This window comes from Pseudomonas sp. PDM31, from assembly GCF_019218965.1.
GTDB lineage: Bacteria > Pseudomonadota > Gammaproteobacteria > Pseudomonadales > Pseudomonadaceae > Aquipseudomonas.
Genome location: NZ_JAHUWS010000011.1, coordinates 1 through 56,228, shown reverse-complemented (window position 1 = coordinate 56,228; position 56,228 = coordinate 1). Strand labels below are relative to the sequence as shown.

Genomic DNA, 56,228 nt, shown 5'->3' with positions numbered 1-56,228 from the left:
ACATCACCGACCATCTGGCGGTGCTGCGTCCGCATTGCTGGCTGATGATTGGCCACTGCGGTGGCTTGCGGCAGTCGCAAACCATTGGCGACTACGTGCTGGCGCACGCCTACATGCGCCGCGACGGGATCCTCGACCGGGTCGTGCCGCCGAACATTCCCATTCCGGCCCTGGCCGAAGTGCAGCTCGCCCTTCAGCAGGCGGCGGCCAATATCACCGGGGAGAAAGGCGATGAACTGAAAAAACGCCTGCGCACCGGTACCGTGCTGACCTACGACGATCGTAACTGGGAACTGCGCTGGGCCCAGGAGCGTCCGTTGATCAACCTGTCCCGCGCCGTAGCCGTGGACATGGAAAGCGGCACCATCGCGGCGCAAGGTTATCGATTGCGGGTGCCTTACGGCACGTTGCTGTGTGTATCGGACAAGCCGCTGCACAGCGAAATCAAGTTGCCGGGGTCGGCCAACGCCTTCTATGAACGCGCGGTCAGCCAGCACCTGAAGATCGGCATCGAAGCGGTGGACCTGTTACGCACCGAGCTCAACTCGTTGCACTCGCGCAAGCTGCGCAGCTTCGACGAACCGCCGTTCCGCTGACGGTTGTCATGGTCATTTGGCGGTCTGGGCACTAGCATTGTCAGCCCAGACCGTTAGATGTTCTTACTTCCCATGCCTCGTCCGCCACGTCCTGCCTCTCGCCGTCCCGGCGCAAATCCTGCGAAACCCGCCCCGCGTCGCGTCGCCAAGGCGCCCCCGACCGAGCCGAAGCTGATCCTGTTCAACAAGCCGTTCGATGTGCTGACGCAATTCAGCGACGGCGAAGGGCGCGCGACCCTAAAGGACTTCATCGAGATTCCGGGCATTTACCCGGCAGGACGTCTGGACCGAGATAGCGAAGGCTTGCTGCTGCTGACCAATGACGGCCAGCTTCAGGCGCGGATTGCCGACCCGAAACACAAACTGGCCAAGACCTATTGGGTGCAGGTGGAGGGCGAGCCGAGCGCCGAGCAGTTGCAGCGCTTGCGCAACGGTGTCGAGTTGAATGACGGCATGACCTTGCCCGCCGAGGCGCGGCAACTGCAAGAGCCGCAACTGTGGCCGCGCAATCCACCAGTGCGCTTTCGCAAAAGTGTGCCGACCAGTTGGCTGGAATTGGTGATTCGCGAAGGGCGCAACCGGCAGGTCCGGCGCATGACGGCAGCGGTGGGGTTGCCGACGTTGCGGCTGGTGCGGGTCAGGATCGGCGACTGGACGATCGAAGGGCTCGATCAGGGCCAGTGGAAAGAGGTGCCGGCGCGCTTATAGGGTGCCGCTCTCGATCAGGCCGATCACCACGCTCTTGATGATGAAGGCGGCTACGCCAAGACCCAGCACAAAGAACAGAATGAACGAGCCGAACCGCCCGGCCTTGGACTTCTTCGCCAGATCCCAGACGATGAAACCCATGAAAATGATCAGGATGCTGACCAGTCCGGTCATCATCCACTCTTCGAAAACTGCAGGATCCATCGGACATCTCCAGCGCGGGGGCGGCTAAAAGGGCGCGGGGAGTATACGGCACGCTGGGTTGGTGCAGCATGGGCCTGCGGCGGTGTGTCGCAGTCATTCGTCGCCTGTGCCGGCCCCATCGCTGGCAAGCCAGCTCCCGCAAGGTTTAACGCCGATCACAACATTGCGAACGACACAAAACCTGTAGCTGGCTTGCCAGCGATGAGGGACTCAGCTACGCAGATGAGTCAAAGGCAGTTCGGTACTGTTCAAAACCTGATTCAGCACAAAACTTGAACGCACGCTGGTAACGCCTTCAATCCGGGTCAAATGCCCGAGCAGCAGTTTCTGGTAGTGGTCCATATCCGGTACCACGACCTTGAGCTGATAGTCAGCGTCCATCCCGGTCACCAGGCTGCACTCCAGCACTTGCGGCAGGGTGCGAATCGCCGCTTCGAAGTTCTCGAAGCGCTCCGGAGTATGGCGGTCCATGCCGATCAGCACATAGGCAGTGAGGCTCAGGCCAAGCATTTTGCGGTCGAGCAGGGCGACCTGGCGGGAAATGTAGCCGTCATCTTCCAGTTGCTTGACCCGGCGCGAACATGGTGAAGGAGACAGGCCGATGCGCTCGGCCAGTTCCTGGTTGGAGATGCGCGCGTCGCGCTGCAATTCCGCCAAAATACTCAGGTCGTAACGGTCGAGTTTGCTCATCAATCAGTCCTTTGTCGTAACTATTGCGACAGATTATGTATCCGGGGTTAAAAATTGCGCAAGTGATGTTTATTTGAGCAATCTTCGCAATCCTCTGTCGCCACCAAAAGCCTATTCTTATCACCAGAATCACTGCTCGGACAAACAGTCCAGTGCGGCCCGCCCAATCAGGCCCGCCGCGGCCGCCACCCCCACAGGGGATGTGCCGGCCCCCGAGCTACACACTGTCCAGAAGACGGCGTGAGGTGAGCCGACGTCAAAAGCGTCGAGCCAGGACGAAGTTCTCAAGGGGAGGCCGACGGGTCTCCCCTTTTTCTTGTGTGCGGCCCTCAATAAATAAACTGCGCGGCGGATAACCTGTCGCAGAACCGGCCCTGGCTTTGCCAGTCTTATCTACAGGCCCTAACCCGCAGTGAGGAAGAGCATGAAGTCGCGCATCTGGCGTTTGGCCGGTGTTGGTTTGCTGTGTGTCAGTGTCACTGCGCAATCGCTGGCCGATCAACCGCAGAAACGGGGTCCCGATGGCGGCCAGCACGGATCTGACGGTCATCAGGGCAACAACCAGGGCGGTGGTGGCAACTATCAAGGGCAACCGCAAAACGGTCAGCCTCACTATCAGCCACCTGCGCAGGGCAACGACGTCATTCGTGGCGACAATAGCCGTCAGTTCGAGCACAACGGCCAGAATCAGCATAACGGCAAGAACCCGAACAATGGCCAGTGGCAGAACCGCCCCCAGCCGGACTTGAACAGCCCGGTTCGATCACCGCCGCCCTCACCGCAACTTCCCGCCAACGACCTGCCGATTTCGGGCCGGCCAGACACCGTGCGCCAGACCCAGCAACCGCAGCGTGGGTACTATCAGGATGTGCCGCGACGCAATGACTACAACCAGCGGTGGAATGGCTATATCGGCGCACCTTCCAGCGACAATCATTGGCAGGGGCGACCGGACGGGCACGGCAACGGTTGGGGCCCGGGGCCGAAGTATCGCCCCGGCCAAGTCATCGATCGCTTCCCGGACCGAGATTACCGCGTACCTTACCGTGGCATGGATTACTTCTACTCCGGCGGTTACTGGTATCGCCCATTGGGTCCGCAATATGTGGTGGTGGAGCCGCCGCGTGGTATTCGGGTCAGCTATTTGCCCGACTATGCCCAGCAGGTCTGGGTGGGTGGGGCGCTGCTGTTTCTCGCGGCCGGCTCGTATTACGCCTATCAGGCCAATACCCAGGATTACGTCGTGGTGGAGCCGCCGGTTGGCAGCGCGCAATCGCAGCCACAATCGGCCGGCAATGGTTATGACGTAGTGGCGTACCCGGCCAACGGCCAGTCACCTGAGCAGGTCAGCCGGGATGGCTACGAGTGCTATCAGTACGCAGTGCAACAGAGTGGTTTCGACCCGCGAACCGCCACCTATCAACCGGCCCCGTCGGTGGTACAAAGCTACCGTCAGGCCCAGGGCAACTGCCTGGGAAGTCGCGGATATCAGGTGACTGAATGAGCCCTGGCAGCGTTCACCACTTCCTGCGGATCGGCGTGCACCAGCACTTCGGCCCGGGGGTAGGCGTCGTGAATTGCCGCGGCTGCCTGATCGCTGATGCCGTGGGCGACTGACAGCGTCAGTTCCCCCGGCAGCTCCAGATGCAACTGCACGAACCATTGGTTGCCGGAGATCCGTGTGCGCAGATCATGTGCACCCAACACCCCGGGCACGCTGCAGGCCAGCTCCAGCATGTGCTGGCTGATATCCGGCGGCAGCTCTTCATCCATCAACACGGTAAAGCTCTCACGGGCGATCTGCACCGCGCTCCAGAAAATGTACGCGGCAATACCCAGGCCGAACCAGGGGTCGATCTGGTGCCAGCCGAACCCGGCGAGCACCAGCGCCACCAGAATGCTGCCGTTGAGTAGCAAGTCCGAACGGTAATGCAGGGAGTCGGCGCGCACGGCATTGGAGCCGGTGGCCTTGACCACCCGATGTTGCAGCATCAGCAAGGCCAGGGTCAGCACCAGCGAGAACACAATCACCCCGATGCTGATCCACGGCGCGCCGACCGGCTCAGGATGCTTCAGCCGCTCGAATGCCTGTAGGGCAATCAGCACCGCACTGCCGCCAATGAACAATGCCTGGGCCATGCCCGCCAGCGACTCTGCCTTGCCGTGCCCATAGCGATGATCGTCGTCGGCCGGGCGCAAGGCGTAATGCACCGCCAGCAAGTTGAGCAACGAGGTGACACCGTCGAGGGCCGAGTCAGTAAGCCCGGCGAGCATGCTCACCGAGCCGCTCAACCACCAGGCGATGGCTTTGGCGACGATCAGCGTGCACGCCACGGCTACCGAGGCACGGGTCGCCAGCCGCAGCAGGCGGGCGTGTTCGGAGCTGGAAATCATAAGTGCGGCTTTTCCTCTGATGCGGCGATTACGCCGCAGGTTGCAGGCCGAACATCGCCAGTTGCTGAGTACTGCCCTTGTGCTGGATCAGGCGTGGATCATCCAGCGGCAAGCTGCGGCCCAACTCACGCTGCAGAATAGACTGCAACTTGAGGTTATCGACCTTGCCGTCGGCGCCAATGGCTTCCTGGAGTTTTTCCGGGGCCACCTGGGCGGTCTTGCCTGGCTCGAAGTAGATGGCGCCGGTGGCGAAGTCGACGGCAAAGGCAATCAGCCCGGGGATGATGTAGAACAGCAGGCCCACAGCGTCGAGCACGACCACGGCCGGGTCGATCTTGCCGTCGATCTGGCCACGGCGATCGGGGTAGAAGATCGAACCGCAGGCGGTGACCTGGGTCAGCAGGGTGGCAACCAATACACCGCCAATCAGGCGAAAGGGAACACGCATGGCAAATCTCCTGAGTAGAACGTTTAGAGCGTCACTGGTTTGAGCCCAGAGTACGCCAAACAGTTCGCCGTTATACTCGTGCCGGCAGGGCGTGCCCACAGTAAATTGCGGCCGCGTCTCACCCCTACAGAGATAGTTGAGGATGAACGTTGTTTTTTTCAGTTCAACAACGCGTAACGGCTGGCAGTTGTAATCGGGGTTTGGCCCTCCGGGCTGAAGCTGTGGACGCGCCATGCTGCGTTGCGCAGCTTGGTAAGGAAACGACCCTTGCCTGCGTCCCGCGCCTTGCCTGGCACGCCCACAGCTTCAACGCGACTCGCAATTTACTGTGGGCACGCCTTGGGGAGCCAGCATGATTTCTTTGCCAATTGATGAAGTTTTACCCGCCCTGCGTGAAGCCCTGGCGTCACGCCACGAAGCCGTGCTCGAAGCACCACCCGGCGCCGGTAAAACCACCCGCGTGCCATTGGCCTTGCTCAACGAGCCATGGCTGGCCGGGCAGACCATCCTGATGCTCGAACCGCGCCGCTTGGCGGCGCGGGCGGCGGCGGAGCGCCTGGCCAGTGAGCTGGGCGAAAAGGTCGGCGAAACCGTGGGCTATCGGATTCGCCTCGACAGCAAGGTCGGGCCCAGGACCCGCATCGAAGTGGTCACCGAAGGCATTCTCACCCGGCGTTTGCAGGATGATCCGGCGCTGGAAGGCGTGGGTCTGTTGATCTTCGACGAGTTTCACGATTTGCTGATTTGCTCTACTTCTGCACTTACTTGTCATGCTTTTCAATCAACGCCCACAAGGCTTTGATGCTCCTACTCCTACTCCTACTCCTACTCCTACTCCTACTCCTGCTTTTGCCCTTGCTTCCGCTCTCGCTCCTCCTGTTTTTCGATGGTGCGCTTAGGTAGCTCACTGCTCCTGACTGGTAACCTCAAGTCAAAATCATAACTCCACGCCCAGCGTATACTGCTTCCCTGATTTGGGAGCCTCGATGATTTCTCTACCTATTGACCTCGTATTGCCAGACCTACGAGAGGCCCTGGCCAACCGCAACGAAGTGATCCTTGAAGCGCCACCTGGTGCGGGCAAGACCACTCGGGTACCTCTGACGCTGCTGAATGAGCCTTGGCTTGGTGACCAGAAGATCCTGATGCTCGAGCCTCGCCGATTGGCTGCTCGGGCGGCTGCTGAACGGTTAGCGAGTGAACTGGGTGAGAAGGTTGGTGAGACTGTCGGTTACCGTATCCGCTTGGAAAGCAAAGTGGGGCCACGCACTCGTATCGAGGTGGTCACCGAAGGCATTCTTGCTCGCAGGCTGCAAGAGGATCCGTCACTTGAAGGCGTGGGCCTGGTCATCTTCGACGAATTCCATCTTCGCAATCTTGATGCAGATCTGGCCTTGGCGCTGACACTTAATGGCCGCGAGATGCTACGAGACGAGGTTTCTCTCAAAGTGTTGCTGATGTCCGCAACGCTGGAGGGAGAGCGACTCTCTCGATTGCTCGACGATGCCCCCATCGTCACCAGTGAAGGCCGTATGTACCCGGTCACGACAATCTGGGGCGCACCGTATCAATCAGGCGATTATCTTGATCAGCGTGTGGTTTCGACATGCATGGATGCTCTGGAAGACCAAGGTGGAAGTCTCTTGGTGTTTTTACCTGGGCAGGCCGAAATACGACGAGTACATCAGTCTCTGAAAGATCGCTTGGGAGATCGAGAAGACGTTCTGTTGTGCCCTTTGCATGGAGAGCTCGAGCTAACTGCACAACGAGCTGCGATTGATCCACCTCCTGCAGGAAAGCGAAAGGTTGTCTTGGCTACCAACATCGCTGAGACCAGCGTGACTATCGAAGGTGTTCGAGTAGTAATCGACTCGGGACTCGAGCGTGTGCCTAGGTTCGACCCGCGTAGCGGGATGACCAGATTGGACACGCAGCGAATATCTAAAGCGAGCGCGACTCAGCGAGCGGGCCGTGCGGGACGCCTGGAGCCTGGTGTTTGTTATCGCCTGTGGTCAGAGACCCAGCATGATCAACTGCCAGGTTACGGTACTCCTGAGGTACAGCAGGCCGACCTTGCTGGATTAGCTCTGCAGCTGTCCAGATGGGGGGTGCAGCCCACTGATCTCAAATGGTTGGATGTTCCGCCTGCAGCTGCCTACTCCCAAGCTTGTGACCTTCTAGTTCGCTTGGGGGCTATGGGCGAAGATTTGAAGCTCACGAAGCATGGACAAGAAATGGCGGAATTGCCTGCGCATCCCCGCATAGCCCATCTGCTTCTGCGAGGTCATGCTTTCGGCCTTGGACATCTTGCATGTGATATCGCCGCTTTACTGGGGGAACGTGATATCCAGCGTGGCGCCGGTGCGGATATCCACAGTCGCCTTGCAATCGTCTCTGGAGAGCAGCGTGCCGAGCGTTCCGAGCAAGGCGGTGCGCAACGTGCTAGGCAGCTTGCCAAGCAATACCGTTCTTATCTGCGCGGCCCCATTGTCGACCCGGTGACTGATCCTGAGCACCCACGGTGGGTGGGAGCTTTATTGGCCTTGGCATACCCCGACCGTGTCGCCCAACAACGTCGCCCTGGTGGTGCTGAGTACCGTCTCGCAAATGGCCGTGCAGCCATGTTTACCGAAAGCGATGTGCTGATGAAGCATTCATGGTTGGTGATCGCTGATCTAGGTAGTCGCCAAGGCCAACGTGAAGAGCGTATTTACTTGGCGGCAGACTTCGATGAGGGGCTGTTCAAATCCCTTCTAAAGGAGCAAGTCCGTCAGGTGGATGAGCTGGACTGGGATGAGCGAGAAGGCGTGCTTAGAGCGGAGCGGCAGTTGAAGGTTGGGGAGTTGGTACTTTCCTCGGCACCTCTGGCAAACCTTGATGAAGAAGCTCGCATCCAGGCGTTGATCAATTACATCCGGCGCAAGGGAATTGAGCTCTTACCTTGGACTCCAGAGTTGCGCCAGTGGCAAGCGCGTGTAGCGCTTTTGCGGGATCTGGATTTAGAGAAGGGGAACACAAGTGATTGGCCAGATCTTCGTGACCAAGTGCTCCTGGCGTCTCTAGGGGAGTGGCTTGCCCCCTACATCACGAAGGTAACCAGGCTCAGCCACTTTGGGCAAATCGATCTACCATCAATTCTGCGCAGCCTTTTGCCGTGGCCGTTGCCGCAGCAACTCGATGCACAGGCACCTCAGACGATTGGTGTGCCTTCTGGATCGAACATTCGAATCGACTACAGCGAGCGTCCTCCCATATTGGCTGTGAGACTCCAGGAGTTGTTTGGCCTTGCAGATACACCGCGTATCGCCAATGGACGTCAGGTGCTCAAGCTCCATTTGTTATCGCCAGCGCGACGTCCTGTGCAAGTCACCCAGGACTTAGCAAACTTCTGGAAGTCGACATACGACGAAGTGAAGAAAGACCTTAAGGGAAGATATCCCAAACATTTTTGGCCTGACGACCCCTTGATCGCGGAAGCCACTGCTAAAGCTAAGCCGCGAGGTACTTAGACTCATTGACTGGCGGCAGATCCACAATCTGAGTGCCAAATTTTATGAACGGTTGACGCAGCCATCCCTAGTTTCAAAGATGTCTGCTTCTGCGTCATTCCTTCAGCTTTGCAGGCAAGCACGGCCTGAATTCTCTCTACCGGTATCGGTCGCTTGCCGGCTTTGCCTGTTACTAAATCACCGCCTTCAAAATGGCTCGGTAAACCAGCGAGAACCCCTAACGCTTCAAGCTTTTTCATCTCTGCCAGCAGACGGGCATTGAACGAAGTGAGAGATTCTTGGCGCTCGTAAATGGATGCCATCGCCAATAAAGCAATGGGGTCGACATCCAGTCGCGCGCTGATGCGCTCGAGCATGTCGAGTGTGATGTTGGTCTTCGCGTGCTCGACATTGTGCAAATGCCGCGCTTCCACTGCGCCACCTAGCTGCTCTTGGGACAGACCTCGAGCAATTCTGATCGAGCGTAGGATCGCTGCCAGCGTTGATCGCGAAGGCATGGGTGCTTCCCGTAAAGGGAAGGATAAGGCCACATTGATCAATTCCTATCCATGCAATATAGTGCGTTATTGTGAATTGCAGGTGAGTGACTACGACCGCACTGCACTCCAGCCGATGGTTGGGCTCCGTCGTCAGCAGCGGTTTAGTCCAGATTTGTCAATTTATAGGAATTATCGCTGAGGTACGTCGCTTGCGAACTTGCGCGCCGCATCTCGAACTACCGCGCCCCACAACGAGGAAACCGCGTCGTGTTTATCTCAGATGAATCTTGTTTGGTTGATTTCCTGGAAATCCATGGGCCAGGCCGAACAGCTTGGCGAATGGTCGAGCGAGACTCGGGGGAACCTTGGTATTACATTCGCTTACGCGTTCGTGAAGGAGGTAGGGCGTGGTCTAAAAGGTGTATGCCAGCAGACACATCTATGCTGGCCCACCTACTTTCGCAGCAGAGTCCATACCACTCGTTTGAGGAGGTACAGGTTGTGACCGCACCCTATATGAATGGGAGCTCATCCGACCGCATGGAGAAGCTAGTCAGCTTGGTCATCGGATACGACCAAACCGGCGAGTGCGTCTTACTTCACAAGGTCGCGAGCGGAGCTGTTTATAGCAGTGCTCCGGCTAGTCTCGACGCCGGCTCACTTACTGGCATTCGGACGATCTACGAAGATACAAAAACTGCGCCTTCAGCAGTTCCGGAATTTGCTGGCCACTGACCTAAACGGCGGCTCCAATGAAGCTTCAAATCTATTCAGATTTACACATGGGATTTGCTCGGTTCGATCCCGCCCCAAGCGAAGCGGACGTTGTCATTCTCGCAGGTGACATTGATATCAAATCTCGCGGCGTGGTTTGGGCGAACAACACATTCCAGTGCCCGGTGATCTACGTTTGCGGAAATCATGAGTACTACGGCGGCCACATGGATCACACGCTGCGAAAGATGAAAGAGGCGGCAGCTCCTCACGTGCACGTGCTCGAGAACGAAACGCTGATTCTTAATCAGACCCGGTTTTTGGTCACGACAGCGTGGACAGATTACTCGTCGACAGGTGATGTCGTTGCCGCGAAACGTATTGCTTGGGACTGGATGAACGATTTCACCGTAATCAGAACCGATGAAAATTTCCGGCGTTTGCGTCCTGATGACTTGATCGCTAAATCAAAGGCGGCGTACGCCTGGCTTACTCGAGAACTGGACAAGCCCTTCGCTGGTAAAACCGTTGTCGTCACGCACCATGCCCCTACGTCGGAATACGTGAGTGGGGATTTTCCAAAACACCTCATTGCTGCGTACGCAAACAATTGGCCCGAGCTTCTAGAGATGGCCGATCTGTGGATTTATGGACATACCCACATCGCAGCGGATTTCGTTAAAGGAGGGTGTCGAGTTGTGTCAAATCCTCGCGGATATCCGACTGAAGACACCGGGTTTGATCAGGATTTTTTGCTCGAGATTTGATGAGCTGCGATTCAGCGTTAAACCTCAGCGATCTGAGTTTTCCCTTCGTTCTAGCGCTGGGATCAATTCCATTTTTGCGATCTAAACCCCAATCGATCGAGAAATTCACATGGTTACGTTAGAAGAGATTTCCCAGCTCCTTTACGGGGCAGGGAAGGAAGCACTTGGCTGGCAGGGCACCCAAGATGAGCTGATTGCATTGGCAGCAAAAACATTCCCAGGCAAAGCATTCTGCGTGGTGAAGCAGTGGATCCTGATCGACCTTACGGTTAACCCTGATGAGAAAGAAAAGCTAAGCGGGCTTGGTCTACTTCCCGCGACGCTTTTTGCTCATGAGATAGTCCTGGACAGCAAAGGACGCTTCCAGCCTCGAATGTGGGTTCGTAGCAATTTCGGTGTCTCTTTCACTGAAGGCTGTATGTTTGAAACCAAAAATACTGTCTATCTCCTGCTTGGGCCAGGACTGAGAAAAGAGGCTAGCATTGGTGCCGCTTTTTCAATGAAAGCAGGGTGAGCGATGCTTGCCGACGGTTTATTCATGGTCGTTTTGGAGCTTGAGTTGGATGCCTGAAGTAATTGAGCTGGAATTTCATAGTAAAGATGTCAGCGAATTTCAGCTGCGCCGTTTGGTGCGAGCAAGCCTTCGCAAATACACGGTGCCTGTCACGGCATTCATCAGCGACGCTTTTATTGCAGATGACACATGCGTCGGGGTGTCATTCGATCACTCTGAGAAGGATGATGCCTACCACAGAGCTGATGGTTCAATTCTTCACACGGGTAAAATTCAGTCGGCGAGGAAAGAAGGGCGGTTTTGGTTGCTCGAGACTCAGGATGGTAATTACGTCATCGCTAGCTTCAGGCGAGACCTCGGAAGAGCTAGCTTTTCAAAGCTTCTCCAGTCCGCCGATAGATTCTGATCGGTAGTATGAAAGCCATCATTTGATAACCTGGTAGGGCCGTGTCATATGCCAGATGAACGATGGTCAGTCGTTAGGGCAATAGCCCATTTTGACGAGTTGCTCGACCAAGTGATCACGACCCGCAAACCAGTTTTCGTTGATGGAGCTCGCAGGACTGCGGTGCTCATTTCCATGGAGGAATGGGAGTCGATTCGAGACAGGCTCATCGCTCGCGCCCCGTCAGACCTTTGAAATCGCCTGCTATCCCTTTTAAAGTTTTAATCAGCGGCGCTCCGAGTTACCTCTGCGGAGCGCTCCAAACTGACTCTATCGTACGAAGTTCTTTTTACGTCGGACGGATTCACATCTCGCCTTGGCTCAGTAACCGTACTCGTTCAGTAGCTTTTGCAAAAACTCACGCCGCCGTTGGACGATACTCAAAACGAGATAGTCGCGATCAGTGTCTCTCGTCGACAAATGCCCAGCATCCACAAGACCGTGGATATAGCCTTCGGCTTTGCCCCTGGCTTCAAGCAACGCCTCTTTGGATGTGCTTTTGAAGATGTCATCAGCGATGAGCTGCCAGCGCTTCATTTGACGCCGACCAACTGGGTCGTCCGAAAATTTTGGTGCATTGATCAATGTGTTGAAATCGTTAGGTACGGTGGCAGTGCTCAAGGTGGATACTCAGAACAGTGATGTCTGAGTCGAGGTTATCATGCGCACACTTAACCGCTTGCTGCTGGCTGGCTCATAGGTAGTCCTGCTTTATGTTGTTGGATGGTCCTTGTAGGCGCTGGCGCGAAGGGACGACTTCAATGATGGTGCACGCTGTCGGTGGCACCTTCGAACATTGCGGAGCGTACAGGCAGTGCTATTCCGCGAGTACATTCTTAGCCCGGAGCTGGTATGGGATATCTCAGCCTAGAGGACATCTACCCGGATGACGTACACAAATATGGCCATATGCGGGTAGGAATGACCGATCTCTACGTTAAAGGCAATCACGCCGCTTATGGTGTGGTGACGCGTGGCGAATGCCGCGAGCTGACCAGTAAGTTACTGCGTGATGAAACAGTGCAAATGATCATTAGCGCTGAGCTCGCCGCATTGCCAGAGGACTACGATCCGTGGATTAGGCGGATCGAACGCAATCGTGCGTTACACGCGAGGTATGGGGATAAATTCGATCCCTGGGGGGACGACTGAAAGTCCCCACGTCCAATCACAAATGCAGCGTCTCATCTTACTCAGCCAACTTGCCTCGCAAATCCGTCAGTGGGACGAGCATGGGCGCCAATGACAGGCCACGCTAGCACTCGTTGAAAGGACAGGGCGTTGAAAATATTCCTAGATTGCGAATTCACGCAGCTCAATCAGTACTCGAAGTTGATATCTCTAGCGCTGGTATCGCAGTCTGGCGAAGAGTTTTACGTTGAGTTGACGAATACCTATTCGCTCGACGACTGCAGTGACTTTGTCATCCAGAACGTTTTACCGCAGCTCGATCCTCTGCGATGTGGTCAGTCGCTTAGCGACGCCCAAGTCTCTCTTCGAAGATTTCTAGGGAGCTTCGCCGAGGAGCTTGAGGTGTGTTCAGATGCGCCCAATCGGGATTGGAAGTTTTTCTATGATCTCGTTTGTGCAGATCATCAACCATGGCCAGTCCAGGTTTTGAATCAACCGACCAACCTCGCGATCCTTTTTAATGAGGTCGATGCTGAAGCTCTTGAACAGGTAGAGCTGTCTGATCCGCCCCACCATGCATTGCTAGACGCGCGGATGCTTGCAGAGCTTTTCAAGGCACTGGGTTCTCGCTTTGCTCTGTCACCATAGAGGTACATCGCGACGTGGGTCGCTGAGCTTTGAACGGTGTCCTGCTGGTGATTTGAGTTCCACCATCGGTGGCGAAGCTACAAAACTGGATTATTTCAAATTATGGCTCAGCCATAATTATTGCTGAGCCATAATTTTCACATCCAAACGCTCCCTTTAATCGGAGCACCACTTCGGCATCAGAACAGGCGGAACCTGCCACAGTTGCTGCAACGTCGAACCGCATAAGGTTGAGTCATGAATGACCCTCGTATCCTCAACATCAAGTCCGCGCAACACGTTCAGGAGACCTCGCCAGCGGATGAACCGATGGAAGCCCATCTATCCGTATCCCGAACTCTCGGGCTTCTGGCGGCGGATATGGACGCGCATCCGGAGCTAATTCAGCCCGTAGATTCGCGTTTGGTCGATCGCATCAATGCGCTAGTCGGTCAGGCTGATGTTGACCTGAATACGCCGCTCTTGGCGGAGGACGAATAAATCAGGGCAGCGAACCTCGACTCGCATACCCAGAGCTCCATGGCCCTAAATTCAAATTAGTATTTGGTGTATTGTTAGATGACTTCTACCTAGAGAACGATCATGTCCAAACTCGCCGAATTCCGCCAACTCGAAAAACACCTCGCCGAACAGCTCCAAGCTCTCGAGGCGCTGAAAGGCGACGCTGGCCTCAAGAAAGAAATCGAATTTGAAACCAAGCTGCGGGCTCTGCTGGCCGAGTACGGTTACAGCCTGGCGAACGTGATCAACCTGCTTGATCCGAAGTCTGGTCGTCGTGCACCAGTCGCTGAGACCCAAGCCAGTACTCGGAAGCCACGCCAGCTGAAGGTCTATAAAAACCCGCATACCGGTGAAGTCGTAGAAACCAAGGGCGGCAACCACAAGACTCTGAAGGAATGGAAAGCTGAGCATGGCTCCGCGACGGTCGAGTCCTGGCTGAGTAAGTGATTTTGGTTTGAGTACAAAAGGGCCCTTCGAGGGCCCGTTTTTTGGGGGCGGCAGGCATGCGCGTTTCGCGAAGCGCAACCAGCGTGGCTATGTTTCCTCGCTGGTGACCTGGAGGTCACACCCGGCAATACGTGCATTTCTGGCCAAAAGAGGGTCGCAGGAACCTCAATGCTGATCAACGTCTCCAGGTAAAGACCCACTCTGACCGGCCCTGCGCAGTATCAATACCGTCACCTCATAAACAAGCACGGTTTTTCCCGCCGTCGTAGCAACGTCGACTTTGAACACAACCCACCCTCGTTCATGGTTTCCTGCATGGATGAGTGATCGAACAACTTGAGCTGACAGTTTGAGAATATCTCCAGGTACTACTGGAGCAACCATCCGAAAACCATCGATCTTCCCACCCGCAACGACATTTGTTTGGAGCAGTAAGGCATCACACATCAAACGTTGCGAGAAACCGAAGGTTTGTACCCCACTGGCGCAGTGCACCCCAAGCGGACTCGAATGGGCAAGGTCGGGATCAATATGTATATCGAGAGGATCGTACTCGGCAGCAAAGGCGATAATTTGTTCCGTTGTGATAGGAGCAGATTGCTTGGCTGTCCAAGTTCTACCTAGGGGGAAGTCTTCCCAAAACAGCTCTTTCTCTGCCACGGTATCTCCTCGATTTTGTAGCGTTAAACTCGCGACACCGCCGCTAAAAACTTAGCTGTGCGCTTCTCCACAAATGCTTGAATCGCTTCTTTCTGGTCTGGCGTTGTGTTGATCGCATTCAGCTTCTGGGCGGTGAAGCGTGTTCAAGCCATCCCGTCCACTTGCTCAACTATTAGGATCTGGTAGTTCGCAAGCAGACTCTTCGTGCAAAAAAATATGCGAGGCTCGGCAGGAGCCTTATTACCTCGGACAACGCTACTCTATGAGAGGAGCTCGATAGCAATCGCGGTCGCCTCGCCGCCTCCAATGCACACAGAAGCGATGCCACGCTTAAGCCTGTTCTGCCTCAAGGCATTTACTAACGTAACAACCACGCGCGCACCTGACGCGCCAATCGGGTGCCCCAAAGCGCATGCCCCGCCGTGGACGTTTAATTGCTCATGTCCGACGTTCAAGTCTCGGATAACAACCATGGGAACTACGGCAAATGCCTCATTGATCTCAAAGAGATCAACATCTTTTATTGACCAGTTGGTTCGCTCGAGCAAGCGTTTAATCGCACCGACCGGAGCGGTGGCAAAGAGGCCGGGGGCGTGCGCGTAGGATGAGTGACCTGCTATCCGGGCCAACGGTGTAAGGCCTCTACGCTCGGCTTCAGACAAGCGCATCAGTACGAGGGCAGCCGAGCCATCCGAAATAGAACTGGAGTTCGCCGCAGTCACCGTCCCGCCTTCGCGAAACGCAGGTTTCAACGTAGGAATTTTGTCGATCCGGGCCTTACCTGGCTGTTCATCGCTTTCAATCGAAACCGTCTCACGGCCAGACGAAGCCAGCACAGGGACAATCTCGTCTTGGAAACGCCCTTCGGTGATTGCCTTCTGAGCTCGCGTCAACGAGCTGATCGCAAACTCATCCTGCTGGCTTCGAGTGAATCCATAACTCTGAGCACAGTCTTCGGCGTATGTGCCCATGAGTCGGCCTTTCTCGTAGGCATCTTCCAACCCATCGAGAAACATATGATCAATGATCTTGCTGTGGCCCATGCGATAGCCAGAGCGCGCTCGCTCCAACAGATAGGGAGCCTTTGACATGCTTTCCATTCCTCCGGCAACCACCACCTCCGCGCTCCCGGCATGGATAAGGTCGTGGCCGAACATCAGCGCTTTCATGCCAGAGCCGCACATCTTGTTGACTGTTGAACACGCCACTTGCTCCGGTAGATTCGCCAACAGGGCAGCTTGACGAGCCGGAGCCTGGCCTTGCCCAGCTTGTAGCACGCATCCCATGATGACCTCGCCAATGTCACTGGGCTGCAGGCTGGCTCGTTCCACGGCGGCACGAATTGCAACTGCACCCAGCTGCGCAGCGGTGACTTCCTTGAAATTCCCAAGAAAGCCTCCTAACGGAGTTCGGACAGCACTGACAATGACGATAGGGTCGGTATGGCTCATAACTGAATCCTCTGTTTCATGTTGGGGGGCTTGTGCCCGTTCACAGACTTTTAGCTCGATCTATTTCGCGGCCATTCTCAAAGCACCATCCAAACGAATCACCTCACCATTGAGCATGGAGTTTTCGATGATGTGCGCTGCCAACGCTGCGTACTCGGAAGGCCGTCCCAGTCGTGGAGGGAATGGCACATTGGCTGCCAATGATGCCTGCACGTCCTGAGGCATACCCGCCATCATCGGGGTCTCAAATATTCCGGGTGCAATGCACATAACACGGATGCCTGAACGAGCCAGGTCGCGTGCCAATGGCAATGTCATGGCAGCAACTCCACCTTTGGACGCGGCGTAAGCAGCCTGGCCCGTCTGACCGTCAAAAGCTGCGACAGAGGCCGTATTTATGACTACGCCACGCTCACCTTCTTCATTTGGCTCTCCTCCCGCCATAGCCTCAGCAGCAAGGCGAATCACGTTGAAGCTACCGATCAAATTGATCTCGATAGTTCGGCGAAAACTCTCAAGCCCATGTGCGCCATTACGGCCTAAAATCCGTTCGGCTGGTGCAACACCCGCGCAGTTGATCACCCCATGCAACGCGCCAAAGACACTGACTGCAGAGGCAATTGCTGCGCGGCAATCAATTTCACTGGTGATGTCCGCTCGCACGAAATTCGCACGTTTTCCTAGCTCGTCAGCAAGGGCTGCACCAGCGGCTTCGTTCACATCGACCAGCACCACGTTTGCACCTCGGCCCACCAACTCACGCGCCGAGGCCAGCCCGAGTCCAGAACCTGCTCCAGTAATTAGGAAGACTGAGTTTTCAATGCGCATGATGTTTCCTCATGAAATTGGTTTTGCCGAATAAGCGGACAATTGGCATACAAAAGGCCCGCAGACCAAATTGTTGGCGGCCGCCGGTTTTAACTTAAGTTGTAATCAACGCTGTAAATTCTAAAAAAGTACATCCGCGAGGCTACACACGCTGTCCGGTACAGGGCGCGCCGGGGCCGAGCTATGGCTTGGCTATGTTCACTTTCGACATTGGAATGCCTATTTATTCTCTAGCTGGATCTCACGTAAAAAATGCCAGGCCTCTCTTTCGATCAGCTCTGGCAAAAGTGGAGCAAGCATTAGTGGATGTAAGTTTTAGAAGTTAAATGTATAACGCACGATAAACCGGTTTTCATTAGCACTGTCGGCGTAGGTGGAGCGGTTTGTTGAATTGCGCCACTGTACCGAGAGACCTTTGATCGGGCCGCTCTGAAGAACATAGGTGAGGTCGGTCATGCGTTCCCATTCCTTTCCGTCTTCGCCCTCTAAGCGCAGACCTGCTGCTTGGCGAGTTGTAAGCAAGGTAGGATCGACATCCTCACCTTTCGCATATTTTACTCCCAGTGTTAGCCCTGGAATGCCTAAAGCGACGAAGTTGTAGTCGTAGCGTGCAAACCAAACTTGTTCTTGCGGAGCGGTAAACGTACTGACCAATGACTCAGCGAAGAGGTAGCTATCTGCACCATTGACCATGGCAAAGGAAGTGCCTCCCCATGCTTTTTGATAACCCCCGCCGATCGTATGACCACCCAGGTTATAAGCAAAGTAGCTGCTGAGAGTGCGGTTATCGACTTCACCTATTCCCTTGTCACCGGTTTCTTTTGCATCGAAATAGCGAATATCGGTAATAAGCGCGCCCGTCGATAATGGCTGATTAAGTTTCAAGCCGAAGTAGTTTGTGCGATAAAGGTCTTCCAAATCCGCAATATGATAGCTCACTGCGAGGGTTGGTAGCACCTTGTAGTCAAGTGCGAGGTAGTTGAAGTGATCGGCTTCAACCGCCCGGTAACCGAACGCGGTAAGAGATTGAAAATCAGTGGAGTTGCGTTGCTTCACCGCATTGATGCTATAGGCCGAAATCGTCAAGGGATCAAGGTCGCTGGATACCAGTGATCCCCCCCTGAACACCTGTGGCAGGAGGCGACTGTTATTGCTCCACAGCAATGGCATGAGGGGGCTGATGCCGCCTACCCGCAGTTCGCTTTTTCCCATACGAGCCTTGGCTGTAAGCATGATCTTGCTGTATTCATCTTCTACATTGCGTTCGGAGTCGTACGCGAGAATTCCGGAGCCGGTGCGATCTGGGCTGGAATCCAGCTTGATACCCAGCAGGCCTTGCGCGTCAACACCGAAGCCAACTGTCCCTTCAGTGAAGCCAGACTGTAAGTTGAGAATGAAACCTTGTCCCCATTCATCTCGCTTCGATTGGGTGGCGCCATCGTTACGAAAGTCACGATTATAATAAAAGTTACGTAGCTCCAAACTTCCTTTTGCATCCTTCAAAAAATCGGCCGAGGCGAATGGAGTTGGGAGTGAAACAGCTAAAGCTATTGTTAGTTTTGTTGCTTTTTTCAGCATGACAAACACCATTTGTTTTTGTTATATGCGCAGTAACTTGCCGCTTGTGGAGGGCGGAGACCATATCGCCTTCGCCCAAGCCCGGCTCGCCAGGGCCGAGGCGAGGCGGAAGCAACAATCGCTCTTCAAGTAAAATCGAGTGGAGTCAGCCAAGCTTCACTCAGCTGAGAACGCCAAAGATTTCTTTGCTCGAGTGGAATCAGCACAAGACTGGTTGATCAATGTCACCGCCACTGCACCGATCAATCCGGCCAAGCCAATGGCCATGAAGTTGTGCTCAAGTGGCAGGTTCATTGACACCAGCCAGCCGATCAGCACGGGCGCAACGATCGCCCCGATGCGTCCGACACCTGACGCAAATCCGACACCCGCCGAGCGTATCGTGGAGGGGTAGAAGTCACCTGCATAGGCGTAGGCCAGCAACTGCGTACCCAGTGTGGATGCCCCAACAACGAAGACGACTGCGTACAACAGAGAGACATCACGTGTATAGCCCATGAGGGTCAGAGCAATGGCTCCGACAATGTAGAAGCTGACCAGAACGTATTTGATGTTGAGCTTATCGGCCAGCCAGCCACCACCTAGTCCTCCAGCGATCGCACCGAGGTTGAATACGATAACGAAATTGAGTGCTGAGCCCAGGCTGAAGCCAGCCATCGCCATGAGTTTGGTTAACCAGGAGTTGAGCGCGTAAACCATGAACAGACCGGTCATGAACGCTGTCCAAATCATCACAGTGCTGAAGCCACGGCCATCCTTGAATAGATTGCGTACTGGAGCGTCCAGCTCAGCCAGAATCGCTAGGTTGCCGGTCATCTCAGTTTGGCTGGTGATATTCAATGTTGGCTCAATACGCAGCGCAACCTTGCGCAGCTCATCTTGACGGCCTTCCTTCAGCATGTAACCGATGGAGTCAGGCATGGTTTTCAGGATGAAGGGGATCAGCAGCACCGGTAGTGCGGCAACGTAGAACACCCACTGCCAACCATGGCTTTCAATTAACTGCTTGGACGTAATGGCAACCAAAATGCCGCCTACCGAGTAGCCAGCAAACACCAGAGTGACCAGGCGAGTACGGAGTTTCAAAGGGGCGAACTCACTCATTTGAGCAGTACACACAGGCAATACGCCGCCAATACCCAAGCCGGCGATGAAGCGCATGATGCTGAAACTGACAGGGTCGTTGGTGAAGCCCGCACCGGCTGTGAAAAGGCTGAACAGTGCGACGCACATAGCAACCATTTTCGGACGGCCGATACGGTCGGCAAGTGTTCCAAGGAAGATCGCTCCAAGCATCGTGCCGAATAGGGCGGAACCCGCCATAATTCCTGCGCTAGTGGGGGCAATCTGCATATCTTGCATAATAGCGGGAAGGGCCGCACCGACGATGGCAAGGTCGTAACCATCGATCACAAGAATTAGCATGCACCAAAAAAGTATGAGTCGGTGAAAGCGGTTGAACTTTGAATCGCTGGCGAGCGCGTACACGTTAACTTTCTGCATATTATGTATCCTTCAGTGTTGTTGTATTTATGAAGTGCACATCGATTTTGGCGTGTGATATAGGCCACTTCGTGAGAAGAGCCTCCGAGCTGGCAGTCTGCTGTAAGAAAATTTTGCATTCTTTTCACAGTGCAGCTTGGAATTAGTAAGCTGCTGTCTGTATGCGTAGTGTATTAAGATGCCCTGTTCCATAAGCATCTAAATAGTGTTTCAAGGTCGTCAAGTACATAAATGATGAATCATCAAGTCTGTCGAGTAGTGAGCTTAGAACTTTCGCGCATTTCTGACTCTTAATCATCAAGCTTGCTGCTTAGCAATCTCCTGGTTACGCAGGATGAAACGTTGTAGCTTGCCGCTAGGTGTTTTCGGCAATTCGTTGACGAACTCGATTTCCCGGGGGTAGGCATGAGCCGCGAGGCGCTGGCGGACATGTAGCCGCAATGTTTCGGCTAGTTCCGGGCTTGGTAGATATTGCTTGTTTAGCACCACGAAGGCCTTAATCAACTCTGTACGCTGCGGGTCGGGTTTTCCGATTACGGCTGACTCAATTACGGCAGGATGCTCCACCAGCGCGCTTTCAACATCAAACGGCCCTACCCGATAGCCGGAAGTAGTGATCACGTCATCATTACGGCCTACGAAGCTAATGCTGCCATCGTCGTTGAGTTCTGCTGTATCGCCGCTCAAGTAGTAACGCCCCACGAAGGCCTTGGTTGGCATGCCGAAGTAACCACTGAACCAATACTGCGGCGAGCGCTCGCGATCGACTGCCAACGTACCAGGCTGGCCGGGCGGTAACTCCTGATGCTGGTCATCAAGCACTACAATTCGGTGGCCAGGAATGGCGTAGCCAGCAGAGCCTTCACGCACAGTGTGGCTTAGGCCGTGATGGTTGCTAAGCACCATGCCTAGCTCGGTCTGCCCATAGTGGTCGTGGATGACTACACCTAAGTTCTCGGCAAACCAGCGGATAACTTGGGGATTGAGTGGCTCACCGGCGCTGCTAACCACGCGCAATCGATCTCGGATGCTATCTGCGAATTGCATACCCGAGGAGATAAGTAACCTGAAGGCCGTCGGCGAGCCGGCGAGGTTAGTGATTGCATATTTGTTGATTACCGAGCAGGTGCTTTCGACTGAAAACGGGCCATCGTAAAACAGTGTCGAGTGACCCAAAGCCAGTGGCGCGGTGACCGCATAATAAAGGCCATATGCCCAGCCTGGATCGGCGAGGTTCCAAAAGCGATCGTCCTCTCGCAGCTCTACTGCATCGCGTATGTAACCTTTGAAAGCCAAAATGGCCCGCAATGGTACTTCCAGTGGCTTGGCTGGCCCGGTGGTACCGGAAGTGCACATGAGTAGGAACGGGGCTTCGCCGTCCTGAAGCAACGGCTCGCAGTCGTTGCTCTGGCGCTGCAGGGTACTCCAAAAATCATAATCGCCGATGCATTGTGGATCAGCGCCAACAGTGATCACGGTCGGGCAGCCGATGACGTCGTCTAGTTTGGATCGGTTGCGGGTGTCTGTGACAACCCATCGTGCGCTAGAACACTCCAGTCGTTGCTCGATCGCCTTCGGCCCGAACGCGGTGAACAGCGGTTGGTAGACTGCCCCAACCCTCCAAGTTCCAAGGATAGTGATCAAGAGCTCGACAGTTCGCGGCAAAAGCCCTGCGACTCGGTCTCCAGGTCGCACACCCTGCTCATGGAGGAAATTGCCGAATCGAGCGGCCTGATCCTGTAGCTCGCGGAAGGTGTACTGCGAGGCGGTACCATCCTGAGCTTCGCAGTATAAGGCTACATCTTGGCCGGCAGTATGTCGGTCACAGCACTCCACGCAGGCGTTAAGGCCGTCCAGACTACCGTGCAGTTCTTGCGCGGCGGTTTGCAGGTAATTGAACTGCCTTGCGGCGGTGTGGTAGTCGTACATCCCGAAATCCTGTAATTATTATTAGTGTTGTTGAGCTCTGATTATAGCTCCGGTTGCTGCGGGCAACTATGTCCTGAACACTCAATCTTTCTGACTGGTTTGGCCAAAAGGTTAAATGCGGAAATGCCTGACACAGCCGTGTAGCTTAATTATACTTATGCTCATTCGCTTCACTCGGATGGTGTTGCACACCATCGCCGTAACTCTGGCATTGAGATATGCTTGAAGATTGTTAGGTGGCTAGCTAAGCAGTCGTTTGCACTGCCTGATGCTGAAGATATTTTTGGCGAGAATAACAGCCACCAGTACTGTGACACCGACCAGGGGTGCGGTTCAGACAGTTATAATTATATTGTCTTTCATAGAGGGATTTGCATGTGCTGAGTGTATCAAGCCCATATCAAAAAACTGACTATCTTAATCATGATGGTGTAGGCGGTTAGCTGTGTTTTTAGTTTCCGGTGAAACTCGCACTCCTACGCTCCAAGAATGAGTTAACTCCCTCTTTGAAATCATCGCTCCCCAAGATCGGCAGTAGATCCGGTATCAACCGATCTATCGCTATTTGCTCACCATGACTGATGGACAACCGTGCACTTCCGAGAGTCGCCGCGACGCCCAGCGGAGCCTGCTGAGCGATGCGTTCTGCAATTTTCATCGCCTCTTCGAATTGCTGGCCAGCAGGGCATACAGCCTGCACCAAACCCATACGATAGGCTTCATTTGCATCAAATTCGTCGCCGGTCAATAGGTAGCGCATCGTGTTACCCCAGCCGATGTTCTGAACGAATCGAACCGTCGCACCTCCCACGGCATAAAGACCTCTCTGCACTTCGATCTGGCCGAAACGACAATTGTCAGCTGCGACCCTAATATCAGCAGCTAGCATTAACTCCAACGCAAGTGTGTAGCAGATTCCATGCGCCGCCACGACAATGGGCTTGCTTACCCGGTGTGCCTGATTTAGGCCAAAAGGATCGCAGGCCCCTGCTGGAAGCTCAGGAAAGCACCCCTTATCGAACTGACCGACCCACTGCTCCAGTTCCAAACCAGCGGTGAAGTTTTTCCCTTCGCCATATAGCACGCCGCAGCGTAGTGTTGGGTCTGCATCCAAGACACCGTATGCCACGGCCAGCTCGATATAAAGCTCGATGTCCATCGCGTTCGATTTTTCAGGGCGATTTAACCCGATGCACAGCACCCGCCCCCGCCTTTCAATTTTGATTTTATCGACCATCAAAAACCCAACCCGTTGTCAGAATTTCGTTAATTTGAAACTGAAGCTTTGCAAGGAGAACCATTTTTGCCGCTTGCCCAAATGATCGCTTGCTCCACCAACTGTGAGTAATTCACATCTCGATATGTTTCAGCGTAATGCCCCAACGCAGAATAAAATGCTCGCCCGTTTCCGAGGCAGTGCTTCCATATCATCGGATGATCGATACCCATACTGATATCTTTGCCAGCCATCTTTGGCGAATAGCTTGTTTCGTCGATGCTTAGCAGCACTTCAACGCCTGGACGAGGGCTTTTATCGAATGAATACCACTCATCATCCATAATCCATCTGGAGGGCAGGTGGGCAACTATCGGATCGTCGGGAGATTCGATAACTAAAGTGCCTGGTTGTTTCTGCGGAAACAGCGGATGCCCTTTAAACTGAGCCTTAACGAGATCATTCACATACCAACCCCAAGCGTACTGGGGGTCTCCACCTGAGGCATGCAATGCCACAAACCCTCCACCATTGCTCAGGTAGGTTTTTAAGGCTTGGCGTTGCGGCTCAGTCAGCACATCTCCAGATACGTTATTCCAGATCACTGTCTGAAATTTTCTTAGGTCGTCTGGGTTGTGCACAGCCGCATTATCAGTGTGGTAGAGAGACCAGCCATTTTTCTTCGCCAACAGGCTGAGCATATCATTGGCTGCAGGTATCGCGTCTTTGTGAATGAAACCATTAGTCTTGTCGAACACTAATATTGCTGGTGTATTGATATTCACATCGGTAGGACGATCTTGATCATATTGCGGCTCGCGAAACATTCCTTGCGAACGCAGGAAGAAATACACAAAGGCGCCAACGCAGATCACGATCAGAAACAGAAGGAGCGATAAGCGACGTACAATTTTCATGCATACACCGAGGTTCATAGTTAGATCCGACCTGCCTGATATTCGACCACGGCGTGATCCACGGCTCTGACGGTGAGCGCCATCAAAGTGAGCGAAGGATTCACGCATGAGGCAGAGGTCATGCAGGAGCCGTCCGTTACGAACAGGTTTGGCACCTCGTGACTCTGGTTCCATCGATTGAGGAACGAGTCCTCGCGGTTGTGCCCCATACGTGCCGTCCCCATCTCATGGACACTCGCGCCAGGAGGTGTACCGGAAAATTCTTGAATCATCACCGCTCCGGCAGTTGCCAGCATCTGGTGCGCCTCGGAAACAATATCCTTGATCATGGCCTTCTCGTTGTCCCTATAGACGTAGTCAAAGCACGCCAATGGAATGCCATACGAGTCTTTTTGTGTTGGATGCAGGAACATGTGGTTTTCACGGTTTGGAAGAACTTCACCAAACCCTGCCACATACATGAGCCACGGGCCAGGGCCTTTCATGGCCTCCTTGAACTTCGCTCCGACTCCAGGAATCATCGAGAACTTAGAGTTCCAGCCCAAACGTTGAGCTGCCGCCTGGTAGCCATAGCCACGTAGAAAGGGTTGATCGCTGTTCTGTAAATTCTTGAAACGCGGGATGTATATCTGGTTTGGCCTATAGCCGTAGGGATACTTATCTAGATAACCTGGCATCACTCCTAAAGCGCCATTGCCATAGGTATGATCCATCAGATAGCGTCCCAATACACCACTGGTGTTACCGAGGCCGTTGGGGAACGACTCACTTTTGGAATTGAGCAGGATTTGCGTACTGCCGACGGTTGAGCCGCAGAGAAATATCATCTTAGATGTAAAACTTAGCTTCTGACGGGTATTTGCGTCTATTACTCGTACAGCCGAAGCACGATTGGTTAGAGGGTCGTAATCAATACTCTCTACAACACTATCGCAGCGTATTGTCAGATTGCCTGTAGCCTTGGCGGCAGGCAATGTCGAGACAATACTATTGAAGTATGCTTTGAAGGTGCAGCCACGCTCGCATTTATAGCAGTATGTGCAGGAGCCCCTGTTGTTTTGCGGTTCGGTCTGGATAGCCATACGCCCCATCGTCACACACCGCGAATTCCCATACGTCTCCCTAATTCTAGTGGCGAACACTTTCTCAACATGGTTCATTTCCATCGGCGGTTGGAACTCCCCATCCGGGAGCTGCGGCAAACCTTCTTTCTGTCCGCTCACGCCGATGAATTTTTCTACATGGCTGTACCAGTCCTTAATATCGCTATAGCGAATGGGCCAATCGCAGCCATGGCCATCCGTTTTATTCGCTTCAAAATCCAAATCGCTATATCGATAGACGTGTCTTCCCCATACCAACGATTTTCCACCTAGCACACCGCCACGAGTCCAGACAAAGGGTTTTTCTGGATTGAACGCGTAGGGGTTGGCTTTGTCGTTATTGAAGAAGTGGCGAGTAGTCTCGTCGAAAGCATAAATTTTACTTTGGACGGGGTACTCAGAGTCGTAAAGATCACGCAGGGGCTTGCCGCCAAAAGGTACCTTCCATGGCGGTTGAAACATTCCCTTGTAATCGACGTCATGCTTGATCTCTCTGCCGCGCTCCAGCACAAGAACTTTCAGACCTTTTTCACAGAGCTCCTTTGCAGCCCAGCCGCCAGTGATCCCTGAACCAATGACAATTGCATCAAAATTAGTCTGCATAAATCACCATTAAAAAGCTGCCGAGCACAGCGCCTCACGCACCGTGGCTGGGAGTTACCAGATGTACTGGCGTCCGCCATTCGCTTGCAAAGTTGCCTCACCGTCGTATCTGCCAGGCACAGGCAGATATTGCATTTCCGTGTTGGAGGCTGCTTCGGAGGTGTAGTAGCCAACCACTACTAACTCCTTAAGCTTGGTGAAGAAAGGAGCCTCTTGGTCAATGGCTCCCTTGCCCATCAAAGTGGCGGGGGTAACAGGTTGTGGATGCGCCTTCGTATATGCTTGTGCCACAGTTTCGGCGTCTTGCAGGCAGGCAAGCTGTTGTGCTGAACTCGAATTCAGGAAGCTTGTTCCAAATTTGTTCAAACAATACTCATCGAGCTCAGTGAGCCCATCAAGGAAGATCGTTCTTTCTCGATGGGTATACCAGTCGGAAACCACACTCTCGATGAAGTTAGGAACATTGGCATCTACTGCCCCAGGTGTATCGGTACGGGGAATAACGATGTCCGATAGCACCGAGCAAAGCTGGGCTTGGTGCGAGTTGAGTGGAAAAGTAAGCGATTGCTTATCGCTCCCCGCCAATGCATTCACCAATCCGCTGGCGGTTATCCCACCCAACAGAGCACATGTGTTTGCCAGAAAATGTCGACGAAGCATTGTTTCATCCCCTTGGAACTGTTTGAAATTGAGTAGCAACGGATTGCGTTAACGCACTCCGGCCTGCCTCAGTCGTGCGGGGGTAAAATCCTGCAGATCGGGCTTCGCGTCGAAGTTGACTGGCGTTTCTTCCTGAGCAAGGGCGTTGATCGTATAGCGTCCAGAGATGAGGTCGTATTGGGCTTCGCCTGCAGTCCACACGATTTGATGGTCGTAGTAGTTGATGATGTAGGTCTCGGCGAGACGCCACAATTCACCTCGGCTATCACGGCTTTCAGCCACCAGTATCTGGTAGGAGTCTTCATCGAAGTAGAAGTCGCGCTGGGAGTAAACGTGGCGCATTCCTGGCTTCAACTTGGCTCGCACATGCCACACTCGGTGCAGCTCATAACGAGTGAGATCCGGATTAACGTGGGCGGTCTGAATGATGTCTTTGTATGTATTGGTGCGAGATGCAAAACGGTAGTTGTTGTACGGGACATACATCTCTTTCTTGTCCAGAATCTCCCAAGTGAAGCGATCCGGGGCACCATTGAACATGTCTACGTCGTCCACCGTCATCAAGCCGCCTGCGGTAGGAGTGTCATAGCCGACAGTGGGGGATCGCCGAACGCGACGTTGACCCGGTGTGTACACCCAGGACTGACGCGGAGCGACCGTCTGGTTGACGGTGTCTTGGATCAGTCGTACTACACCGGCATCGCGCGGTGGGGCCAACGTCTCCTGAAGGTAGTAGAAGAGCATATTCCCTTCAGTTGAGCCGTCGTTACGAAAGTCGCGGTTGTAGAGGTAGATATCCCGGTTTTTGTTTAGGGTATAGCTACCCCCAGCCTGGATATTGGCCCCTGCATTGGTTCGCTGTACTGCATTTCCACGGTAGCGCAGCAGATGGTTCCATAGCACTTCTAAGCCAGACTTCGGTACCGGAAACGGCGTGGCCACCTTCACTTCCGATACACCATTGCCATCCTCTGTCAGCTTAGTGTGCTCGGCATTCACCTTAACCGCGTCGTATACGAATTGCGGGAAGGACGCAGATCTGTGAGTTGGATAGACGTTCATCTTCCAGGTATCGGGGTGTCGGCGCAGCATCGCCAACTGTCCCTCACTGATTTTGTCTTTGTAGCTCTCCGCGTTGGCAGCGGTGATAGTCAGCAGCGGCTTCTCTGCTTCAAATGGGTTCTTGTAGCCCTTTACCGAATCAAAGGCATCCTTGGTCATTGTTAGGCCGCCAGTCCAGGCGGGAATCGTACCATTGGCATTGCCGGCTTTTAGTGCACCAACAGGAGTGAGATCCTTGCCCAGGCGTTCTACATCAGAGGCCGCGAGCACATGGCTACAGGACACCAACACGAGTGCAGCAACAATTTGAGTCTTATAGAATGCATTCATCACTAAACCTCAGAAACTGTACTTGAGATTGAAACTCAGAAAATCGCGGTCACGGTTGTAGCGCCCTCCGCCGTTGAACGCCGTGTAGCTGATGCCGGCACCAATTACTTCTTTATAAGTGGTATCCACTTTTGCGGTGTAAGCGCGTTCGCCTTTGTTGTTAGCGCCGTTACGCCCGTTGATGGCGCTGTAAACGCTTACGCCAGGAGAAACGGTGAATTGCCCGAAGATGTCGTTGTAGGTTAGAGAGCCAGTGGTTGTAGCGCCCCATGAGCTGTTGGTCATGCCGCCGGGCAGGTCTGGGTTGTCAAACGTCTGTTGGGGCAGACTTCCATAGATTCGGTTAGCACTTACTTCGGCAACGATGCTTCCAGAGTCCGCACTCAACACGCCGCTGGGTAACAGATAGATACCGGAAAGAGTTGCTTGTGCCCGATCCCTTTTCACATAGCCAGGGATGTATGTCCCTTCGGGTAAGCCCCCAACCACAGCCGGAGAGATCACAGCTCGAGAGGTGTACTTGCTGACAATCGAATCGGGGCGATAACTAAGCTCACCAGCGACAGCCAACCCATCCAGCGGGCCGCCGTTGACTGTTGTATTGAAGCTGAAGCCGTAGAGATCACGCTTGCCTAAGTACTCAGCAAAGTAGGTCGCGCGATTGGCAAACGGAATTTGGCCAACACCAGGCACTGCCACGATGGATCCCGCTTTCGCGCTCACTACTGGTGTCTGTGTGCTATAGCGAAGGTAATAAAGACCGAAGTCCGATTGGTTCAACTCTGGAGCCGTCCAACGCAGGCTAATGCCATATTGAGCATCACCATCCGGCTCGACATCATGCGAGCGAGGCACAAAAGTACTCATCAGCAGGGACTCAGCGAGAGACCTCGTGCCGGCAGGCACACCATTGAGATAGGCACGCACTTCGTCCGGGCTGTCGAATGCAGTGGATCTACCAAGCAGGCCCGTAACAGACTCTTGGATGGCGGAGACGGGCAGATAATCGCAATCATCGTCTCCGATCACATCAGTGGTCGAGAAGAAGGTTCCGCAGGCGTCCAGCTTCGCTGCTTCCCAAGATGAACCCGGCTGCCAGTAGCCCTCAAGGGTCATGTTCTCGGTCAATTCAAAAGAGAACGAACCCATCAGGGTCGGAAGAAAGGCTTCCTTGATTTCTGATCCAGGTGCACGGAGGGCGCCTACATCATAGGGGTTGGTCGCTGAAATGCCGCCTTGAGCGAATATCGACTCGCCCCAGTTGATGACTTGTCGGCCCAAGCGAGCCGAGAACTGATGATCCCCTAGCTCCCAAGAACCATAAACGAATGCATCAAGCAGATCAGCGCTCGAGCCAGCAAGATCCTCACCATCGTCACTGAGTTCACGTTGACGACGGGAGTCATCCTTTAGCTCGAAATCATAGAACGCGCGACCACGTACAAACACACCGTAATTTTCCTGGAAGCGCAGATCCAGATCTGATACGACTTTGGCCACCTCGGATACCAATTCTCCCTTGCGGAAGTTCAGATCACCGTCGTCATAAACGATGGGGCCATTATCCACACTGCCTCCATTGGAGCGTGCAATCAGCTTCTTTGAGGCAGCCTGCGTACGATAAGTGGTGCCGTAGGAGACCGTAGTGTCGAGCGAGCCAGACACTGTTTCGCCTTCAAACTGGAAAGCGAAAGCTGATCCGCAAGGCGCCAGGCATAGAGCCAATGCCCCAAGAGCCAGACTGGGGCGGGAGTTGCCATGGACTGCCACACGTACTGCTCGGCTTAATTTAGGTGGGTTATGCATCCTATGTCTCACTTGTTTTTATTATTGAGCGCAATCCATGTCTGTATTCGGTCGGCAGGATTGCAGGCGCGTTTCAGCAGCATGAGCCCTCTGTGCTGGCCGGACTCATGAGAGAGCTGAACACTACGTCTCAGGTATGCTTGATCGCATTAACTCCAAAGCACCAAATTACTAGTCTGTATATAAACCATTGATATATATGGTTTATTTGTGCTTTTTAGGGTGTATAAGCGTAACCGTAGTTCTTTTGATTTTTCTGTTAGTGCTTTAGGGTGATTGGCGTACAAGGGGGACTGGCCGCATACTATGAGCTGAGAGATTGGCCGAGCTCGAAACCCTAAAAAATGATGATGGCCTGAAGCGCGAAATCGAGTTCGAGCAGAAGCTTCGCAACCTGTTGGGTGAGTACGGCTACAGCTTGCGTAACATCATCGCCATCCTTGACCCACAAGCTTCGACTCGCAGTGCTCCTGCCGCTGCAGAGTCCAAGGTAGGAACTCGCAAGCCTCGTGACGTTAAGATCTACAAGAACCCGAACTCGGGTGAGCTGATAGAGACCAAGGGCGGCAACCATCGCCAATTGAAAGAATGGAAAAACGAGTTCGGCGCGGACGTTGTTGAGTCGTGGCGCACTCAGTAAGACTGTTTGACTACAAACAATCAGGGCCCTGCGGGGCCCTTTTTTTATGAGATACGGATATGTTCGAATTTCTTAAGGGGCGGATTGAGATAAAGCTACTTGTCTCGGCGTCTCTCTCCTTTGTCTGCCTCTCTGCGATCAAGGTGAAGTTCCCAGTCATTCAGGTTCGACCATAACAATCTTTGAAGATAGCGAAACTACTGCCCTGCGCGCTGTCGAGTCTCATTAGATTGCGCTTTTTTTGCGGCTCATATAATGCGTTATCTCACGCCAAAATTGCTTGGTTCATACGTGGTTGAACGGATGGCAGTGCGTAAGAAAATAGCATAACTTAATGTTTTCTTTAAGCCTATTATGGATAATGCAGGTGGCTATTATCAAAAACTTCCTTCTCGCTGGTTTTCATCAATGCTTGCCTCCCGGATCAAAGCTCATATCGCGCTGCAATATAGTTCTTGGGTTTCTCTAGGGTTTTGCCAATCCACCCGGTAATTCATTAGCCTATCTGCCGCCACCCGAGAAACTTACAGGAGGGCTGAGTTAAGGCGCTATTTAAGACGATATGTGGTGGGTAGGGATATCCTAGGCGAATACTTGTAACGGAGAAATTGGGTCTGCCTCATGTTGAGGCGTTAGGATATATATGTATTATTGGAACATATTGCAACGGAGCAAAGGGTGGACTTCATGAAGCATTGGCTCCACATTATGGTCTTTAGTGCAGTCCCGTTCGTTTACACGGCTCAAGCACAGGACGGTTTCGCCTACACTCCTAAAGGGCCGATCGAAGCCAAGTACCAGGCTGCAGGCCGTTGGGCTGTCACCAAGACAACCACGACCGAACCCTTTGATCGAGAGGGGCACTTGTGTGACATCTTCCGTCCCTTGAGCCTCGGTGGCTCCGCCGGTGACGTTCGCCACCCGGTGGTTGCTTGGGCCAATGGAACAGGCCAACCCGCAAGAAAATATCGATATTTCCTGCGGCACCTTGCATCTTGGGGCTTCATCGTCGTTTCATCACGCGACACTGATACGGCGGATGGTGCCTCGACGACAGATGCTGCGAATTACATTATTCAGCAGGGGCGCATAGCAGGGAGCCCTTTCTGTGGGAAGGTAGATGAAAAAAAATCGGAGCCGCAGGGCATTCCCAAGGCGCTGGATCCGTAATCCGCCTGTTCCAGGATATGCAGGCTCCGTTTTCTGCCTTCGTTGCGATTCATCCTCCGCCGAAATGGTTTACTCGACTGATCAGCGGTGTGACCTTGGTCAGTCTTGGTAATACGAATAAAGGGGCCATACTGCTTATCAAGAGTGAGGGGGATGGCGGGGAGGGGGATGTGAAGCCCTACTACGACGCCATAACCCAAGGTGCCGTAACCAAGGCTTACGGTATTCTGTCACAGGCCCGGCACGACGACATCATGGGTGAGCCCTCTTGCAGCAAAGTCTCAAGCGGGAGGTGTATCACAGGTGTATACGGCTACCTCGGAAATCCCACCACTTGGTTCATGTGGCAACTACAGGGAACTAAAGATGGTGTACGAGCTTTTGGTGACAAGACCGGAGAGTTCGTCCAGCCGGGCTCCGACTGGTCTTCGAACCGGAGCAATGTAGGTGTAGTTGCAACAAGCAAGGAATCTCTCGCACCGTGAGAGAGTTTCTTCCAGGTGGCTATCACACTTTGTTAGTCGGTACGGACAATGACGCCGTACCGACGCGCTGCAAAAGGAAACAGAGTACTGGAGCCGACGTTGCTCGGAATCCAACCCGGTTCTGAGCCGTGTCGCACTACGGACTGCCGAAACAGCCGAACCCGCATCCACAAGCCAATGCTGCTTTATCTACTGCAACGTAACGCATGCGAGCAAGTCAGATTTAAAGTGTGTTTGAAGAGCGACTTTAACTTGAGCGGCTAGAGTTACGCAGCCATCGCGAGTGCATCAAAAGACATGATATCTATTTCAAAACAATAATTTTTGAAACAAGTTCAGCGCTATTTTTTGCCTTCAGCTTTTTCATAAGCCGCCCACGGTGTACCTCTACAGTCCGATGTGAAATATCGAATTTACGCCCTATTTCTTTGCATGTGAGCCCATTGACGATATGAACGGCAATCTCCCGCTCTCGGGGCGTGAGGTTGACGGTCGGACGAACAGCTTGGTCAATCCGCTCAAAATGCCAAACCATGAGATGAAAAGGATCTTCTGGCGTCAACGTGTACCCCTTAGCCCTCGCCCAAAAAACCTCACCGCTCTGATGCTGCATGAAGCGTTCGTCCGAGTACGCACCATTCTGGGCATGCCGTAACCAATTCAGGCTGCGATCACCGATGATCTTAAAGTCCGCCTTAGACGGGTAAAGCTTCAGTAGAAGCTCGCCGAGCAACTCCTCTCGCTTGAATCCAAATAGGGTCAGGAACGCATCATTGAGCTCTAGTATGCACCTATCTCCCGTAATCACCTGCGGTGCAGGAGAGACCTGGAAGGCCAGACGCTCGAGGTCTTGTAGCTGTCGGCGCGTTGGGTCAGTCATCGTTCTCAACCCTGAAATAAGTGGTGGTAGGAGAATCAACTACCTCTAGGTTACCAATCCCTGTACGTAGTTGCACGAATAGCGAAAGCTCTCGGCATTGCGGCAATCTAGGTACTCGTTACCGAACGACGCTAGGGAAATGTCATAGGGGAACATGAGATCCCGGCACATGCAGTCCAAGATCACGTATCACAGATAAACCGGGGGGGGGTCGTCATCGTCAGGCAAGTCGCTTTGGCCAGCCGTTGTCGAAAATACTTCGATGGATTGATAGTTGAGCATCTGACACGTCCTGTAAGAGGCTGCCAGTTACTGATTAAAAGCGAGCCGAAAAAGATCGAGACCACAACAATGAGTGAACTCCTTCCCGCGCTTATTCGCTCTGCTGGTATTGCGGTAGCTTATAAACTTTCGGTGGCCTTGTTTGGCGATAGTGCTCCATTTGTCTCTACTTGGTTAATTAAAATAACTGGAGATATGTTGTCGCCCTGGTATTTCTATGTGGGTACCGGATTGATTTCTATTGTGGCCTTGTTAATTTTGCGCAAGGATGATTTTGTGGTGTGCTCGAGCTTTTCGCAGATTGTCACTTTTGATAATAGTCAGAATAATAATATTGATCGTCAGATACAGCGATAGTTTAGCCGGTAGTCGGATGTATGAATTTACCATGATTGCTGCGTTAAAATAATTAAAAAACATAGCCTGAGGTGTGCAGTATGACTTTTGAAAACAAAACTGCTTTTGTAACTGGTGGTGGTTCGGGTATTGGCGAGGCTGCTGCGGTTGCGTTGGGGGCCAAAGGTGCTCACGTAGTAGTGGCTGATTTGAACCTAGAGAACGCATCTAAAGTCGCAAATTTTATTTTGAATCAAGGTGGTAACGCCATTGCTGTATCGATTGATGTGTCGGACGCAAATTCCGTGGATTCCGCGTTCAAAACTGCTGAGGAATGGTATGGAGGCACCACCCACCTGCTAGTCAACAGCGCTGGCATTCTGGGAATTCACGCGTTTATCGACTATCCGCTTGAGCTGTTCAACAAGGTGATGGCTGTGAACGTCACGGGTACTTTTCTGTGCTCACAGCGTGCCGGCAAAAGCATGATAAAGGCGGGGTACGGTCGTATAGTCAACGTTGCGTCGGTGAGCGCCGTACGTGCTGGGATTGGGCGTACCGCTTATGGCACTTCTAAAGCAGCCATGGTCGGGCTTACTAAACAGCTTTCAATGGAGCTAGGCCCTCATGGTATTACAGCAAACGCTATCGCCCCAGGCCCAGTTCTCACTCCATTAACTGAGGCGAGTTATACGCCCGAAACAATTGAAGCGTACACCTCAATGATCCCAGCACGTCGCCTAGGGGTACTTGATGACATGACCGCGACAATCATTTTTCTGCTATCTGATGGTGCGGCATATATCAATGGCGCATATTTGCCGGTTGATGGTGGGTATCTCGCTAGCGGTGTAAGCAAGACGGGAAAGTTGAATTAACTAGCTATACTCCTTGAGCTCTTAATGGGCCCAAGATCGCCTAAATCAACAAATTTTTTAAATAATAATAAATCTAATTAGGTGTGAGATATACCATGTCTGTGCTTATTGCTTTAGCAGCGTTAGGTTTCCTCATGTTCATGGCCTACCGGGGGCACAGTGTCATACTGGTAGCTCCATTGGCGGCCCTCGGTGCTGTTTTTTTTGTCGATCCATCATCCGTCGCACCCATCTTCTCAGGTGTATTTCTTGAAAAGATGGCGACATTTCTAAAGCTGTATCTGCCGGTGTTTTTGCTAGGCGCTGTATTTGGGAAGGTCGTTGAAATATCTGGATTTTCTGAAGCTATTGTAGCTGCAGCAATCCGCTATTTTGGTCGCTCTAAGGTTAACTTTATCGTAGTGGCCGCGTGTGCGCTGATGACTTACGGTGGCGTTTCCGTATTCGTTGTTGTCTTTGCTGTATATCCGTTTGCGGCGGAGCTTTATCGTCAAAACAATATTCCCAAGCGTCTGATGCCTGGTGCACTAGCCTTGGGTTCGTTTTCTTTTACTATGGATGCCCTTCCCGGTACACCACAAATCCAGAATATAATCCCAACTACTTTTTTTAATACGACTTCTTGGGCTGCTCCGATACTAGGTGTTTCGGGTTCCATATTTGTATTAATTGTAGGTTTGATCTATTTGGAGTATCGACGCAAATCTGCTATGTCCGCGGGTGAAGGTTATGGCGAGGCTCATACTAATGAACCTGAACGTGTCCAGTCCGCTAATCTACCTAATCCCATTCTTGCGTTGGCTTCTTTGCTAGTAGTGGGGGTTGTTAACTACTGTCTCACCGTATACATTCCGACTTGGTACAGTGCTCTATACTCAATTAGTCCCGAATTTTTTCCAGGGCTGCCGGCGCTTATTACTGGAAAAACCTCTAGCACAGCCGCTATTTGGGCAGTACAGGGCGCGCTACTTTGTGGCATCTTATTTGTGGTAGCTGTTGCATTTAGGCAGATCCGCGAGCGCTTTGTAGCGGGTGCCAAACAAGCTGTTTCCGGCGCTTCTATGGCAGCGCTCAATACAGCGTCTGAATATGGCTTCGGTAGCGTCATAGCAATCCTGCCAGGGTTCCTCGTGGTTAGTAGTGCTCTCCAATACCTCCCCGATCCCTTAATAAAGGCTGCTGTTTCGGTAAGTACGCTAGCAGGGATCACAGGATCTGCGTCAGGAGGGCTGAGCATTGCCCTCGCCGCAATGGGCGATCAACTTATTGCAGCGGCTAACGCTGCAAATATTCCGCTTGAAGTTATGCATCGCGTCGTATCGATGGCAAGCGGTGGCATGGATACGCTACCTCACAATGGTGCGGTGATCACATTGCTTGCCGTCACTGGACTCACCCATAGACAGTCATACAAGGAGATATTTGGGATAACCATCATCAAGACCATTGCAGTGTTCTTTGTGATTGCGATGTTCTATACCACCGGGCTTATTTGAACAGTGTGCTAGTGCCAGTAGTGCCATTTTTTGGTCATATCTCAGTAGTAGATTTTTAAAAGGCATGTTGGCTCAAGTTTTTGCAGCGTATTTCGTAGTCGATCGAACCATAAATATGGTTCACATGATTATCGCCTAGTAAAGTAAGGAGAGAATAGATGCAAGCTGAATCGAAAGTCTCACTGAAACTCCCCGAATCTGTTGCCGAGTTGGCAAAAAAATTAACATATGTCACTCCGCAAAACGCCCCTTTTGTTCCTGGTCGTCGTGCTTTTTTCAAATATCGCGATCTTGGCTTAACTGATGCAACCGCCGGTGTAGCTAGGGCGCAGGTCACCTGCGCAACTGATGTAATGGAGCAGACTGGATGGCATTATCATATCTGCGATGTTCATTTTATATACGCACTTCGGGGGTGGATTGAACTTCAGTTTGAAGACGGGCGCACTATCCGTGTTGAAACTGGCGAATCGCTATTTATCCCGCCAGGACTTAAACACAATGAAACGGCTATCTCATCGGATCTTGAGCTGTTTGAAATGTCAGTGCCTGCAAAAATGGGAACAGTCGCCTGCGAGCGGCCAAGTCACTTGCCAGCAGGTTTTTAGTCAGCCACCAAGCACTTTAGATATGTGTGAGGCGGAACCTCAATTGTTCCACCTCATCTGAATGTTCAGATTAACTTTTTATAAAAGTGGTGAAAATGAGTAAGAAGGGCTACCTTTTTGCGGAGCTTACAGTTACCGATCCAAATGCCTTTTACGAGGAATATATGAGCAGGGTGAAGCCGGTAATAAAGAAATTCGAAGCAAAATTTTTAGTTGCAACCGATTCGCCTGAAGTGATTGAGGGTGAGCGAGTCGTGCCGCGTGATTTTTCTTGAGTTTTCGTCCGTCGAGAAAGCTCGCGAATTTTATTACTCCCCAAAGTATGAAGATATTATCGATTTCAGATTCAGATCCTCATCAGCTCATCTGTATATCCTTGATGGGGTCGCCGGGTAGTGTCCTCTACTTGCTCATGCGATTTTGGATTCCAGACTGCGTTCAGATTGCTATGGATTTATTTAGAACTGTTGCTTTGGGGTTGGTCAGAAGTCGTCGGTGATTAACCGACTGGAAGGAATGTTTATACCCCGCTCTATTTGGTGAAGTGAAAAGCACTGCAATGTCAATAAATGAACCGCAGTTGTGTGGCTCATCCCTAGCACAAAATAAAAACAAGGTGCCAGTGATGTTTAATTTTTCTCAAAGACTCGCGTGTGTCTGCTCGTCTCTGTTAGTTGCCCCCTTCGCTTCCGCAAATTTTGTCGATGATTTCAAGGGCAGCCTTGAACTCAGGAATTTTTATTACAATCGAGATTTTAGAAATGAAGGCGCAGCTCAGTCCAAGCGTGATGAATGGGCGCAGGGTTTTATCTTAAATCTTCAGTCGGGTTTTACCGATGGGACGGTGGGCTTCGGTGTTGATGCCCTCGGGTTAGTCGGCGTGAAGCTGGATTCGAGTTCGGATAGAACGGGATCTGGCTTGCTTGCTTTTGATTCCGATCGCAATGTTGAGGATGAGTACGGTAAGTTTGTTGCCACGGCAAAAGCGCGTTTAGGGAAATCGGAAATGAGGATAGGTTGTGTCAATCCTCTTATGCCCTTGCTCTGGAGCAACAATAGCAGGCTCTTGCCACAAGTTTTTCGTGGCGGCCTACTAACTGTCAATGACATCGGCAGACTCACGGTGACAGCGATACGCATCACTGCTGTCAAACAAAGAAATTCAACTGATTTTGAATCTCTCACGGCTACTGGGTATGCTCCTGTTGAAGCGGACAATTATAATTACTTGGCCTTCGACTTTAAACCAACAAGTAATGTAGCGCTAAGTTTGCACGCGGCTGAGCTTGAAGATCTTTACCGTACTTATTTTGCTGGTATAAAAACTACACAGCCACTCCTTAAAGGGAATGTAATAGCCGATGTGCGTTTTTTTGATTCGGGGGAGAGCGGGTCAAATAAGCTTGGCCGCGTTGATAATCAAACGTTAAGTAGTTATTTTGCTTACAACCTACAAGGGCATACCTTCGGTGGCGGTTATCAGAAGGCGTGGGGCGATACGCCATTCGCTTTCGTTAATGGCGCTGATTCTTACCTCTTCGGCGAGTCGTTGGTAAGTACGTTTACTGCACCAAATGAGAAAGTTTGGTTTGCTCGTTATGACTATGACTTCGCGGCGTTGGGTTTGCCTGGCCTATTACTCACAACCAAATATGTCAAAGGGGATGACTTAAATCCAGAGCCTCTCACGACCCGGCAAGCTGCTGCTTTGCGCCTAGTCGGAGATCAGGGAAAAGAATGGGAGAGGGTGACCGATATTTCATACGCCATCCAAAGTGGGCCTGCGAAAGGCCTGGCTTTACAATGGCGTAACTCGACGAATCGCTCAAATTATGCAGATAGCGCCAACGAAAATCGCTTGATCATGCGCTATACCTTCAATTTTTGAGTAATCGCACGCCGAGCGTTAGCAGATGATCATGCTGGTCGCTGCACTCCGGCGATCTCCGGGGGGGGGGCACTTCCAGCTCTGCTCGACTTGTAAGGTCATGCCTTCGTGGCTATTCATTTTAGCTGGGTACCTCGCTCTACGCGTTGCCACACGACTCACGGATTTCTTTGATGCAACATGTGCGTTAATGCTCTGCAGTCAATCCATCTTGTTCATATGAGATGGTGCTAAAAAACTGTCTATTCATTTGTTCTAATAGCTTTTAAACAGGAAGTAATAATGGTGTCTGCAATCCGGGTTAACCAATTTGGCAATCCTGAACTACTGATACTGGAGGTACAGCACCAACAATCTCCAAGTAAAGACGAGGTTTGGCTTGAACAAGAGGCTATTGGTGTCAATTTTCTTGATGTGCTTCAACGTAAGGGCGCGGTGGCCATTGCGTTGCCATCGGGAATTGGGCTAGAAGGAGCTGGACGCGTCGCTGCAGTGGGTGTTGGGGTAACTAATGTGAAAGTCGGTGATCGCGTCGCTTATGCCACCGGGCCAATTGGTTCGTATGCTTCGCATAGGCTTTACCCGGCAGCGCGGCTAGTCAAAATCCCGGATGGGCTGTCGTTCGACGACGCCGCAGCCGTTATGTTCAAAGGTATTACTGCGCAGTACTTATTGAAAACGACATTTCCCGTTGGGGAGGGCACAACCCTTCTCCTCTACGGCGTAGCGGGAGGGCTGGGGGAAATCATGGTGCCGTGGGCAAAACACTTGGGTGCGACCGTGATCGGGGTGGTTTCGAAGCAGGCCAGTGTCGAAAAAGCCAAGGCGTCAGGGTGCGATGAAGTCTTGGTGTTCGATGCCGATAGCCTGGCGTCGGACGTCGTGCGTATCACCGATGGCAAAAAGGTCGATGTAGTCTATGACCCCTTAGGGCGCATTTCCTTCCAAGCGTCTCTCGACTGCCTGCGATCACGCGGTTTGATGGTGTCGTTCGGCGCGTCGTCGGGTGCCCCTTCACCCGTGGAGCTATCGATGCTCAACGCCAAGGGTTCCCTGTTCCTGACGCGTCCTTCGTTAGCAGCTCATACGGCGACTGACGCTGAGTATCAGGAGCGTGCCCAGGATGTCCTGGCTGCTGTAGATGCGGGTATCATCAAGCCTCGGATCTGGGCGAGCTACTCGCTAGCAGACACAGCATTGGCACATGCCGACCTGGAGTCGGGGCGTTCATCGGGAGCAATCATTCTAAAACCATGAATCCTCAAATTCTGAGTATTCAGCATAGTGACCTGTCGGCGCTGATTGAAAACTGACCCACCAGCCTTTACTGGATCAGTTTTCGGTCAGCGGCAACACAGACTGCCACACGTACTGCTCGGCTTAATTTAGGTGGGTTATGCATCCTATGTCTCACTTGTTTTTATTATTGAGCGCAATCCATGTCTGTATTCGGTCGGCAGGATAGCAGGCGCGCTTCAACAGCATGAGCCCTCTGTGCTGGCCGGACTCATGAGAGAGCTGAACACTACGTCTCAGGTATGCTTGATCGCATTAACCCCAAAGCACCAAATTAATAGACTGTCGATAAGCCGTTGATATATATGGTTTTTCTATGCTTTTTAGGGTGTATAAACGTAACCGTAGTTCTTTTGATTTTGCTGTTAGTGCTTTGGGGTGATTGGCGTACAAGAGGGACTGGCCGCATACTATGAGCTGAGAGATTGGACAGGCTTCATTGCTATGAGATAAGTGAGCCCATGATTCCAGCAGCTTCCCCTTTTTACTTCTCGCGTGCCCAGCTCCCACGAAAACCGAGATCCCACATCATTCGCACATCACTGATGAACAAGGTGCTCTCTCGGGACGTCCGACTGCGCTTGTTTTGTGCGGCGGCAGGTAGCGGCAAAACCACCTTGATGGCGGACTGTGCGCGGACTAGGACTACGGGGCGAATTATTTGGCTTTCTATGCATGGGGCGGAGCTAAGCAGCGAAGCATTTCTTCAGGACATCCTTACTGCTTTAACCGATAGTGCGCCAGAGAACACTACCGAATTGCTCTTGACCAAAACGTTGATGGCGGTCTCTGATTCTCTCTGGATTATGCTCGATGACTACCCGCATCGACCTACGCCTGAGCTTGATGCCTTGCTGGGGCGACTACTGAATTTGCCCAATAACTCTGTTCAATGGTGGGTTACTACCAGGCGGCGGATTGGTATCAACTTGGCGAAATTGCTTATTGCTGATGAGCTTCTTGAAGTAAACGGTGTAGATCTCGCCATTACCGAAGGCGAACTGCCCATTCTTTTGGGCGAGGGGAGCGATACCAACGCTTTCGAGAGCACCTTCCGAGAGACTCAAGGCTGGTTTGCTGCTGCCTCAATCTGGCTCGCCGCGCAGCAAAGTCAGCGTAACCACCTTAGCATTAACTACCAACTCGAATCGTTGCTACGCGATTACGTTGAGATCGAGTTACTTGGCACGCTGTCCGAGAAGCTTCGAAGGCAACTGGCCGTTTTGGCCGTTGCTTCAGCTTTCAACGACGCGCTTTGCTCGTACCTCCTCGAGCTTGAAAACAGCCACGCGTGGTTCCGGGATTTGGAAAGCCAAGGCGCTTTTCTTTACCCCATTGCTGAGCATCCCGGCTGGTTTCGGCTAATGCCTACTGCAGCCTCCATTCTGACGATGGAGTTGACTGCAGAGGAGGCGGAGCGTATTCACTTACGGGCATGTAACTGGCTGGAAAATCGAGAGCAATACCGCTTCGCAATCGACCATGCGCTTGCTGCAGGCATGCATGTCCGAGCTACGAAATTACTGGAGCAGCTTGCCAATAGACGTCTGCTATATGGGTTCCAATCTACACAGGTTTTTGAATGGTTCAATGACTTGCCTGTCAGTCTTACCCATAGCAGCATCGACCTAGTTCTACTCAACGCTTTTGCATTTGGAGCAACCTTTCAGGTTGAGAAAGCTGCAACCTGCCTAGAAAGTCTTAACAAATTTTTACCTGTAGCAGATGCCGAGCACCAGCGGCGAACGTTAGCTCGGGCTCAAGCTCTGCTAGGTCTTCTAGCCCATGCATCGGGTGATCATTTGAACGCTCGGCGACATTGCCTAGAAGCCATTGAAGTCTTACCAGTGCAAGATTGGGCGGTACACTTGGTTTGCCACTCAAGTTTAATCAACCACGCATTGTTTGCCGGTCAGCTTGAGGTTGCTGATAACCTATTAGCGTCTGCAAGACAGTTCTTGAAGTTGTTCGAAAGTGAACTACCAGCGTTGGTAGTGGATAACTATCAAGCTGACGTGATGATGGTGCGAGGACAATTGGTGCCGGCGGAGGCAATGCTTGAGCGTAATTTGTTGCTTGTCTCCAACACCATTTATTCCGAGCGAGGCTGGGTTGGCCGCACTTACCTCAAGCTTGGACAGATACAGATGCGGCTTGGGAAAATGGCTTTGGCTGAGGAGCAGTTCTGGACGAGCTTTCGCATTATGCATAATGCTTTAGAACCTGCCGCCTATCAGCCTCTTTTAGAGTTGGTAGACTTAGCACTACTGGACGACGAAGTCGGCAGGGCCAATAGTTTGGTTGATAAGGCAGCCAAGTTATTGGCTGAAAGCAGAATGGTATCATCGAGTTACTTGGCTTGCCTAGAGTTAGCGCAAGCCAAGGTAATGATCCGTCGTGGCGAGCCCGAACGTGCATTGCCGTTGCTCGCCAATATTCAGCAGCGGCATGCGTCGGGAAATAGCACTCAACCTCTTTCCACCATGGAACTGATGTTCGAGTGTGAAGGTTTAATTGTTGAAGTTGGCATGTGTGATTACTTGCAGGCTAGCAGTAAAATTCAAACTATAATCACTAAGGCTTATTCCCTTGGCTACCTTGCCAGCGCCGCCGACTTGACGTTCAAGCTGGCACGCGTTGCTTACAAAGCCGGCGATAAAGAGGAAGCGAGATTATGGCTGCGAAAAGGACTCGAAGCTGCCAAGCCAATGCAGCATCGTTTGCCAATGGAGTATCTGGAGCGAACTTTTCCAGAACTCTGTTCCTTGGTGGAGCGGGATAAACAAGATGGTCTGCTTTCGGAGCGAGAAAAAGAGGTCTTACGTTTGGTTGAAGCTTGCCTATCCAATGCAGAAATTGGGCGACGATTGTACATCTCAATGTTTACTGTGAAAAGCCATATACAGCGAATCTGTGGCAAGCTTGGAGTTAGGCGCAGAGCTCAGGCAGTAGCGAAAGCTAGATCAATGAATCTTCTCTAAGGATATTGAGTCACTTCCGTAAAGGTCGAGCCAAGTTGTATCGGATAAGCGCCAACCTGATTTGAAAATGGATACCTGCCTATCGTGACCGCCTGCTGCCGACGTTGCCTGCTTGGTGCTACGGTAATGGCTCTGTAGCAACCAATTCGAGACATCCATATGAAATCCAATCCGACAATCGATAACGTATTACGCGTCGCGTTGGTTACAGGATCGACTTCCGGTATCGGCGCAGCCATTGCACGTGTACTAAGCCGGGCAGGCTATGCGGTGGTGCTCCATTCGCGAAATTCTGCGGATACGGGACGCGCTATGGTTGCCGAAATGAAACAGGCTATTTACGTGCAAGCTGATCTTACTTTCGAATCTGACAGGGTCAGGCTTGTTAACGAGGCAATCGCCGCATGGGGGCAGCTCGACGTATTGGTCAATAACGCCGGCATTAGCAGAGTCATTCCGCACGGCGACCTTGCCTCTGCCAGTTCGACAGTGTGGCACGAACTTAACGAGGTTAATGTCGTGGCGCCGTTCCACCTGGTCGCTTTGGCCGAATCGGCATTGCGCGATGCCGCCCGTTACCGTCGAGCAGGTTGCGTCGTAAACATCAGTTCGCATGCCGGTATCCGTCCTAAGGGCGCATCAATTCCCTATGCGGTAAGCAAAGCTGCGCTTAATCACATGACCCGCTTGCTCGCGGTATCGCTTGGGCCAGAAATTCGCGTAAACGCTGTGGCGCCTGGCTTGGTCGACACGCCTCTGACCGCAGAGTGGACAGATGCCCAAGAGTTGTGGCGAACACGCGCACCTATGCGCAGGGCCGCTAGCCCAGACGACATCGCAAAAGCTGTTGTAATGCTGGTCGAGTCGGACTACTTAACCGGCGAGATACTCCTGTCAGACGGCGGGTTGAATCTGACCTAGGTTTAGCGTGCTCCGGTGGAGCAGGCGAGAAGACGAGTCACCCTGTTTCGCCGACTCGCCAAACGCCGGACGGATACCATAGCTTTTCAGGGCTGGGTAGAGGGCTTCGCCGGACGGATACTACCCATCCGCGCTCAATTTGCTTCAAGCATAAATGGGCCCTGATGAATGTTGGTTGAAGCGCCGAGACCTGATGATCAAGAGCTACACGACGAAGGTAGACCATTTATGGACGGTCGAGGCCAGGTAGCAGGTGAGAGGGTCAGGTTGGCCGGAGAGGGCTCCTGAGATGCTCTGACTAATGTGAAACTGGGAAAGTAGCTGATCAACATTGTTGATGGCTTTTAGCCTCGATGCCAGCTAGATTTGGAGCTTTCTACGATCAAGGACGGAAATGAAAAAGCTCATCGCAATTATGGGGATGTGCGTTCTACACGTTCAGTGAAGGCCCTACGCCCGGCGTAACTACTGCCACGAACTGAGACCGCCACCTTGCCACTGGGCGACCCACTGCGCTCAGTCAGATGTTGATGGAGCACGCCCATGGACAGAACATATGCCTTCGTGGATGAGTCCGGGAATTCCAACCTTGATACGTCAAAGGGAGGAAGCTCGGGCTTCTTCATCGTGTGCTCCATTCTGGTGGCAGAGAAAGATCTGGAAGGGGATAGTTGGGTCATGCGTAAGCGTCCGAACTACACCGCCTCGCAACTCAAACCTTAATCCGTTTAAACCACTGGTTCACGCGCTCGCACTCAAATGCTGCTGGATCAAAAACATCGCCATGCCATTCAACCATCTCGTCATGCTCTGGATGATCGGGGTTGGCCATCGCTTCCAAAAACTCCTCGTAACCTAGTCCGCCACCTACGTCTTCCGGTGGGCAAGCATTGGCACCGTCGATGCAATACGGCACTTGAGGACAGGCAATGGCGGGTAGTGTTTTTTCGACCTTAATACGGTGATGCCAACTGTCACCAAAGTCATAGAGGTAGTCGAATGTTCGCTTACCGCTCAGCGCCTTGATCAGCGTTTTACGAGCTTCCGGGTTCACCGTCGGCCCCCAGCCATCGGGATCGGGCATGCCATAACGCTCACCGGCAATTTCAAACTCATGCAGATGGCTATCACTCCAGCCCATCACGACCTGGATGACATGGTGCAATTTGCCCAAGGTGATGTTTTCAGGCACCGCGAACCGACGCCAGATCGTCGGAGTGATCCCCTTCAGCTCAATGTGCAGCAGCAACAATTCGGAGGCGGGTTTGGGTACGCGGACAGTTTTAACCATGGATCAAGCGGCCTCGCAGTATTCAGTGTGGTTCAAGGAAATATTCCAGGGCAGCAACTCGCTCACCCGATTGATGGGGTGTTCGGCAATGTGCTCCAGCACGTAGGTCAGATACGCCTGCGGATTTAACCCGTTTAACTTGGCAGTGCCCACCAGGCTGTAAATCGCAGCCGCTCGTTCTCCTCCGGCATCGGAGCCAGCAAACAGGTAGTTTTTGCGGCCCAGCGCGACGGCGCGTAGCGCCCGTTCGGCGGCGTTGTTGTCGATTTCGATTCGGCCGTCATCGCAGTAGCGGATTAAAGCCTGCCACCGATTGAGCGCATAGAAGATCTCACCGCCCAATGCCGATTTTTTCGACAGTTGAGTCAATGTCTGGTTAAACCATGCGTGAAGTTGTTCCAGCAGCGGACTGGCCCGGCTTTGCCGAACCGCTTTTCTCTGATCTGGCGGCTGTCCTCGGATCTCGCTCTCAATGGCATACAGGGCCGCAATCCGTTGCAGCGCGTCGCTGGCAAGTGGTGAAGCCTGATCTTTGTAGACATCGTAAAACTTGCGGCGGGCGTGAGCCCAGCAGGCGGCTTCCTGAATGGTGCCTGCCTCATACAGCTGAGCAAAACCGGCGTAGCCGTCAGCCTGCAAGATCCCGCTGAAATTTTTGAGATGAGCACGAGGATGTTGCCCCTTGCGATCCGGCGAGTAGGCAAACCAGACCGCCGCCGGTGTCGCGTCACCCGCAGGTCGATCGTCCCGCACGTACGTCCATAGGCGAGCCGTTTTGGTCTTGCCGTTGCCCGGCGCGAGCACGCCAATCGGCGTGTCGTCGGCATGGACTTTGTGACCGCTCATGACGTGGTGCTCATGGAAACAAAGGTAAACATTCCGATGGTGGCGATTGGGATCATGGCCCGAGCATTAATCACAGTAGCGTTCTCGGTATTGTGGGCGGCTATCGAGACTATTGGAGCCCAAGCCCTGCATTGCCGCCAGGTATTCAAAAGAACCTCGCACGGGGCAAACCGCTTCCACCCGGGATTGCCAAAAAACTGGACGGTCGGTTGGTCGGTAGATTGCCTCATTACGATGGATACGAATGGCAGCAAGCGGGCACCGACTTGATACTGGTCGCGCTGGCAACCGGGCTCATCTATGAAGTACTCAACGGTGCATTTGATTAATTCTTGAGTGATGAACACAGATGTTCCTCACTTACGCTGTGTGTGCTTCTTCTGGCGGAGGGCTGATGGCGACAGTGTGCAGCCACTTGGTTTTTCGCAGTAATTGAACTGTCCGGCACCGAGTGCGTCTTATAAAAGGTGATATCACCCAAAGGAAGCAATCATGCTTTTAAAGAATAAGAATCTCGTTGCTGTCATGTCCTGCGCCCTGATGCTTGCAGCAGCCCCTTTACTTCCCTCTGACCTCTCTATCATGAACTCCGCCTATGCGAAGGATGGTGGTGGTGGTGGTGGTGGTGGTGGTGGTGGTGGTGGTGGTAATGGTGGTGGTGGTGGTGGTAATGGAGGCGGTAATAGCGGTGGACACGGCGGTGGTACCGGTGGCAGTCACAGTGGTTCGGATCACGGCGGGCCCAATAGTAACGGCCGTGGCAATGGACTAAGTAGTGATCATTCCGGCAAGGCTGTTCGCGACCATGGCGAAAGCGGTAACCACTACGGCAATGATCGCAATGGTGATAGCGGGCATGGCTCAACGACTTCAGGCATTGCCAATTCCAAAGATACGCGCGGCGTGGCCAAAGCCACGGCCATCTCGGCCTCGACCCCAGGGGATCACAACTCTAAAGGGTTGAGCAAAGCCGGGACGTCGGCAACAAACAAATCACACTAATCCGCTACACCTACAGCACGCAACTTTAAACAAAACGGACGCCCGACAAAGCGCCCGTTTTTATTTTCGCCTTGCCCATTGCCCATTCCACTTTGGCGCAATGGGTGGGCAACTGCGGTGTGAAATTACAGCCGCCGGTTGATGCGCTGCGCGAAGCCGTGCTGACGCACGGCTTCGTCCACGCCGACGAAACGCCCGTATAGGGTCGCGACAATACCGTGCTTCTTGCGGGCTGGTTATGGCACAGCATTGGATCAGACAGCATCTTCCTCACGGGGGCATTTCTTGCAGCAACAGCTCTGCTCTTGCTGTACTTAAGAAACAATAACTGCGGAAGAATTTCGATCTGATCGTGCAACACAGCGGTTGAATAACGCATATCAGTAGTAGGTAGGATCAGCATGGCGAGCTAACAGAGCTTTGCCATCCCAAACCGAACCTTCGGTTCGAGGTAAGAGCCGTCCACAGCCAAAAGCGGCAGCTAGCGTGCATGCTTATGTCTCTGGGGTGATCCAAGGGTTAAAAGTGGATTTCAGCGGTTTTGAGGCCTAGGTCTCGAAGCTCGGCAATCAAGTCATCCAGATGCCCAAAAGACTCGACCTCCTCGTTGTCATCAACCAAGAAAAAACTCCTGCCAGCGTCCTTCTTGAAGAACACAATCCACTCCTTGGGGTTGGTCGGGTTCGCGATCACATGGGAGTCGAAGGTCACGCCTTCGGCATGTTTGGTTTTCACAGTTTTACGATTCATATCGTCACCACGCTACGCGCGCTCTCAAAATTATCTATTTTCAGTGTATGCCCGCCAGCTCCATCTGAGCTTTCACTTTAAACGTCTCCAGCCGCACGACGCAGTAGTTCAAAGGCTTTTCAATTATAACTGCATGTTAATACTATGCACATACACTCATTGAGGAGCGAGCCATGATTGCGATAGGTGAGGCATGGAAGGCGGGACTGTTGGGTCGAAAGCACTGGCTCAGCAATATGGTGTCTGGCGTGATAGTCGGGGTCGTGGCGCTCCCCCTGGCAATGGCTTTTGCCATTGCATCTGGCGTCAAGCCTGAGCAAGGCATCTACACCGCAATCATCGGTGGTCTGCTGGTTTCACTCTTTGGCGGAAGCCGCTTGCAGATTGCCGGCCCAACAGGTGCGTTCATTGTGATTCTGGCGGGAGTCACGGCCAAGCATGGCGTTGACGGTCTTCAAATCGCTACGATGATGGCGGGCGCCATGTTGTTCTTGCTGGGTTTTGCCCGGCTTGGGGCAATCATTAAGTTTATCCCCGATCCGGTGATCGTCGGATTCACCGCAGGAATCGGCGTGATCATCTGGGTTGGACAGTGGAAGGATTTTTTCGGTTTACCGACGATCAGTGGAGAACACTTCCATGAAAAGTTCTGGCATTTGCTCCAGGCCTTCCCTGATCTTCATATAGCCACCAGCCTGCTGGCTGCACTCAGTCTTTTCCTGGTAATCACCACCTCCAAAATCCCTGGTCTCAAACGGGTGCCTGGCCCGCTAGTCGCAATGGCGGTTGCTACGGCAATACAGTCAGCTTTTCATTTCCAAGGGGTAGCCACGATTGGCAGCGCATTTGGTGGCATTCCTCAAGGTCTTCCAGCGTTAAGCCTGCCTGAAATCACGCTGTCTCGCGTAATCGATTTGATTGGCCCAGCGTTCACTATCGCCATGCTTGGAGCAATCGAATCGCTGCTGTCGGCAATGGTGGCCGATGGCATGGCGGGCACTAAGCATGATTCCAATCAAGAGCTGATCGGGCAGGGGGTGGCTAATCTGGTCACTCCATTGTTTGGTGGTTTCGCCGCTACCGGAGCCATTGCCCGTACTGCAACCAATATCCGTAACGGCGGCACAAGCCCGCTGGCCGGCATTACGCATGCGGTCACCTTGTTGCTGATTATTCTGTTTCTGGCACCTCTAGCCTCAAACATCCCACTGTGTGCCTTGGCCGCCATTCTTTTCGTGGTCGCCTACAACATGAGCGAGTTAAAACACTTCAAGCGCATGCTCCAGCGAGCCCCACGCGCAGACGTGTCTATCCTGCTCATCACCTTCAGCCTCACCGTGTTCAGTGACTTGGTGATCGCCGTGAATATCGGCGTCATTCTGGCAATGCTGCAGTTCATGCGCCGCATGGCCTCATCTGTCGAGGTGCAGCAGATAGTCGAGCACGAACTTGAAGAAGAGTTAAGAGCCAACGGCCATGTTCGCTTGCCGCCAGGGATACTGATTTATACGATAGAAGGGCCACTGTTCTTTGGTGCAGCTGAGACCTTCGAGCGTGTGTTAGCACAGACCCACACTGACCCACGTCTGCTGATTATCCGTCTGAAGCGCGTACCGTTTATGGATATCACGGGCTTGCAAGTGTTGGAGGAGGTCATTCAGCAGCTACACCAGCGCAATATCGTGGTGAAACTCTGCGAAGCGAACACGAAGGTGCTCAACAAGCTCGATAGGGTGGGTATCCTGCAAGAAATCAGCCCGGAGCACTATCACGCCGACTTCAATACCGCGCTGGCTAAAGCTGTCAGTCACGTTGAGGGTACGTCGACCCTCTAGAGAACAACTGCCAGTGTTGGGTTATGACTTGGTACTGGCGGCATGCTTGCTCTTGGTCGAATAGCTGGCGCCGTGAGTATCCAGGTAGTCACGAATTAACTGGCGGACTACCTGCGAAGACGTCAGGTCTTGTGCTGCACAGAGTTCCTCGAAAGCTTTTTTCTTGATGGGGTCAATGAGCACGGTGAGGCGCGCAGTCTTGCTTTCCATGGGGTATTTAATCGCTCAAGTCGCTGGATGTTAATCAAATTGTAATTGCCTTGTTCTGTGCTGTCACTGCACAGGCGGATTGCCGCTCAGCACCCGTTGTTCTTGCTGATTGTGTCCAAAGCACCACGATCGTTGCCGGCGACCTCCGCTGATCCGCGCTGCTCGACCCAGAGTGTCAGCTCCATGATCGCGGCTTCGAGGGCGAGCTGGTTTTGATTGATCTTGAAGAGTAGGGAAGGGAATAGGTCTGTGTTCGACATTGTGATTCCTCCGTGGAGTAGGTCAGCGTAGCAGGAGGGTGTTATTTCCGTTCAAGCTGCCTGGCGTCTGCGGTCACCGCTTCCATCGAAACCAGTTCTGCAGCGGTGGTTCACTACGTCATCCCATTTCCGACAGCTAGCTTTGCCATAAGCTGTCCGGCGGCGTGGAGCCGTACGGATTTTCAGGGGCGGGCAAGCAGTAGCTTGAATCCAGCGGCTCCAAAGACAGTCGCGAGTGTACCCTCGATCCAGCGGCGAGCCTTCCGGTACCCCCGTACCATGGGGGCGGTAGAGAAGACGATGGCGTAACCACAGAAGATCGTGATGCTGAGCATGGCGCACCCCGAAAGAATGACAGCGACTGTCACGGGAGATGCCTCAGGCCCCAGGCCGAGGGTCATCGTAGCCACCCATCCCAGCAATGCTTTTGGGTTTGTGATATGCATCAGAAGGCCCCGCTGATAGAGCTTGAAGCCCGTAACGCTAGGGACAGCCGCCACCTGCTGCGCAAGACGCTCGTCGGTAGTCAGTGCGGATCGACCTGCTTTTATGGCCAGGAAGAGGAGGTAGATGCCTCCTGCCACTTTGAGGACGACAAGTGCCTGCGCATACTGCGTTAGCACGGCAGAGACGCCGGTGGCCGCCAATATTCCCCAGAAGAACGAGCCACTTATAACACCTGCCGCGAGCGACAACGCCGACCGCCGGCCTTGGTTCATGGCAACGCCCATGATCCGCATATTGCTAGGGCCAGGACTTGCCGCTCCGATGATGTACGCGGTAAAGACAATCAGCAGGTTGTGGACATCGATCACGTTCATGTTCTCCCTTATAAATCTGCGCGAGGTTGCAAACCCCAGAAGCCATGCGATAGCGCAGGATGTGGGCCGGGCGCTACTGAACCTCCTGCAAACCACTGAGTGTTAGAGTTCCCGTGTGGGACGGTGTAGCTCCGTTACCGACATGGTGAACACCAGTTTGGACTTCCCATTATTCGAATAGCTATGGGGTACATCTGTCTTGGCTACTGCTGCGCTGCCCTTTGTAATGATCAGTTCGGTTTCGCCTACCTCAAGATGAAGCGTCCCTGACTCCACATGGAATAGCTCAGTTGTGCCCTGAGGGTGTCCTGAGGAGGCAAACGTTTCACCGGGATACAGCTCCCATCGCCAAAGCTCCAGCATGTTTGGGCCGCTGGTTCCTGCAAGGAGGCGGGCGGATCCCCCGGATGGCCCTGTCCAGAGTGTAGGAATGTCTTGGCTCTTGATCAGGTGAGCCGATGGAGTGTCGGCCACATTCACCACGTCCGCTACTGACAGCCCAAGTGCAGCCGCGATTTTGCACAGGATGGCTATGCTCGGATTGGCGGTGCATTTCTCTATTTCAACCACCATCCCCTTGCTCACGCCGGAACGGCGAGATAGTTCGTCCAACGTAATTTTTTGCTTCTGCCGCTCTTGTTTGAGCCTGCGGGAAACAGCCTCACTGACCGTCTGAACGTCGGCACCTGGGTCGGTCGATATATTGACTTTATTGGTCATTGTTAGCTAGCATGATTTTCAATTTATGGACTTGGGGATTCTCTGATGCTGTCCGTACTGCCGTCAATCAGCGAAGACGTAGGCAATCTGGCTCCCGGCTTCAGAGCGTTGAGCATTGTGGTTGAAGCTGCGCCAATAACCAATCCTGACATCGCCTCAAAGGCGCTGGCGCAGGCATGTAAATCAGTCCAATCGGGCGATGTAGGCTGGGCAGAAGCTCACCTCATAGCTTGGGCAGACGTCTTCCGTAAATTCGGCGCTAAGCCGCAACGTACTCCATGCTCCGCCGAGGCCCTGCGCAAGCGCGTATTGCGCGACGGTAGCCTAGCCAGCATTGATCCCATAGTGGATCTCTACAACGCCATCAGTATCGAATATGCAATCCCTGTTGGAGGGGAGAATGTAGAGGCCTATGTGGGCTCTCCGCGTCTAGTAGCTGCTGACGGTACTGAAGTGTTCGACACCATGAAAGAAGGCGTACCGGCACAGGAATTTGCCGACCCTGGCGAAATCGTTTGGCGGGATGATCAGGGCATCACTTGTCGTCGGTGGAATTGGCGTCAGGGTGTTCGTACTAGACTCAATGCTGACGCAAGGCACATGTGGTTCATCCTGGAAAGCCTGCCGGCGATGCCGCTAGAGGCCCTGACAGAAGCTGGAGATAAGCTGATAGAGGGACTGGAGCTGATGATGCCCGGCGCCCGAATTGAGAGCACTCTGATCGAGGCTAAGGCCTCTTAAATCCCGGACAGAGAGATGAATAATGTTCGACGGACTTAGCGCATTCCCTTTAACCCCGATGAATGAATCAGGGGTAGACGAGCAAGCCTTCGCCCGTCTCGTAGAAAACCTCGTAGCAGCAGGTGTGTCTTCGATAGGCGCCCTAGGGTCGACAGGCAGTTATGCATACCTGTCCCGAACAGAACGTCAGCGTGTTGCTCAACTAGCAGTCGAGACTGCGGGCGATATCCCCGTCATGGTGAGCATTGGGGCCTTGCGAACGCGCGACGTGCTATTGCTGGCGGAGGATGCGCAGAAGTCAGGCGTAAAAGCATTATTGCTTCCGCCGGTTTCCTATCAAAAGCTGACGGACGACGACGTTTACTCGCTATATGAGGCCGTCAGCTCCAACATCTCTGTTCCTTTGTGCGTGTACGACAATCCAGGTACGACTCACTTTGAGTTCAACGACGAACTTCATGGACGAATCGCCCACCTACCAAATGTCCGTTCTATAAAGATCCCTGGTGTCCCTCACGCTCCCGAGGAGGCTAAGGCTCGGGTTGACCGTCTTCGAGCAGTCATTCCAAGTCACGTGACCATTGGCGTGAGTGGGGATGCATTCGCCGCTACAGGCCTGAATGCAGGATGTGAGGTCTGGTATTCCGTCATAGCTGGCCTTTTCCCCATCACTGCAAAAGCTATCACTGACGCTGCCCTTGCTGGGGATGCCGCAGAAGCAACCCGCCTTTCTGAGCGGCTCCAACCTTTATGGTCGTTGTTCGGTGAATTCGGTGGCAGCTACCGCGTCATCGCGACGGCGGCTGAGCTCCGTCAGTTCACTACCATGCCAAGCCTCCCACTACCCTTGAGAACTATAAGTGGAGAAGGGCGGCAGAAAATTGCCAAGGTAATTGAGGAGCTTGGGTTGAGCTAAAAAATTGGCCTGTTGAGTCCCTCTGAGGGGAGGCCGACTCGGTAGGGTCGACGACCTCTTAGCGGTAGTGAAAATTTCGGCACTAGGAGCAACGTCAATGTACATCCCTCCCCAGTTTGAAGAGTCTCGCATCGAAGTGCTGCAAGAAGTGGTCATGCGAAATCCATTTGGGTCGCTCGTCACTTACTCTGCCGACGGGATTGACGCAAATCATCTCCCCTTTGTACTCGAGCTTCGCAGCGGAACTCTCGGGATGCTGTATGCGCATGTAGCGCGCAATAATCCTCTGTGGCATGAAATCCCACAGGGCAGTGAAGTGTTGGTGATATTCCGAGCCCAGGATGCATACGTATCGCCGCAATGGTACCCCAGCAAACATGATTTCCATCAACAAGTCCCCACGTGGAACTATCGGGTCGTGCACGCGTTTGGTCGAGTTGCGTTTCGCGATGATGCTCGGTATGTGCGTGGTGTCGTCGCAAAGTTGACCCAGGCGAACGAAGCTTCTCAGCCCACACCTTGGAAGATGACCGATAGTTCCGAAGAATACATAAGTGCGATGCTTAAACAGATCGTCGGCGTTGAGATCGAGGTCACTCGGCTCGTGGGGAAATTTAAACTCGGCCAGGACGAGGAAGTTCGTGATATTCGCGGGGCAGGCGAAGCTCTAATTCAGCGAGATGGTAGGTGTATTGGGATGGCGATGCTTGAGTGCGCTAATGATAAGGATGCTGAGGGGATTTAGGGTCGCGAATGTGGCAAATGTTGCTAACCGGTTGAGCTAGAACCGGTTGCTGATCGTCTCGAAACAGCTTCATGGGTGGCAAGGTTTCGAAACTCCAGTATCCGTTACTTCCTAAATTCGGTGATGCGTTTGCCCGATCACTCGGGTGCCATCAGCACGGTGGTGTCCACAGCACCGCGAACATGACCAGCAGCCTCCGCTGAACTGCGCCGCCCGACCCACAGCGTCAGTTCCATGATCGCGGCTTCGAGGGCAAGCTGGTGCTGTTTGATCTTGAAGGGCAGGGAGCAGGCTCGCTCTCACATTAGGGATAGGGGGTGGAATACAGGGTTAGTCTGTGGAAAACACAAATGCCAGACAGCACTAAGGGGAGCCGAGGCTCCCCTTTAATTTTGTCGTTGCGCGTGCTCTTTTTTTGTTATTGAGGGGCGGTCTGTTTTTGTTTTTGGAAACCGTGACCCTTTACCGCTGTTTTTGTCGATCCCCATCCGGGATCAAGAGCAAACGTATTTTTTTGAGCGCTGATCTACTTTTTCGCTGAGCGAGTCAACCAGTTCTGGAGCTACCTGAGGGTAGTTTTATTGTTCTCTGCCCGGTTGCGGGTTACTCCGAAAAGCACCCTGAAAAGCACATCTTCTCCAAAAAAATCTGTTCGCTGCGTCTCTGCCGTGTTGTTTTTGTTATCTCAGAGTCGTTACGTCTTGTTTTTATTAGGTTTTCCGCTTTTTTTGTTCTTGTTATGCAGTAGAGATAGCAGGCTCCGTGCCAACTTTTTAAAATCTTTTAAAATCAATGGTTTGAAAATTGTTTTGGTTTTGCAGTCGGCCACAGCCTGACAACTTGTTTCCGTGTTACTCGCTTTTGCCCACGTTTTCGGCGATGCGGTAACACCCGCAGATTTCACTGTGCGCTGCGAGCCTTGGCCACGCGCGAACCGGTCGGACGCCCCAGTACCGTAGAAATCTGCTGACCCGCCAGAATCAATGCGTCCATTGATACTGACTTCACCGGCACGACATAGAACTAGCGTGATGTCTCGACTTTCAACACTTCGATTTGGATTGCGTCCACTGTCTGTCCGACCTGAAGGTTCATCATATGGGCCTGAATTTTGGGGTTGTTAACAGTAACGACTACCTCTTTCCCATCTGGACGCAGCAAGGTCACCTCGTTTTTTTTCATATCGATATCTGTGATCTTCGAAGTCACCTTGAGCGCGGAAAACACCTCACCACCCGGAAGGCTGTCAGGTGGGGCGCGGTTGATCCAAGAATCATTGCTAACACTCGGAGCACCGTCAACGCTGGTGTTGAGTACGTAATCGACAGATCGAGTAACGCGGATGTCGACTTTATCGCCAACTTTCAGGTTGCGCATGGCCTTGGCCTGGTCGGTGAGTGGAATGGACACCGGGCGTTTATCAATGCCTTCAATGGTAACTCGGTAGTTGGCCGGATCGCCCTGCAGCCATGCTGTATGGTGCCATCCTGCCAGTAGCTTTGAGCTAAGATGAGGCGCTAGCCAGGCCACCATTACACAAGGATAGTTTTGGGTATGACGTACATTAACTTGCCCAGAGATCAGCAAACTGCAATCAGCGACGTCGACGAGACGGTGCTTCGGTCAGCAGTTCACAAATGTTTGGATGAAGAGCGCGTAGGGCCGATTCATGGGCTTGGTCTCAGTGACTGTGGGCATTACGTGGCTACCAAGCTCCATGGGTTCCAACAAGCAATCGCTGAGTACGGCAAGGCCAAGGCTCATGCCAAGCGCGAACGGAATCGGCAAGATGCGCTGCGTGCCGGCAGTGACCTCATTCACGCGGTGCAGCAAATGAAGGGGCGGCTCGAAACTGAGCGCCATGAGGGGGAGCTGTTCTTCATTGATGATCAGATCAGGCCGCCTTTCCACCTCAGCAAGCGGCTTTCAGTGCAAGTGCCGTTTCGCTGGCGGGCGTCCCAGTTCTCGGATTGGAAGCACGGGCAACTAACTTTTGTCTACGATTTTTCCCCTCAGCCCAGCTATATCCTGCCGCTGCCCAAGCGTAAACCCAGCGCGGCCCAGGTAGCGAGAGATCTCGAAGATAGTCTGTACCGAGAATGGGAGCGCTTGAAGGCTCAGGGGCTCTTCTCTATGAGAGAGTTCTTCCGCGATGGCGGCGACGGTGATGCTGTGCCTGCGATGTTTGCGGTGCGACCTAGTCCCTACGGCGGAGGCCTGAACAACTTCAGCTGCAATTTTTGGCAGCCCGAGAGGCCTGCACTGTTGGCGCTGATTGAAAACTGACCCACCCTGCCGATTGAAAATTGACCCAGGGCCGTTTGCTGATTTTTGCATCAGCAACTGTGGATAAGCTTAGCAGCAGTGTCCTGCTGACATAGGCACTAAG

Annotated in this window: 55 protein-coding genes and 6 pseudogenes (1 of these 61 running past the window's edge); 33 read left to right on the top strand and 28 right to left on the bottom strand. The window is 53.0% G+C overall.

Annotation, left to right across the window (positions count from 1 at the left end):
• Both amn and KW839_RS21085 read left to right on the top strand, forming a co-directional pair.
• On the top strand, window positions 1-596 hold the 3' end of the coding sequence (gene amn, locus KW839_RS21090; protein ID WP_218425411.1) for an AMP nucleosidase. Its footprint begins 904 nt before the window's first position; the window shows 596 of its 1,500 coding nt (coding positions 905-1,500); its start codon lies off the left edge, out of view; its stop codon occupies window positions 594-596.
• A 72-nt stretch (window positions 597-668) separates the two neighbouring features.
• Window positions 669-1,304, top strand: coding sequence for a pseudouridine synthase (locus KW839_RS21085; protein WP_256352784.1), 636 nt, complete (start codon window positions 669-671; stop codon window positions 1,302-1,304).
• Here the strand turns inward: KW839_RS21085 and KW839_RS21080 are convergent.
• Both KW839_RS21080 and KW839_RS21075 read right to left on the bottom strand, forming a co-directional pair.
• Window positions 1,299-1,508: a DUF2788 domain-containing protein gene (locus KW839_RS21080; RefSeq protein WP_039594082.1), complete on the bottom strand. Its 210-nt coding sequence runs from the start codon at window positions 1,506-1,508 to the stop codon at window positions 1,299-1,301. The genes KW839_RS21085 and KW839_RS21080 overlap by 6 nt on opposite strands.
• 210 nt (window positions 1,509-1,718) lie before the next feature.
• A complete protein-coding gene (locus KW839_RS21075; protein WP_007937367.1) occupies window positions 1,719-2,198 on the bottom strand; it encodes an Lrp/AsnC family transcriptional regulator in 480 nt (159 codons plus the stop codon).
• A 424-nt stretch (window positions 2,199-2,622) separates the two neighbouring features.
• Between KW839_RS21075 and KW839_RS21070 the strand changes: the two genes are divergently transcribed.
• Entirely contained in the window at window positions 2,623-3,702 is a 1,080-nt protein-coding gene (locus KW839_RS21070; protein WP_218425410.1) for a DUF6515 family protein, read from the top strand.
• Here the strand turns inward: KW839_RS21070 and KW839_RS21065 are convergent.
• On the bottom strand, window positions 3,687-4,592 hold the full coding sequence (locus KW839_RS21065; protein ID WP_218425409.1) for a cation diffusion facilitator family transporter: 906 nt from the start codon (window positions 4,590-4,592) through the stop codon (window positions 3,687-3,689). The genes KW839_RS21070 and KW839_RS21065 overlap by 16 nt on opposite strands.
• 28 nt (window positions 4,593-4,620) lie before the next feature.
• Window positions 4,621-5,040, bottom strand: coding sequence for a polyribonucleotide nucleotidyltransferase (locus KW839_RS21060; RefSeq protein WP_218425408.1), 420 nt, complete (start codon window positions 5,038-5,040; stop codon window positions 4,621-4,623).
• Between the two features lie 352 nt (window positions 5,041-5,392).
• On the opposite strand from KW839_RS21060, the pseudogene KW839_RS21055 reads away from it, so the two are divergent.
• Window positions 5,393-5,803: pseudogene (locus KW839_RS21055) on the top strand (DEAD/DEAH box helicase); the annotation flags it as partial.
• Window positions 5,804-6,026: 223 nt separating this feature from the next.
• Window positions 6,027-8,549, top strand: a complete 2,523-nt coding sequence (hrpB, locus tag KW839_RS21050; RefSeq protein ID WP_218425406.1) for an ATP-dependent helicase HrpB — start codon at window positions 6,027-6,029, stop codon at window positions 8,547-8,549.
• 2 nt (window positions 8,550-8,551) lie between these two features.
• On the opposite strand, the gene KW839_RS21045 is transcribed toward hrpB, so the two are convergent.
• Complete coding sequence (locus tag KW839_RS21045; protein ID WP_218425405.1) at window positions 8,552-9,046, bottom strand: helix-turn-helix domain-containing protein; 495 nt, start codon at window positions 9,044-9,046, stop codon at window positions 8,552-8,554.
• Between the two features lie 734 nt (window positions 9,047-9,780).
• On the opposite strand from KW839_RS21045, the gene KW839_RS21040 reads away from it, so the two are divergent.
• The 3 genes from KW839_RS21040 to KW839_RS21030 all read left to right on the top strand — a co-directional run bounded on the left by KW839_RS21040 (window position 9,781) and on the right by KW839_RS21030 (window position 11,429).
• On the top strand, window positions 9,781-10,509 hold the full coding sequence (locus tag KW839_RS21040; RefSeq protein ID WP_218425404.1) for a metallophosphoesterase: 729 nt from the start codon (window positions 9,781-9,783) through the stop codon (window positions 10,507-10,509).
• Between the two features lie 109 nt (window positions 10,510-10,618).
• Window positions 10,619-11,023 (top strand): hypothetical protein, encoded by a 405-nt coding sequence (locus KW839_RS21035; RefSeq protein ID WP_218425403.1) that lies wholly within the window; start codon window positions 10,619-10,621, stop codon window positions 11,021-11,023.
• A gap of 49 nt (window positions 11,024-11,072) precedes the next feature.
• Window positions 11,073-11,429 carry a hypothetical protein gene (locus KW839_RS21030; RefSeq protein ID WP_064676356.1) on the top strand — a complete coding sequence of 119 codons (357 nt, stop codon included), beginning with the start codon at window positions 11,073-11,075 and terminating at the stop codon, window positions 11,427-11,429.
• A gap of 360 nt (window positions 11,430-11,789) precedes the next feature.
• Here KW839_RS21030 and KW839_RS21025 read toward each other — a convergent pair whose 3' ends face one another.
• Window positions 11,790-12,089 (bottom strand): hypothetical protein, encoded by a 300-nt coding sequence (locus KW839_RS21025; RefSeq protein WP_218425402.1) that lies wholly within the window; start codon window positions 12,087-12,089, stop codon window positions 11,790-11,792.
• A gap of 231 nt (window positions 12,090-12,320) precedes the next feature.
• Between KW839_RS21025 and KW839_RS21020 the strand changes: the two genes are divergently transcribed.
• The 4 genes from KW839_RS21020 to KW839_RS21005 all read left to right on the top strand — a co-directional run bounded on the left by KW839_RS21020 (window position 12,321) and on the right by KW839_RS21005 (window position 14,195).
• The gene (locus KW839_RS21020; RefSeq protein WP_218425401.1) at window positions 12,321-12,620 is read left to right on the top strand and encodes a hypothetical protein; all 300 of its coding nucleotides are present in this window, start codon (window positions 12,321-12,323) and stop codon (window positions 12,618-12,620) included.
• 129 nt (window positions 12,621-12,749) lie between these two features.
• The gene (locus KW839_RS21015) at window positions 12,750-13,247 is read left to right on the top strand and encodes a 3'-5' exoribonuclease (protein WP_218425400.1); all 498 of its coding nucleotides are present in this window, start codon (window positions 12,750-12,752) and stop codon (window positions 13,245-13,247) included.
• Between the two features lie 237 nt (window positions 13,248-13,484).
• Window positions 13,485-13,727, top strand: coding sequence for a type II toxin-antitoxin system PrlF family antitoxin (locus tag KW839_RS21010; protein ID WP_218425399.1), 243 nt, complete (start codon window positions 13,485-13,487; stop codon window positions 13,725-13,727).
• Window positions 13,728-13,829: 102 nt separating this feature from the next.
• Window positions 13,830-14,195: a histone-like nucleoid-structuring protein, MvaT/MvaU family gene (locus KW839_RS21005; protein ID WP_218425398.1), complete on the top strand. Its 366-nt coding sequence runs from the start codon at window positions 13,830-13,832 to the stop codon at window positions 14,193-14,195.
• Window positions 14,196-14,360: 165 nt separating this feature from the next.
• Here KW839_RS21005 and KW839_RS21000 read toward each other — a convergent pair whose 3' ends face one another.
• From KW839_RS21000 to KW839_RS20945, 12 genes are all read right to left on the bottom strand, one after another.
• Window positions 14,361-14,855, bottom strand: a complete 495-nt coding sequence (locus KW839_RS21000; RefSeq protein ID WP_218425397.1) for a MaoC/PaaZ C-terminal domain-containing protein — start codon at window positions 14,853-14,855, stop codon at window positions 14,361-14,363.
• A 260-nt stretch (window positions 14,856-15,115) separates the two neighbouring features.
• A complete protein-coding gene (locus tag KW839_RS20995; protein WP_218425396.1) occupies window positions 15,116-16,306 on the bottom strand; it encodes an acetyl-CoA C-acyltransferase in 1,191 nt (396 codons plus the stop codon).
• A 60-nt stretch (window positions 16,307-16,366) separates the two neighbouring features.
• The gene (locus KW839_RS20990; protein WP_218425395.1) at window positions 16,367-17,134 is read right to left on the bottom strand and encodes a 3-hydroxyacyl-CoA dehydrogenase; all 768 of its coding nucleotides are present in this window, start codon (window positions 17,132-17,134) and stop codon (window positions 16,367-16,369) included.
• Window positions 17,135-17,449: 315 nt separating this feature from the next.
• Window positions 17,450-18,724 carry an OprD family porin gene (locus KW839_RS20985; protein ID WP_095152190.1) on the bottom strand — a complete coding sequence of 425 codons (1,275 nt, stop codon included), beginning with the start codon at window positions 18,722-18,724 and terminating at the stop codon, window positions 17,450-17,452.
• Between the two features lie 144 nt (window positions 18,725-18,868).
• Entirely contained in the window at window positions 18,869-20,215 is a 1,347-nt protein-coding gene (locus tag KW839_RS20980; RefSeq protein ID WP_095152189.1) for an MFS transporter, read from the bottom strand.
• A 297-nt stretch (window positions 20,216-20,512) separates the two neighbouring features.
• On the bottom strand, window positions 20,513-22,144 hold the full coding sequence (locus tag KW839_RS20975; RefSeq protein ID WP_218425394.1) for an AMP-binding protein: 1,632 nt from the start codon (window positions 22,142-22,144) through the stop codon (window positions 20,513-20,515).
• 451 nt (window positions 22,145-22,595) lie between these two features.
• Window positions 22,596-23,381, bottom strand: coding sequence for a crotonase/enoyl-CoA hydratase family protein (locus KW839_RS20970; RefSeq protein ID WP_218425393.1), 786 nt, complete (start codon window positions 23,379-23,381; stop codon window positions 22,596-22,598).
• A gap of 29 nt (window positions 23,382-23,410) precedes the next feature.
• Window positions 23,411-24,277 (bottom strand): ThuA domain-containing protein, encoded by an 867-nt coding sequence (locus KW839_RS20965; protein WP_218425392.1) that lies wholly within the window; start codon window positions 24,275-24,277, stop codon window positions 23,411-23,413.
• 20 nt (window positions 24,278-24,297) lie between these two features.
• Complete coding sequence (locus tag KW839_RS20960; protein WP_218425391.1) at window positions 24,298-25,983, bottom strand: GMC oxidoreductase; 1,686 nt, start codon at window positions 25,981-25,983, stop codon at window positions 24,298-24,300.
• Between the two features lie 54 nt (window positions 25,984-26,037).
• Window positions 26,038-26,643 (bottom strand): gluconate 2-dehydrogenase subunit 3 family protein, encoded by a 606-nt coding sequence (locus KW839_RS20955; RefSeq protein WP_218425390.1) that lies wholly within the window; start codon window positions 26,641-26,643, stop codon window positions 26,038-26,040.
• Window positions 26,644-26,691: 48 nt separating this feature from the next.
• Entirely contained in the window at window positions 26,692-28,035 is a 1,344-nt protein-coding gene (locus tag KW839_RS20950) for a DUF1329 domain-containing protein (protein ID WP_218425389.1), read from the bottom strand.
• A 9-nt stretch (window positions 28,036-28,044) separates the two neighbouring features.
• Window positions 28,045-29,841, bottom strand: a complete 1,797-nt coding sequence (locus KW839_RS20945; RefSeq protein WP_256352780.1) for a DUF1302 domain-containing protein — start codon at window positions 29,839-29,841, stop codon at window positions 28,045-28,047.
• Between the two features lie 319 nt (window positions 29,842-30,160).
• Between KW839_RS20945 and KW839_RS20940 the strand changes: the two genes are divergently transcribed.
• Together KW839_RS20940 and KW839_RS20935 are read left to right on the top strand one after the other, a co-directional pair.
• A complete protein-coding gene (locus tag KW839_RS20940) occupies window positions 30,161-30,481 on the top strand; it encodes a histone-like nucleoid-structuring protein, MvaT/MvaU family (RefSeq protein ID WP_218425387.1) in 321 nt (106 codons plus the stop codon).
• A gap of 687 nt (window positions 30,482-31,168) precedes the next feature.
• Complete coding sequence (locus KW839_RS20935; RefSeq protein ID WP_218425386.1) at window positions 31,169-31,651, top strand: hypothetical protein; 483 nt, start codon at window positions 31,169-31,171, stop codon at window positions 31,649-31,651.
• A 789-nt stretch (window positions 31,652-32,440) separates the two neighbouring features.
• Here the strand turns inward: KW839_RS20935 and KW839_RS20930 are convergent.
• The gene (locus tag KW839_RS20930; protein WP_218425385.1) at window positions 32,441-33,016 is read right to left on the bottom strand and encodes a LuxR C-terminal-related transcriptional regulator; all 576 of its coding nucleotides are present in this window, start codon (window positions 33,014-33,016) and stop codon (window positions 32,441-32,443) included.
• A 351-nt stretch (window positions 33,017-33,367) separates the two neighbouring features.
• On the opposite strand from KW839_RS20930, the pseudogene KW839_RS20925 reads away from it, so the two are divergent.
• The 11 genes and pseudogenes from KW839_RS20925 to KW839_RS20875 all read left to right on the top strand — a co-directional run.
• Window positions 33,368-33,655: pseudogene (locus KW839_RS20925) on the top strand (hypothetical protein); the annotation flags it as partial.
• An 80-nt stretch (window positions 33,656-33,735) separates the two neighbouring features.
• Window positions 33,736-34,512: an SDR family NAD(P)-dependent oxidoreductase gene (locus KW839_RS20920; protein WP_218425384.1), complete on the top strand. Its 777-nt coding sequence runs from the start codon at window positions 33,736-33,738 to the stop codon at window positions 34,510-34,512.
• A 95-nt stretch (window positions 34,513-34,607) separates the two neighbouring features.
• Window positions 34,608-36,008, top strand: a complete 1,401-nt coding sequence (locus tag KW839_RS20915; RefSeq protein WP_053154103.1) for a GntP family permease — start codon at window positions 34,608-34,610, stop codon at window positions 36,006-36,008.
• A gap of 158 nt (window positions 36,009-36,166) precedes the next feature.
• Entirely contained in the window at window positions 36,167-36,616 is a 450-nt protein-coding gene (locus tag KW839_RS20910; protein WP_218425383.1) for a cupin domain-containing protein, read from the top strand.
• Between the two features lie 95 nt (window positions 36,617-36,711).
• Complete coding sequence (locus KW839_RS20905) at window positions 36,712-36,891, top strand: DUF1330 domain-containing protein (protein ID WP_218425382.1); 180 nt, start codon at window positions 36,712-36,714, stop codon at window positions 36,889-36,891.
• Window positions 36,860-37,012, top strand: a complete 153-nt coding sequence (locus KW839_RS28170; RefSeq protein ID WP_371318091.1) for a DUF1330 domain-containing protein — start codon at window positions 36,860-36,862, stop codon at window positions 37,010-37,012. Before KW839_RS20905 ends, KW839_RS28170 begins: the two co-directional genes overlap by 32 nt.
• A gap of 229 nt (window positions 37,013-37,241) precedes the next feature.
• Complete coding sequence (locus tag KW839_RS20895; protein ID WP_218425380.1) at window positions 37,242-38,504, top strand: OprD family porin; 1,263 nt, start codon at window positions 37,242-37,244, stop codon at window positions 38,502-38,504.
• 282 nt (window positions 38,505-38,786) lie between these two features.
• Entirely contained in the window at window positions 38,787-39,761 is a 975-nt protein-coding gene (locus tag KW839_RS20890) for a quinone oxidoreductase (protein WP_218425379.1), read from the top strand.
• A 584-nt stretch (window positions 39,762-40,345) separates the two neighbouring features.
• The gene (locus KW839_RS20885; protein ID WP_218425378.1) at window positions 40,346-42,781 is read left to right on the top strand and encodes a LuxR C-terminal-related transcriptional regulator; all 2,436 of its coding nucleotides are present in this window, start codon (window positions 40,346-40,348) and stop codon (window positions 42,779-42,781) included.
• A gap of 159 nt (window positions 42,782-42,940) precedes the next feature.
• Window positions 42,941-43,702 (top strand): SDR family NAD(P)-dependent oxidoreductase, encoded by a 762-nt coding sequence (locus KW839_RS20880; protein WP_150779002.1) that lies wholly within the window; start codon window positions 42,941-42,943, stop codon window positions 43,700-43,702.
• Between the two features lie 543 nt (window positions 43,703-44,245).
• On the top strand, window positions 44,246-44,425 hold the full coding sequence (locus KW839_RS20875; RefSeq protein ID WP_256352779.1) for a DUF3800 domain-containing protein: 180 nt from the start codon (window positions 44,246-44,248) through the stop codon (window positions 44,423-44,425).
• On the opposite strand, the gene KW839_RS20870 is transcribed toward KW839_RS20875, so the two are convergent.
• On the bottom strand, window positions 44,415-44,993 hold the full coding sequence (locus KW839_RS20870; protein ID WP_218425377.1) for a plasmid pRiA4b ORF-3 family protein: 579 nt from the start codon (window positions 44,991-44,993) through the stop codon (window positions 44,415-44,417). The genes KW839_RS20875 and KW839_RS20870 overlap by 11 nt on opposite strands.
• Window positions 44,994-44,996: 3 nt before the next feature.
• A pseudogene (locus KW839_RS20865) lies at window positions 44,997-45,845 on the bottom strand (IS66 family transposase); the annotation flags it as partial.
• A gap of 2 nt (window positions 45,846-45,847) precedes the next feature.
• On the opposite strand from KW839_RS20865, the pseudogene KW839_RS27725 reads away from it, so the two are divergent.
• From KW839_RS27725 to KW839_RS20855, 3 genes and pseudogenes are all read left to right on the top strand, one after another.
• Window positions 45,848-46,168 (top strand): annotated as a pseudogene (locus KW839_RS27725) (anti-virulence regulator CigR family protein); the annotation flags it as partial.
• A 163-nt stretch (window positions 46,169-46,331) separates the two neighbouring features.
• Complete coding sequence (locus tag KW839_RS20860; protein WP_218425376.1) at window positions 46,332-46,841, top strand: hypothetical protein; 510 nt, start codon at window positions 46,332-46,334, stop codon at window positions 46,839-46,841.
• Between the two features lie 71 nt (window positions 46,842-46,912).
• Window positions 46,913-47,041, top strand: a pseudogene (locus KW839_RS20855) (transposase); the annotation flags it as partial.
• Window positions 47,042-47,360: 319 nt separating this feature from the next.
• Here the strand turns inward: KW839_RS20855 and KW839_RS20850 are convergent.
• The gene (locus KW839_RS20850; protein WP_095056216.1) at window positions 47,361-47,591 is read right to left on the bottom strand and encodes a hypothetical protein; all 231 of its coding nucleotides are present in this window, start codon (window positions 47,589-47,591) and stop codon (window positions 47,361-47,363) included.
• Window positions 47,592-47,764: 173 nt separating this feature from the next.
• Here KW839_RS20850 and KW839_RS20845 point away from each other — a divergent pair, with 173 nt between their 5' ends.
• On the top strand, window positions 47,765-49,426 hold the full coding sequence (locus KW839_RS20845; protein ID WP_218425375.1) for a SulP family inorganic anion transporter: 1,662 nt from the start codon (window positions 47,765-47,767) through the stop codon (window positions 49,424-49,426).
• Between the two features lie 21 nt (window positions 49,427-49,447).
• Here KW839_RS20845 and KW839_RS20840 read toward each other — a convergent pair whose 3' ends face one another.
• From KW839_RS20840 to KW839_RS20825, 4 genes are all read right to left on the bottom strand, one after another.
• Entirely contained in the window at window positions 49,448-49,636 is a 189-nt protein-coding gene (locus tag KW839_RS20840) for a ribbon-helix-helix protein, CopG family (RefSeq protein WP_095056214.1), read from the bottom strand.
• A gap of 86 nt (window positions 49,637-49,722) precedes the next feature.
• Window positions 49,723-49,896 (bottom strand): hypothetical protein, encoded by a 174-nt coding sequence (locus KW839_RS20835; protein ID WP_218425374.1) that lies wholly within the window; start codon window positions 49,894-49,896, stop codon window positions 49,723-49,725.
• A gap of 182 nt (window positions 49,897-50,078) precedes the next feature.
• Complete coding sequence (locus KW839_RS20830) at window positions 50,079-50,717, bottom strand: LysE family translocator (RefSeq protein WP_095056213.1); 639 nt, start codon at window positions 50,715-50,717, stop codon at window positions 50,079-50,081.
• A 102-nt stretch (window positions 50,718-50,819) separates the two neighbouring features.
• Window positions 50,820-51,437, bottom strand: coding sequence for a helix-turn-helix domain-containing protein (locus tag KW839_RS20825; RefSeq protein WP_095056212.1), 618 nt, complete (start codon window positions 51,435-51,437; stop codon window positions 50,820-50,822).
• A gap of 45 nt (window positions 51,438-51,482) precedes the next feature.
• Between KW839_RS20825 and KW839_RS20820 the strand changes: the two genes are divergently transcribed.
• The 3 genes from KW839_RS20820 to KW839_RS20810 all read left to right on the top strand — a co-directional run bounded on the left by KW839_RS20820 (window position 51,483) and on the right by KW839_RS20810 (window position 53,839).
• Complete coding sequence (locus tag KW839_RS20820) at window positions 51,483-52,178, top strand: B3/4 domain-containing protein (protein WP_218425373.1); 696 nt, start codon at window positions 51,483-51,485, stop codon at window positions 52,176-52,178.
• Between the two features lie 22 nt (window positions 52,179-52,200).
• On the top strand, window positions 52,201-53,094 hold the full coding sequence (locus KW839_RS20815; RefSeq protein WP_218425372.1) for a dihydrodipicolinate synthase family protein: 894 nt from the start codon (window positions 52,201-52,203) through the stop codon (window positions 53,092-53,094).
• Window positions 53,095-53,191: 97 nt separating this feature from the next.
• Entirely contained in the window at window positions 53,192-53,839 is a 648-nt protein-coding gene (locus KW839_RS20810) for an FMN-binding negative transcriptional regulator (RefSeq protein ID WP_218425371.1), read from the top strand.
• 900 nt (window positions 53,840-54,739) lie between these two features.
• On the opposite strand, the pseudogene KW839_RS20805 reads toward KW839_RS20810, so the two are convergent.
• Both KW839_RS20805 and KW839_RS20800 read right to left on the bottom strand, forming a co-directional pair.
• Window positions 54,740-54,838: pseudogene (locus KW839_RS20805) on the bottom strand (hydroxymethylglutaryl-CoA lyase); the annotation flags it as partial.
• A 24-nt stretch (window positions 54,839-54,862) separates the two neighbouring features.
• A complete protein-coding gene (locus KW839_RS20800; RefSeq protein ID WP_256352778.1) occupies window positions 54,863-55,372 on the bottom strand; it encodes a hypothetical protein in 510 nt (169 codons plus the stop codon).
• Between the two features lie 21 nt (window positions 55,373-55,393).
• Between KW839_RS20800 and KW839_RS20795 the strand changes: the two genes are divergently transcribed.
• Window positions 55,394-56,125, top strand: coding sequence for a hypothetical protein (locus KW839_RS20795; protein ID WP_218425370.1), 732 nt, complete (start codon window positions 55,394-55,396; stop codon window positions 56,123-56,125).
• Window positions 56,126-56,228: the final 103 nt, after the last annotated feature.

Excerpts from the sequence above, each read along its gene's own strand:
- KW839_RS21080 (WP_039594082.1), bottom strand. The coding sequence starts at position 1,508 with ATGGATCCTGCAGTTTTCGAAGAGTGGATGATGACCGGACTGGTCAGC.
- KW839_RS21070 (WP_218425410.1), top strand. The coding sequence starts at position 2,623 with ATGAAGTCGCGCATCTGGCGTTTGGCCGGTGTTGGTTTGCTGTGTGTC.
- KW839_RS21065 (WP_218425409.1), bottom strand. The coding sequence starts at position 4,592 with ATGATTTCCAGCTCCGAACACGCCCGCCTGCTGCGGCTGGCGACCCGT.
- hrpB (WP_218425406.1), top strand. The coding sequence starts at position 6,027 with ATGATTTCTCTACCTATTGACCTCGTATTGCCAGACCTACGAGAGGCC.
- KW839_RS20860 (WP_218425376.1), top strand. The coding sequence starts at position 46,332 with ATGCTTTTAAAGAATAAGAATCTCGTTGCTGTCATGTCCTGCGCCCTG.
- KW839_RS20945 (WP_256352780.1), bottom strand. The coding sequence starts at position 29,841 with ATGCATAACCCACCTAAATTAAGCCGAGCAGTACGTGTGGCAGTCCAT.
- KW839_RS21030 (WP_064676356.1), top strand. The coding sequence starts at position 11,073 with ATGCCTGAAGTAATTGAGCTGGAATTTCATAGTAAAGATGTCAGCGAA.
- KW839_RS20990 (WP_218425395.1), bottom strand. The coding sequence starts at position 17,134 with ATGCGCATTGAAAACTCAGTCTTCCTAATTACTGGAGCAGGTTCTGGA.
- KW839_RS20830 (WP_095056213.1), bottom strand. The coding sequence starts at position 50,717 with ATGAACGTGATCGATGTCCACAACCTGCTGATTGTCTTTACCGCGTAC.
- KW839_RS20960 (WP_218425391.1), bottom strand. The coding sequence starts at position 25,983 with ATGCAGACTAATTTTGATGCAATTGTCATTGGTTCAGGGATCACTGGC.
- KW839_RS21040 (WP_218425404.1), top strand. The coding sequence starts at position 9,781 with ATGAAGCTTCAAATCTATTCAGATTTACACATGGGATTTGCTCGGTTC.
- KW839_RS21045 (WP_218425405.1), bottom strand. The coding sequence starts at position 9,046 with ATGCCTTCGCGATCAACGCTGGCAGCGATCCTACGCTCGATCAGAATT.
- KW839_RS20800 (WP_256352778.1), bottom strand. The coding sequence starts at position 55,372 with ATGGTGGCCTGGCTAGCGCCTCATCTTAGCTCAAAGCTACTGGCAGGA.
- KW839_RS20880 (WP_150779002.1), top strand. The coding sequence starts at position 42,941 with ATGAAATCCAATCCGACAATCGATAACGTATTACGCGTCGCGTTGGTT.
- KW839_RS20835 (WP_218425374.1), bottom strand. The coding sequence starts at position 49,896 with ATGTCGAACACAGACCTATTCCCTTCCCTACTCTTCAAGATCAATCAA.
- KW839_RS20915 (WP_053154103.1), top strand. The coding sequence starts at position 34,608 with ATGTCTGTGCTTATTGCTTTAGCAGCGTTAGGTTTCCTCATGTTCATG.
- KW839_RS21060 (WP_218425408.1), bottom strand. The coding sequence starts at position 5,040 with ATGCGTGTTCCCTTTCGCCTGATTGGCGGTGTATTGGTTGCCACCCTG.
- KW839_RS20890 (WP_218425379.1), top strand. The coding sequence starts at position 38,787 with ATGGTGTCTGCAATCCGGGTTAACCAATTTGGCAATCCTGAACTACTG.
- KW839_RS20850 (WP_095056216.1), bottom strand. The coding sequence starts at position 47,591 with ATGAATCGTAAAACTGTGAAAACCAAACATGCCGAAGGCGTGACCTTC.
- KW839_RS20965 (WP_218425392.1), bottom strand. The coding sequence starts at position 24,277 with ATGAAAATTGTACGTCGCTTATCGCTCCTTCTGTTTCTGATCGTGATC.
- KW839_RS21020 (WP_218425401.1), top strand. The coding sequence starts at position 12,321 with ATGGGATATCTCAGCCTAGAGGACATCTACCCGGATGACGTACACAAA.
- KW839_RS20825 (WP_095056212.1), bottom strand. The coding sequence starts at position 51,437 with ATGACCAATAAAGTCAATATATCGACCGACCCAGGTGCCGACGTTCAG.
- KW839_RS20845 (WP_218425375.1), top strand. The coding sequence starts at position 47,765 with ATGATTGCGATAGGTGAGGCATGGAAGGCGGGACTGTTGGGTCGAAAG.
- KW839_RS20985 (WP_095152190.1), bottom strand. The coding sequence starts at position 18,724 with ATGGTGTTTGTCATGCTGAAAAAAGCAACAAAACTAACAATAGCTTTA.
- KW839_RS20885 (WP_218425378.1), top strand. The coding sequence starts at position 40,346 with ATGAACAAGGTGCTCTCTCGGGACGTCCGACTGCGCTTGTTTTGTGCG.
- KW839_RS20930 (WP_218425385.1), bottom strand. The coding sequence starts at position 33,016 with ATGACTGACCCAACGCGCCGACAGCTACAAGACCTCGAGCGTCTGGCC.
- KW839_RS20975 (WP_218425394.1), bottom strand. The coding sequence starts at position 22,144 with ATGTACGACTACCACACCGCCGCAAGGCAGTTCAATTACCTGCAAACC.
- KW839_RS20895 (WP_218425380.1), top strand. The coding sequence starts at position 37,242 with ATGTTTAATTTTTCTCAAAGACTCGCGTGTGTCTGCTCGTCTCTGTTA.
- KW839_RS20955 (WP_218425390.1), bottom strand. The coding sequence starts at position 26,643 with ATGCTTCGTCGACATTTTCTGGCAAACACATGTGCTCTGTTGGGTGGG.
- KW839_RS20875 (WP_256352779.1), top strand. The coding sequence starts at position 44,246 with ATGGACAGAACATATGCCTTCGTGGATGAGTCCGGGAATTCCAACCTT.
- KW839_RS20980 (WP_095152189.1), bottom strand. The coding sequence starts at position 20,215 with ATGCAGAAAGTTAACGTGTACGCGCTCGCCAGCGATTCAAAGTTCAAC.
- KW839_RS20795 (WP_218425370.1), top strand. The coding sequence starts at position 55,394 with ATGACGTACATTAACTTGCCCAGAGATCAGCAAACTGCAATCAGCGAC.
- KW839_RS21010 (WP_218425399.1), top strand. The coding sequence starts at position 13,485 with ATGAATGACCCTCGTATCCTCAACATCAAGTCCGCGCAACACGTTCAG.
- KW839_RS20920 (WP_218425384.1), top strand. The coding sequence starts at position 33,736 with ATGACTTTTGAAAACAAAACTGCTTTTGTAACTGGTGGTGGTTCGGGT.
- KW839_RS20910 (WP_218425383.1), top strand. The coding sequence starts at position 36,167 with ATGCAAGCTGAATCGAAAGTCTCACTGAAACTCCCCGAATCTGTTGCC.
- KW839_RS20815 (WP_218425372.1), top strand. The coding sequence starts at position 52,201 with ATGTTCGACGGACTTAGCGCATTCCCTTTAACCCCGATGAATGAATCA.
- KW839_RS21035 (WP_218425403.1), top strand. The coding sequence starts at position 10,619 with ATGGTTACGTTAGAAGAGATTTCCCAGCTCCTTTACGGGGCAGGGAAG.
- KW839_RS20870 (WP_218425377.1), bottom strand. The coding sequence starts at position 44,993 with ATGGTTAAAACTGTCCGCGTACCCAAACCCGCCTCCGAATTGTTGCTG.
- KW839_RS20935 (WP_218425386.1), top strand. The coding sequence starts at position 31,169 with ATGAAGCATTGGCTCCACATTATGGTCTTTAGTGCAGTCCCGTTCGTT.
- KW839_RS20950 (WP_218425389.1), bottom strand. The coding sequence starts at position 28,035 with ATGAATGCATTCTATAAGACTCAAATTGTTGCTGCACTCGTGTTGGTG.
- KW839_RS20995 (WP_218425396.1), bottom strand. The coding sequence starts at position 16,306 with ATGAGCCATACCGACCCTATCGTCATTGTCAGTGCTGTCCGAACTCCG.
- KW839_RS21005 (WP_218425398.1), top strand. The coding sequence starts at position 13,830 with ATGTCCAAACTCGCCGAATTCCGCCAACTCGAAAAACACCTCGCCGAA.
- KW839_RS20905 (WP_218425382.1), top strand. The coding sequence starts at position 36,712 with ATGAGTAAGAAGGGCTACCTTTTTGCGGAGCTTACAGTTACCGATCCA.
- KW839_RS21075 (WP_007937367.1), bottom strand. The coding sequence starts at position 2,198 with ATGAGCAAACTCGACCGTTACGACCTGAGTATTTTGGCGGAATTGCAG.
- KW839_RS20840 (WP_095056214.1), bottom strand. The coding sequence starts at position 49,636 with ATGGAAAGCAAGACTGCGCGCCTCACCGTGCTCATTGACCCCATCAAG.
- KW839_RS20820 (WP_218425373.1), top strand. The coding sequence starts at position 51,483 with ATGCTGTCCGTACTGCCGTCAATCAGCGAAGACGTAGGCAATCTGGCT.
- KW839_RS20810 (WP_218425371.1), top strand. The coding sequence starts at position 53,192 with ATGTACATCCCTCCCCAGTTTGAAGAGTCTCGCATCGAAGTGCTGCAA.
- KW839_RS21085 (WP_256352784.1), top strand. The coding sequence starts at position 669 with ATGCCTCGTCCGCCACGTCCTGCCTCTCGCCGTCCCGGCGCAAATCCT.
- KW839_RS20970 (WP_218425393.1), bottom strand. The coding sequence starts at position 23,381 with ATGGTCGATAAAATCAAAATTGAAAGGCGGGGGCGGGTGCTGTGCATC.